Raw genomic sequence first — 57,671 nt, forward strand, 5'->3', positions numbered from 1 at the left:
GCTTCGCGCTCCGCTTTATCATGACCAAACAGGCGGGCAAAGAAATCAACGTTCTCATACACCGACAGCGTGTGGTACAGGTTTTTCCCCAGCCCCTGCGGCATCCAGGCAATGCGCGGGCAGACATCCCGGCGGTGCTGCGGGTCGCGCATATCGCCGCCCAGCACCATCACGTTGCCGTGTTCAATGACCCGCGCGCCGGAGATGAGCGACAACAAGCTCGATTTCCCCACGCCATCCGGGCCAATCAACCCCACCATGCAACGGGCGGGAATATCCAGCGTGATATTGTTCAGCGCGACCGTTTTCCCGTAATGCTGACTCACGCCGTCAAGGTGCGCCACGGGAGGAACAGGAACCAGCGCCAGATGCGTCATTGCGGCAACCTCACCATCAGGTCGTCAGGCCAGGCGCGATTTTCATCGACACGCACCCACGCCATGCCCGGCAGACCGGTTTTCACGTACTCGAGATGCTGCTGCAACAGCTCTGGCGGGATACGCGCTTTGACGCGAAACATCAGCTTCAGCCGTTCATCGCTGGTTTCCACCGTTTTCGGCGTGAACTGCGCGACGCTGGCCACAAAGCTGATGGTCGCCGGAATGCGCAGATCCGGCGCGGCATCCAGCACCAGTCGTGCTTCGCCGCCAATCTTCAGTAAACCAGCCTGTTCGGTAGGTAAGAAGAACGTCATGTAGACATCGCTGAGATCGACCATATTCAGCACGCGCCCACCCGCGGAAAGCACCTCGCCTGGTTCGGCTACGCGATACTGTACGCGACCGTCGCGCGGAGCTTTCAGCTCGCTGTCATCAATATCAGCGGCAATGCGACGTTCGGTAGCCTGTGCGGCCTCTACGCGGGTCTGCGCCTGAATGATGCTGGTACGAGCGGCTTCAATCGCCGCTTTGGCCGCAGAGACCTGCGCCTTTGCCGACTCCAGCGCGGCACGTGCGCTTTCTGCCGCGGCCCGATCGTCATCCAGCTGTTGCTCGGACACCGCCCCTCGCTGGGATAGCGAACGGGAACGCACGTGACGTTTAGAGACCGACTGCAGTTCCGCCTCACGCTGTTTTACCACCGACTGCGCGGCGCGCATTTCACTTTGCCGCTGTTCCAGCAACGCCCGCGCCGCCGCCACCGCGCTTTCGGCTTCTTTGATTTGCGCGATCGCCTCCAGCCGCTGTTCCTGCAGCACGCGGGTATCCATTTTCGCCAGCACCTCGCCCTGACGGACAAACTGCCCTTCCGAAACGAGGATGGTATCAATACGCCCGGCAATCTTAGTGGCAATATCCACTTCGGTGGCTTCAATTCTGCCGTTGCTGGCTGCAAACCCCTCCGGTATTCCCGCAGGGCGCAGCGTCCACCAGGCTATCGCGGCCACCACCACAAGAACACCCGCTCCCCACCACATCAGATGACGCTTAAACTTATCCATATTCGACCCGCCGTAATCCCTGTTATCAAACGTTGCGTGTCACAAAGCCCACTGAACAGCTATTCAGCGGGAGATTCCATCCGGGATGAGAAGGAATGAAAAACAATGGCCATTGAGCGAGCAGGCGTTAAGGCAACGCGCGCCGCGAAGGAAGTGAATGACGAAAATGCTGTGAAATCGGGTAGTAATGTTGTCATCATCAGCGTTCCTGGCCGGAAATGAAACACGCATACTCATAACTGCTGTCTATTGAATACTAACACCTGGATTCAAGATGTCTATTCGGTTGTAGTGGGGATATCGCCGCCGACAAAGCATGTCCAGTGATCCGCTCACCGGACACGTTCTGGGTTTAATAAGCCTGCTGGTAAAGCCGCAACGCATCATCTTCATTAAGCGTAACGGGATTATTGCCCAGCAAGCGGGTCTGCTGCATGGCATCCTGCGCCAATATCGCCAGACCGTCTGCGGGAACACCAACGTCACGCAGCCTGTTGGGCGCCCCGGTTGCCGCAATAATGCTTACCATCCCGGCAATAAACGACTGGGCATCGATATCCACGTTTCCTGTCACCTGTGCCCCAATGACGGGAGCCAGCTCGGCATAAAGTGGGGCCGTTACCGCCACGTTAAACTGCAGCACCGGAACCAACATTAGCGCATTCGACAAGCCGTGCGGGATATGGTGTCTGGCACCCAAGGGATAAGCCAGCGCATGCACCGCCGCCACCGGAGAGTTAGCGAAAGCCTGTCCTGCCAGCATCGCGCCCAGCAGCACATTTTCTCGCGCTTCACGGTTGTGCCCGTCACGACATGCGGTCACCAGATGGCGACTGATTAAACGTAACGCTTCGCGGGCCAGCGCGTCCGAGAGTGGGTTTTTCTTATGCTTGCCGGTATAGGCCTCAATCGCATGCACCATCGCATCTATCCCGGCGGCGGCAGTATGGACAGGAGGAAGTCCCAGGGTCAGTTGCGCATCCAATAGCACCAAATCACCATACAGTTGCGGGGAGACAATGCCCATTTTGCTGTCATCGTTGGTCGTCAAAATTGCAATATTGGTAACTTCAGACCCGGTGCCGGCGGTGGTGGGAATGTTAACCAGCGGTAGACGTTTCCCGGCGACCTTGTCGATGCCGTAAAGCTCCGGCAGGTCTTGTTCAGCGTTGATTAATACAGCCACCAGCTTTGCGACATCGAGCGAGGAGCCGCCGCCCAGACCAATAACCATTTCGCAGTTACCGTCGCGGGCAACCTGTAAAGCTTCGCGAACGAGGCGCTCGTGTGGATCGGGCTGGACCCGATCATACAGCGTCACCTGAAACCCTGCGTTGTGCAGACTGTGCAGAACCGGCGGCAAAACCCCAGCCTTGACCAGACCGGGATCGGTCACCAGCAATACACGACGTGCGCTAAACCGTTGCTGAAGAATCTCCCCTAACCGTGACGCACCCGCCCACTCGACGATGATTTCCGCTACCGTCGTAAACGCAAAATCCTTCATGACATTTTTCATTGGGGTATTCCTTGCAGTAAAAATGGACAGCTTTTAGCAATGCGGTTCATCAGGAGGAATGTGAAAGCTTTTCACCTCTTTACGCTCCAACATCGGGGCAATAATGCCAGTGCCAATTCGTTGAAAATGTTCCGTTTTCCGGTGAAGTTCGAGCCCCTCTGCGCAACGATAGGTTTCAAGAATCACAAAGCGATCGCCGTCTTCCGTGGAACGGAAAAACTCATACGATATATTTTCAGGCTCCTGACGCGTTGCCTCTGCCAGTATTCTGAGCGCGTCGTTAACTTTGTGACCCATCGTCGGTTGGGCAAAATAATGTGCAACGACAAACAGCTGCGTGTTTTCCATTTTTGGCTCCCGGTGGTTTAACGTAGCAAATTCACATCCCATAACGCGCTGTCGCTGCTTGATACAGCTATCGCGCCGTGCAACAGCGCCGTCCGGGCATGTTCCTCATTGCAGACAAACCCGGAGGCCACAATCGGCGGCAACACATTACGATCGGCCTGCGGCAGCAACGGCAGCATCTGCGCAGGCATCAGTTGCACATAATCGGGTTCGCTTTGCTCCACGGCTTTCAGGCTGCGTAGCCAGGTCGAGCGGTCGGTGACGAAGATTTTCTGCATGGTGATTAACCCGCATTTTTTCGCGCGCTGTACGGTTTGCAGACGCGTGGAAAGCAACCCCATCGCCCCCGTTTCGGCCACATAATCAATGCCGCCTTTATCCTGGGACAGCCCATTACAACTGTCGATATTCACGATGACGTACTTTCCCGCCTTCGACAGCAGTTCGATCACCGGCTGGAGCTTAATCAGATCGATATTGGCAATGATGCAGACTTCAGCTGTGCTGGACAGTGCGGTTTTCAGTTGCTCAATGCCGTAAATCGCCATGATGACGGGCTGGCGTGCCAGGAGCACGCCAAGGTTTTTTATCATGATTGACCTGCCTGATGTGGGTAAAGCTGAGCGCTTAAGCCCAGCTTGCCCGGGTTAAGGATATTTTGCGGATCCAGCGCTTTTTTAATATCAGCCAGAACCGACAGCGATTCACCTAAAGAAGCCTGCATGTAGGGGGAACGGAGCAGCCCGACGCCATGGTGATGGCTAAGGGAAGTATTGTGTTTAATCAGCACCGCATTTGCCGCGTCCCAGGCCGCACGATACCAGGCCGCACGCTGCTCGACGGGCACATCGCCACGCAGTGAGAAGTAAAGACATGCGCCGTCGACGTAGGCATGGGACTGATGCGCTGACCCCGCCAGCGTGCCCGGTACGGCGTTGATCGCTGCCACCACATCATCATAAACCGCGCTGAGATCGCGCCAACGCCCCACCATTTCCAGCGTATCCGCCACCAGGCCGGGGCTTTTCTTAAAGCCTTCGGCGCTTTTTCCCGTCAGATACCGGGTATCCAGCCAGCGCTCAAAGATAGATTCACCGTCAAGTTCTTCTCCGCTCTGCTGACAAATACGTTCACTGATCGCCAGCACCGCGTCGACAATGTCGGGTTCTCCCTCATCCGCAATCAACAGGACGTTGGTCTCGGGCAGGCCAAACTGCACGCCGCTTTCCAGGTTATCGTACAAGCGCAGTGCCGCTGGATTAGCGCCATGCTGTAAGATTTCGCGACACGCCTCCAGCCCACTAGCGAAGCTGGAAAAACCCCAGGCGATAGCGCGACCATAATCCGGCAGACGATGTAGCTTCAAACGCACACGTACTATCACGCCCAGCGTACCTTCCGAACCGATAAACATTTGCTGTAAATCAGGTCCGATAGCGCTGCGTGCATAACCGCCAACGGTGATTAAGCGCCCATCGGCCAGCACCACATCCATGCCAAAAACCATATCTTCAATTTTTCCGTAGCGGGTAGAAAGCTGTCCCGCACCGCGACAGGCGACCCAACCGCCGACGGTACTGATCCCAAACGATGACGGCCAGTGCCCCATGGTCATGCCATACTCTTTTTGGATAGTTTTCTCGAAAATATCGCCAAACATGCCGGCTTCTACCTCAACAATCTGGCTTTGTGGGTCAAAATCGAGCAATTTGTTGAGTTCGCAAACGTCGAGCACAATCCCTCCGCGCAGCGGCAATGCGGCTCCGGTAACGTTACTTCGCCCGGCAGAAACTGTAACCGGAATAGCGGATTCACTGGCGAGGCGCATTACGTCCTGAATCTGTTCTACGGTAGAAACGCGTACAATCACGCCTTTTGAGGTGGCAGGCGCGCCCTGGGTTTCCGCAATCATTGAACCGGCCCACCAGTCGCGGGTCCAGGTAATCACATCGGACTCCGACGTCAGCACCTCATCAGCAATCACCCGCAGCCGGTCAAACGTCGCTTCGCTAATCGCAACGGGATCTACCTGCATTCCTCTTGCGCCATTGCTGCTGGTGATCTCTGTTGCCCATGCGGGGCGAGTATGTGCGCCAATGGTATAGTTTCCACGGTTATAACCACGTTTAATCGCTTCTTTACTGATCATTCTGATGTCCCCATAAGCATTGATTTTTCATGTTTAATTGCGGCCTGATAGCTGGCTACCTGTTTTGCCACCTGTTCAGGCTGTAACCGGAGTACTTGTTGCAGTATTTCCCCAACGCGTTCTGCGGCAATGGCTGACGCATCGCGTGCCATCAGGCGCGCGCGAATTCGACGCGACAGCACATCATCAACGGTGCTGGCAAGCTCATGGCGTACGGCATACACCACTTCCGCTTCGGTGTAGGGAAGCCCTTCCACGATAGGTTTAACCAGCGAGGGATCGGCCTGAATAATGTCACTGACAAAATGCGCTTCGGTGCCATAGCGCTCGCCCAGATGCGCAGACAGGCCGCCAGAGGCCAGAATGGCCTGTGGGTCATAGCCAGCCGCGCCCAGCAAATACGCAGTTTTCGTTGAGCAGGCTTTTTTACGGCCCAGTATTTTGCTGGACGCATCAATGGTTTCTTCCGCCATGTGGCGCGAGGTCGTCAGTTTGCCGCCGACAATGGTAATCAGTCCGTCCGCTGCAACTCTGATCTCATGGTTACGTTTCATCTCAACGGTTTTACCGCCCGCGGTACCGACAAGCGGGCGGCAACCAGCGATACTTCCCACCACATCTTCCGGACGCAGATCCGTTTTCAGCGCCGAGTTTGCGCCTTCCAGCAGAAAGTCCAGTTCAGTGCGATTGCAGTGAACATCGTTCAAATCGCCCTGATAGTCTTCATCCGTAGTGCCCAGATAGGAGACGTTGCCCCAGCGCGTAATGGTCGCGCGCCGACTGCGTCCGGCCACCGGAATGGTCACCGTGCAATCATTGCGAATTTTCATCCACGGGATGGCGACATGAACCCCCTTCGCCGGACGGATATTCAGCGGCGATGATTCCCCTTTTTTCAGCCCACTCCAGTCACGCAACCAGACCCCCGTCGCCATAATGACCACCCGCGCTTTGACCCGGATTTCCCTGCCATCGGCATACACGATGCCCCCATTGACCTTGCCATGCTGGTCGCGTGTGGTTTCGATGACTTCGGCATGGTTTGTTACCGTCGCCCCATGAAACGCCGCCGTCCGCACCAGGGCCAGCGTTAACCTGGCGTCATCAACACGGGCATCGAAATACATAAAGCCGCCGGAGAGTTGCTCTTCTTTCAGCGTTGGGCAGTGCGATAACACTTCCGCCGGAGTTAATTTTTGGTGAAGAATACCTTCCCGCCATCCCCCGGCGAGATCGTAGGTCCAGAGCAGACTTTCAAACGCAGAGGACATGCGTTTATCAAACACGCCATTCTTATCGAGTACCGGAAATAAAAAGGGCAGCCGCTGCACCAGATGGCGAGCATTGCGGCGCATGCGCTGGCGCTCGAGCAAAGAATGACGTACCAGTCCGAGGTTCCCTTGCTCGATGTAACGCAGGCCGCCGTGCACCATTTTTGATGACTTGGATGACGTCCCCGAGGCAAAATCACTCTTCTCAATTAACGCGACCCGATATCCGCGCAAGCTGGCATCCAGCGCCGCATAGGCCCCCGTCACTCCGCCGCCGACAATCAGAATGTCGTAGGTTTCGCTTTCCAGTCGGTCCAGTTGCTCAGGACGCTGAAGACGCAACGGTTCGGCGCCGTACATATCACTGCGTGTTTTGTTTGGCTTTCGCGAAGGGAAAAACTTCATGAGTCGGCGTGCTCCTGATTAGCGGTAGTGAGGCTGCTGGCGGTTTCCATTTCGAGCGCAATACGCATCTCCCAGCGGTTGATTTTTTGTTCGCGAAGGTCATGACTGATTTTGGGTTCAAACAGACGCGCCGTTTTCAGCGCGGCGCAGGCATCAGACAACGAATCCCACAGCAGCCCATCGGCTCCCGCCAGAAACGCCGCGCCGCGTAAGCTGGCCCTCGCCGTTTCGGCCATCCGCCGTACGGGGATCCCGCTAACATCGGCCTGGATTTGCAATAACGTGTCGCTATTGGACAACCCGCCGCCTACCACCAGCTCTTGCGTTGCGATGCCGGTTGCCGCTTCATTGGCGCGCATACAGGCGGCTACCGAATGCGCAATGCCTTCCAGAATGGCGTAGGCCACCTGCGGACGTGTGGTCGAGATTGAAATACCGTTAAGCGAGGCGCGGGCATGCGGCTGCAAATGAGGAACACGCAGCCCCGTTAATGCTGGAATGAAACTCACGCCGCCAGAATCATTAGCCTGTGCAGCCAGCTCGCTGATTTGCTCGGGTGAGTCGAACCAGCGCAGCTTTTCGCACACCCAGTTCAGGGCCGAACCGGTCGTCGGGACGAATGTTTCTACAGAGAAGTGCGAGCGTCCTTTTTGTCGGCGCGCGGTCATGGAGAGCGTACTTTCACAGCTTTTTTTCAATGTCGGCACCGTCGGCCCCATCATTAAATCAACAAAGCTGCCGGTCCCATGCATACACAACGCCTGCCCGCGCTCAGTGCAACCCAGCCCAATGGCCCCCGCAAACTGATCCCCGGCACACGCCCGGATCGGGACGCTGATCCCGAGGATATCTTCACGCGTAGAGCCAAAATCATCGGTATCATCGTGCAATTCAGGCAGCAATGACGTCGGGAACTTCAGAGTCTGCAGCCATGGCAAATGGTACTGATGCTCGTTGAGGCAATACGCGCCCGCAGAGGTGGCGTTGGTGGGGGTGGTGACACATTTTTTTTCTTCCGCCAGATGCCAGAGCAACCAACTGTCAACGGTGCCAAAAACCAGGGTTCCAGCCTGGTGCGCCCTCTTCACTGCCGGTGTATTGGCGATATGGTATGACGCCCAGAGGTAAGGTGAACGTATCCCAACCGGTCGTCCAATTACTGGCAGCAGTTTCGCATCCCATTCGGGGGCAAGTCGCGCCAGCTCATCCGTAAAACGCGCATCCTGCCAGACCATCGCAGGCGCCAGCGCCTTGCCAGTGATTGCATCCCAGAGCACCGCCGTTGAACGTTGCGTCGCAATCGCCAGCGCCACAATACGCATCTTGCTGTGCTGCGCATTGGCAATCGCTGTACGACACACCGTAATAGTGGCCTGCAAAATTTCATCAGCATCTTGTTCAACAACGCCATGGCGCTGGCTACTGACCTGAAGCGGCTGGTATTCAAGACAGTGGACCTGGCTATTTCGCCCCACCACTGCCGCACGCGTACCTGATGTACCTTCATCAATAGCCAGAATGACATCTTCATATTCAATCATTTCGTACTCCTGTTTGATTCTGGGGCCATCGACTCAGGATAGGGTGAATGGGGTGATTCGAACTGCGGGGCGCCAGGCTCGTTATCCGGCTGAATCGTGGTGCGAGTGGGATCCCATGGGATCACAAAGCAGACGATGCTGGCGAACAACGGCACGGCGGACATGATCAGGAAGGTCGTTTGCAAGCCGTAGAGATCACGGAAAACGGGGAAGATAAACAGACCGAGCGCCGCACCTATTGCCCCGAGCGCACCGACCACGCCATTTGCGCCTGCCCGCAGTTCACTGCGAAAAGAGAGGGATGAAAGGCTTTTCCCGTTTGCACCGGGTCCACCTGAGTGACAAAGAATAAACAACGCGGGAACCAGCAAAGAGGCCCACAGCGGCATACTGTCGCTGAACAGTCCCAGCGTGAGCAGTACGAGAAAAGCCACGGCAAAACCGATCGCCGAAGAGCGGCGCAAGCCCAGACGACGACCGATTGCAGGAGACAAGAAACCGCCAACAATACCAAATACGTTAAAAAATAGTGAACACAAGGTTGCGTACACAAAGTTTTTACCGAACATCGCGGCACTAATAACCGGCAAATACCAGCCGACGCCAAAATACTGGATTGACTGGCAGATCTGAACCGTAGAAGCCAGAATCGTACGCGGTAAATATACGCCACGGAATATTAGCAGTACATTTCTCGCTCCTTTTTCTGCTTGCCCAATGACAGGTTTTTGCTCCGCTTTTGACGCCAGAATAAAATTATCACCGTATATTTTATTCATAGCGATCACAGCATCAGAAAGCCGTGATTTTCTCGCCAACCATACCGGACTTTCTACTAAATAACGGAACTGGAAAAAAAGTACGATGAGTCCACATAACGCTGTCACGGCAATAGAATAACGCCAGATAGCATCCCCAACATCCCAGGAATAAAACATCAGCGCTAATGCCAGATTTAAACAAACCGCAACATACCAGACCCCTTGCCAGGTGTTTAAACGGCTTTTTAGTTTCACTGGCGTGAACTCTGCCAGCATCGCCATGGCCACGGCAAAATCCATCCCGTAAGACACGCCAACAAAGAAGCGGCCCACGATTATGGTGCTGAAACTGGAGGATGACATCACTAACAGCGCACCAATCACCGCCATTATTTTGGCGATTATCAGCGGTGGTACACGCCCCCAGCGATCGGCAATCCAGCCGCCAATAGGGTTAAATAATATGGCAACCCACGATGAAAATGAGGTAAGTAACGCAACTTCAGTTGCGCTCAGATTTAAATTGCGGGTCATTGGATTTAATCCAGCACTAAGAGCTGAATTTGAAAAAGCATCAAGGAACAGGCCACCTAATGCCAACCACCAAATAACACCGGCTCTGCCACTGATTTTTCCGCGAGAGTCGATGCAATTGATAACATCATCAACGCCACGGATTTTTATCGGATTTGAGAATGAGCATGCGGACATGGCTTTCCCCTTCATAATATTCGGAAGAAGGTCGCCATTAGCTAAAAAAATGCAATAAGAGACCATCTTAATTTCACAGATAGTCTCTTATCTAAAATCTGTATTTTTCCACTCTAGAAGGTAAGGGAAAGCGTGTCAAAGCGACTTTTTGCCTCATCGTTGATTCTGTGACTTGTAGCACATATGTTAATAAATCATTACAAAAACAGGTCACCATGAGCCATTTTTCCGTTCTCAGCGGATGGGAGCGCCGCTGTGAGTGTACGTAGTCGATGCGCTGGTGGCTGATTTACGCTGAACGATCGCAGATCTTCCTGTGCAACGTTATTGCAATATTCATCAAAAATGGGTTTTGAATACAAAATTCGCTTTTACTCTAAACTCCACCACCAAAATAAAAACATTAAAATTCATATAGATAACCGCAAAAACATTTGATATTAATCATTTAAAAAACTTATTTTTCGTTATGTTGATCACATTAACATCAAAATAATGGTGATCTTAAAATAGGTTTTAAATATTGTGGTCAGGCCGCTAGACCACAATAAGAGGATATATCATGAAAAGAAAAACAATGGGATGGCTTATCGTTTTTCTTCTTTTTATAGTTTACATGCTTAACTATATGGATCGTTCAGCATTGTCGATCACCGCTCCACTCATCGAAAAGGAATTAGGATTCAATGCTGCTGAGATGGGTATGATATTCAGCGCATTCTTTGTTGGTTATGCTCTATTTAACTTTATCGGTGGCTGGGCCAGTGACAGATTTGGCCCCAAAACAGTATTTCTGGTCGCCGCGTTACTCTGGTCATTATTTTGTGGGATGACCAGTCTGGTTACTGGCTTATGGACTATGCTGGCTGTTCGCGTGTTATTCGGCATGGCTGAAGGACCGGTCAGCGCGGCCGGAAATAAAATCATCAATAACTGGATTTCACGCAAGGAATCTGCAACTGCGATTGGTATTTTTAGCGCAGGTTCACCGTTAGGTGGCGCGATTTCTGGTCCGGTAGTTGGCATGCTGGCGCTTTCATTAGGCTGGCGTCCGGCATTCGGTATCATTTTCCTGTTCGGTTTAGTCTGGGTATTACTATGGTATTTCACTGCCAGTGATAAACCTTCAAAAAGTAAACACCTCGCCCCGGAAGAACGTGTCGATTTTGAAAACCATGATGACATCATTTTAGCGGATGACGGTAAAGCGATGCCTTCTCTCGGTTACTACATGAAGCAGCCTATGGTGTGGGCAACGACACTGGCCTTCTTCAGTTATAACTACATACTCTTTTTCTTCCTGACCTGGTTTCCAAGCTATCTTAACCACTCTCTACACCTTGATATTAAAGAAATTAGTATTGCAACCGTCATCCCGTGGGTAATTGGCGCGATCGGTATGGTATTGGGCGGAGTATGTTCTGATTTTATCTATCGCATTACAGGAAATGCCCTACTTTCTCGCCGTCTTATTCTCGGTGTTTGCCTGGCTGGCGCGGCGATCTGTGTGGCGGTTTCAGGAACGGTTACGACTATCGGCAGTGCCGTTGGACTGATGTCAGTCTCGTTATTCCTGCTGTATTTGACTGGACCTATATATTGGGCAGTTATTCAGGATGTCGTGCACAAAGATAAAGTGGGCAGCGTCGGTGGTGCCATGCATGGACTGGCAAATATATCCGGAATTATTGGCCCTCTGGTCACCGGGTTTATTGTCCAGTTTAGCGGTAAATATGATTACGCATTCTATCTGGCTGGGGCTATTGCGATTGTTTCCAGCTGTCTGGTATTCGTATTTGTCAAAAATAAAGGATTAAAAACAAATGAAAGTCAAAGCTGTTTACATCAATAAACCTGGTGAAATTGAAACCCGTTGGGTTGATTATCCGGAAAAGAAAGATAATGAAGTACTAATAAAAGTTGATGCTGCTGGGATATGTGGCTCTGATATTGGTGCATTTCGTGGTACTAACCCATTAGTAACCTATCCACGTATTATTGGACATGAAGTCACAGGCATTGTTATTAAACAAGGCAAGGGCATGCCAGCAAATATTAAAGAAGGTGATCGCGTTATTGTTGATCCTTATATTTATTGTGGTCATTGCTACCCTTGCTCAGTAGGCAGAACAAATTGTTGTGAAAATCTAAAAGTAATTGGTGTGCATATTGATGGCGCAATGCAGGAGGTGGTTGCTCACCCCGCACATTTAATTCACAAAATCCCTGATGATGTCGCCTCAGAGATGGCTCCGCTAGCTGAACCACTGACTATCGCACTGCATGCGCTACATCGCGCCAAACTGACGGCCGGAGAGCATATCGCCATTATTGGTGCCGGTGCGATTGGCCTGATGGCGGCACTGAGCGCATTGCGCTACGGTGCGACACCCATTCTGATCGATATCGTGGACGAACGACTTCAGTACGCAAAATCACTGGGCGTGCCTTACGTCATCAATCCGTCGAACATCCGGGTTATTGAGGCGATCAAAGAGATCACGCAGGGGACGATGGCGCAGGTTGTAGTCGAAGCATCTGGCGCCAACAGTGCAATTCGCGAAACTCTGGATCTTGCGTCATTTGCAGGTCGTATTGCTTTCACCGGCTGGCCAAAACAGGAGACATCGTTACCCACTAACCTGATCACGTTTAAGGAACTGGATCTGCGCGGATCGCGTACCAGTGCAGGTGAATTCGAAGAGGCGTTACAAATGCTGGCCACGCTGAACATTAATCCCGCGGATGTCGTCAGCAAGGTAGTGAATATTGATGATGTGCCTGACGCCGTGAAGGAACTCGATCAATACCCGGAACGCTATCTGAAGATCAATGCGACCTTTCATTAATTTTTCCAGGAGATAAAGCGATGGAACAAACCTGGCGTTGGTATGGCCCAAACGATCCCGTATCGTTGTCCGATGTTCGTCAAGCTGGTGCAACGGGTGTGGTAACTGCGCTGCACCATATTCCAAACGGTGAAGTCTGGTCCGTAGAAGAAATTCTCAAACGCAAAGAGATCGTAGAAAAAGCCGGTCTGGTCTGGTCGGTCGTGGAAAGCGTGCCGATCCATGAAGACATCAAGACCCACACGGGCCAGTACGATCTGTGGATCAAGAATTACCAGCAGACGCTGCGCAATCTCGCCCAATGCGGCATCTTTACTGTGTGCTACAACTTCATGCCGGTTCTGGACTGGACCCGTACCGACCTGGAGTATGTGCTACCCGACGGTTCAAAGGCTCTGCGCTTTGACCAGATTGAGTTTGCCGCATTTGAATTGCATATCCTCAAGCGCCCTGGTGCGGAAGCGGACTACAACGCGGAGGAAATTGCCCAGGCTCACCAGCGTTTTGCGGATATGAGCGAAGAGGACAAAGCCCGGCTGACGCGCAATATCATTGCCGGTCTGCCCGGTGCCGAGGAAGGGTATACGCTGGACCAATTCCGTAGCCACCTTGCAACCTATAAAGATATCGACAAAGCGGTCCTACGGGAAAATTTCGCCTGGTTCCTGAAAGCCATTATCCCAGTCGCTGAAGAGGTAGGAGTACGAATGGCGGTTCATCCTGACGATCCACCGCGCCCGATTCTTGGCCTGCCGCGCATCGTTTCTACTATAGAAGATATGCAGTGGATGGTGGATACCGTAAACAGTGCGGCCAACGGCTTTACGATGTGTACCGGATCTTACGGCGTCCGCGCAGACAACGATCTGGTTGAGATGATCAAACAGTTCGGTCCGCGAATTTACTTTACGCACCTGCGTTCCACACAACGCGAAGAGAATCCCAAAACCTTCCATGAGGCAGCGCATCTCTCCGGTGATGTCGATATGTACAGCGTAGTGAAAGCGATAGTCGAAGAAGAACAGCGGCGTAAAGCTGAAGGCAACGCCTCACTTATCCCCATGCGACCCGACCATGGTCATCAAATGCTTGATGACCTGAAAAAGAAAACTAACCCAGGGTATTCCGCTATTGGTCGCCTTAAGGGCCTGGCTGAAGTACGCGGCGTTGAACTGGCTATCCAGCGCGCCTTCTTCAGTCAGTAACCACATTGCCGCATGGTATCCCCGCCATGCGGTTTTCACTTTCAGTCAGCACCAGTCTTTGATAGCGCATTATCAAAGAAGATCATCAATGACAGGAGTTTGTCATGGACAATAATCTCGCCACTGCACAGATTTCCACCCCACGCCCACGCAGGGATCGTTCACGCCTCGTTTCGCGCATCGTGCATCTTGGTTGCGGCGCTTTTCACCGCGCCCATCAGGCACTCTATACACATCATTTGCTGGAAAGCAGTGACAGCGACTGGGGCATATGTGAGGTCAACCTGATGCCCGGAAACGATGCCACACTGATTCAAAACCTGAAGGCGCAGGATCTGCTGTACACCGTTGCCGAACGCGGCGCACAAACGACAGAGCTTAAAATCATTGGCTCGATGAAAGAAGCGCTGCATCCTGAATTTGACGGTTGTGAAGCCATTATCCACGCAATGGCACGTCCAGAAACTGCCATCGTTTCGCTGACCATCACCGAAAAAGGATATTGCACAGATGCCGCCAGCGGCGAGCTGGATCTGAATCATCCCTTTATCCAGCACGACATTGCCCACCCACAGTCCCCCAAATCAGCAATTGGTTATATCGTTGAAGCCCTCGCGCTACGCCGCCAGCAGGGATTGAACGCTTTTACTGTGCTGTCCTGCGATAACGTGCGGGAAAATGGCCACGTCGCAAAAACCGCTGTCCTGGGTTTGGCCGCCGAGCGCGATCCGCACCTGGCTGAGTGGATTGCCGAACAGGCAACGTTCCCATGCACAATGGTAGACCGCATCGTTCCAGCAGCAACAGAAGAGACGTTAGCGCAAATCGCCGAGCAGCTTGGCGTTTACGATCCCTGTGCCATTGCCTGCGAGCCATTCCGCCAGTGGGTTATCGAAGATAACTTTGTTAATGGACGTCCGGACTGGGATCGCGCGGGCGCACAGTTTGTGGAAGATGTGGTGCCGTTTGAAATGATGAAACTGCGTATGCTCAACGGCAGTCACTCATTCCTCGCCTACCTCGGTTATCTGGGCGGCTATGAGACGATTGCCGATACGATGACAAACCCGGCGTATCGCAACGCTGCGCTGGCGTTAATGCTTGACGAACAGGCCCCAACGCTGTCGATGCCTGAAGGTACAGACCTGGCAGGTTATGCGGAATTGCTTATCGCGCGCTTTACTAATCCATCACTGAAGCACCGAACCTGGCAAATTGCGATGGATGGCAGCCAGAAATTACCGCAGCGTTTGCTGGATCCCATTCGGCTGCATCTGGCACGAGGGGAAGATTACCGTCATCTGGCTCTCGGTGTCGCAGCCTGGATGCGCTACGTCAGCGGTGTGGATGAAAAAAACAATCCGATTGATGTGGTGGACCCTCTGGCGGCACGGTATCAGGCGATAAATCAGCAATATCTGTCACCTGAAGAGCGTGTACGGGCGCTGCTGACAATCGACACCATTTTTGGGACGGATTTGAGCGACAACACAGACTTTATCAAACGCGTAACCGCTGCCTGTCAGCAATTGCACAGCGTAGGAGCACGTGCAGCGGTAGCCGCTCTAAATCATTAAATATTTTACTTCAAAGACCCACGATCTGTCTGACATAAGCCAGATGTTCCAGTGATTTTTGGTAAGCACCGTCAGCATCAGCCTGGCGGATCGCATCCACAATCGCTTTATGCTGAGTATTCATGCTGGTTAATACATCCCGATTGCCGGAACGCTTGTCCAGTCCGGCATACGGGATGTTAACGCGTTGTTCCCACAGCATTCGCGACATATCAAGCAGTACGCGGTTCTGGCTGGCTTCAGATACCGTTAAATGGAACTGCTTATCGAGGGAGTAAAAACCATGGACATTGTTTTCACTAATGGCTTTTTCCATGCTGAGGTGCAGCGCTTCAAGCTGACTAATAAGTTCATCTTTGCCTGCTTCTGCAGCAAGACGCGCGCAATGACTGTCAACCAACTCTCGCGAATAGAGTATTTCTTCAACCGTATAATCACTGGCGGAATGCTTTTTATCAGTAACAATAACGCCATTACCGGACTGGATGGTGATCCATCCTGAGATCTCCAGCACAATCAGCGCTTCTCTGAGCGATGCGCGACTCACGCCAAGTTGCTTCGCCAGTTCACGTTCAGGGGGCAAGAAGCTTCCTGGCGGAAAAATACTATCGTTGATGAGCTTAATGATGAGATTGGCTATCTTTTGATAGAGCCGCTCCTGTTTTACCTCAGGAATAACCATGTGCCTCCCGTTCTCTTATCTGTGCGATTTTTAACTGATTATCTTATCATTCCCGGAGTTAAGAAACGCATGCCTGAGTCAGTTCCTTGTAACAGCGGTAAACAAATTCACTCACCAGAGACCAAATCCTGCGCGCACGCCCAGGCGCTCGACCATGCCCACTGGAAGTTGTATCCACCCAGCCAGCCGGTGACGTCCATCACTTCACCAATAAAATAGAGTCCTGGCACTTTACGGGCTTCCATCGTGCGCGATGACAGCTCGTTGGTATCCACGCCGCCCAGCGTGACTTCAGCGGTACGATACCCTTCCGTACCGTTCGGCTGCACCCGCCACTCGGTCAGGGTCTCCACCAGCGTTTGCTGATCGCGCACGTTAAGCTGTTTCAGCGAGACATCCGGGATTTGCCCTAACTGCTGTAAACATTCCACCAGGCGTTTTGGCAACTGCATAGCAAGCGTATTCTTTAAGCTCTGATTAGGGTGGGCGCTGCGCTGTTCATCCAGGAAGTTCGCAAGGTCAACATCCGGCAACAAATTAATGCTGACAAATTCACCTGGCTGCCAAAAACTGGAAATCTGCAGCACGGCCGGACCAGAAAGCCCGCGGTGCGTAAAGAGCAGGTTTTCACGAAATACGGTGCCGTCCTCGGCGGTGATAACGGAGGAAACGGATACGCCAGAGAGCACCTGAAGCTGCTCCAGCAGCGGCTTGTGTAAGGTGAAAGGCACCAGACCTGCGCGCGTCGGCAACACGTTCAGACCGAATTGTTCGGCAATTTTATAGCCAAACGGCGTCGCGCCCAGACCCGGCATCGAAAGACCACCAGAGGCGATAACCAGCTTTTTCGTGCCGACAGTCATGCCGTTCAGCGCCAGGATGAAATCTTCCCCCTCACGCTCAACGCTGAGGACTTCGCTACGTAACCGCATAGTTACGTTACCTTTTTCACACTCGTCCACCAGCATATCGACAATTTGCTGGGCGGAATCGTCGCAGAACAGCTGACCCAACGTTTTTTCGTGCCAGGCGATGCCGTGCTTGCCCACCAGATCGATAAAATCCCACTGCGTATAACGCGCCAGCGCCGATTTGCAAAAATGCGGGTTTTGACTCAAATACGCGGCAGGTTCGACATAAAGGTTGGTAAAGTTGCAGCGTCCCCCGCCAGACATGAGGATCTTGCGTCCCGGCTTTTTACCATTATCAATCAGCAGTACCCGGCTACCTGCTTGTCCTGCCTGCGCGGCACAAAACATACCCGCTGCGCCAGCGCCTATAATAACGGTATCAAACCTTTCCACGTTGCGATCCTCTCTAAAAAGCGGGGGTGAATTGTAAAGATTCCTCAGTGGTCGCACCAGCACCAAACTACCGATAAAGGGTATTTATCTGAAATATATAGGATAATTCTTTAGTGGTGTAAAACAAAGCAGGAGACAAATCAAAAAAACTCTATATTTCACTTTGCCCGCGCCGCCAAAGTCACTGATAATGCGCCGCGTTCATGTCCTCAAAATGGCGTAACGTCCTATGCTACATTTGTTTGCTGGCCTGGATTTACATACCGGGCTTTTACTATTGCTTGCTCTGGCTTTCGTGCTGTTCTATGAAGCAATTAACGGCTTCCATGACACAGCCAATGCTGTCGCAACCGTGATCTATACCCGTGCAATGCGTTCGCAATTGGCGGTGGTCATGGCTGCGTTGTTCAACTTCTTTGGTGTTTTGCTGGGTGGTCTCAGCGTAGCGTATGCCATCGTGCATATGCTGCCAACGGATCTGCTGCTAAATATGGGATCGTCACATGGCCTCGCCATGGTGTTCTCCATGCTGCTGGCGGCAATTATCTGGAACCTGGGTACCTGGTACTTTGGTTTACCTGCATCCAGCTCCCACACGCTGATTGGCGCGATTATCGGTATTGGTTTAACCAATGCGTTGATGAACGGCACCTCGGTGGTGGACGCACTTAACATCCCGAAAGTGATGGGTATTTTTGCCTCGCTAATCATCTCGCCGATTGTCGGTCTGGTGGTTGCTGGCGGCCTTATATTCATTCTGCGTCGCTACTGGAGTGGTACGAAAAAACGTGCCCGTATCCACCTGACACCGGCAGAACGTGAAAAGAAAGATGGCAAGAAAAAGCCGCCGTTCTGGACGCGTATCGCACTGATCCTCTCCGCTATCGGCGTGGCGTTTTCTCACGGCGCGAACGATGGCCAGAAAGGCATTGGTCTGGTGATGCTGGTGCTGATTGGCGTAGCGCCTGCAGGCTTCGTGGTGAATATGAATGCTTCCGGTTACGAAATTACCCGTACCCGCGATGCTATCAATAACGTCGAAGTCTTCTTCCAGCAACGCCCGGACCTGCTCAAGCAGGCGACTGGTGTAGACCAGTTGATTCCGTCCCCGACGGAAACGGTCACAACGGCATCGACAGAGTTCCATTGCCACCCAGCGAATACCATCAACGCGCTTGAGCGTGCGAAAGGTATGCTGGCGAATCTGGAAACCTACGACAAGTTAAGCGTTGAACAGCGTGGCCAGCTGCGCCGTATTATGCTGTGTATCTCTGATACCACGGATAAAGTGGTGAAATTGCCTGGCGTAAGCGCTGACGATCAACGTCTGCTGAAAAAACTGAAAGCTGACATGCTGAGCACCATTGAGTACGCGCCTATCTGGATCATTATGGCCGTCGCACTGGCGCTGGGTATTGGTACGATGATTGGCTGGCGTCGCGTAGCTACCACCATTGGTGAGAAAATCGGTAAGAAAGGCATGACCTATGCCCAGGGGATGTCGGCGCAGATGACCGCCGCAGTCTCTATCGGTCTTGCCAGCTACACCGGTATGCCCGTTTCCACCACCCACGTTCTCTCCTCTTCCGTTGCGGGAACGATGGTTGTTGATGGCGGCGGTTTACAGCGTAAGACGGTAACCAGCATTCTGATGGCCTGGGTCTTCACCCTGCCGGCGGCGATTATTCTTTCCGGGGTGCTGTACTGGCTCTCCCTGAAGCTTATCTAAGCGGATGCACGGTAAAAAAGCGGGTCAGGAAACTGACCCGCTTTTTTTGTATCTGTCGTTGGTAATCAGTGCCAGATAATCAGCGCAACCATGCTGATTAGCACCAGTCCGCATAACGCGCTGGTAAGAATGAACTGGCCGCGAACCCGCTCACAGCGGCGAATAAATTCATCATCATGGTGATCGCGGTAACGCTGAGCGTAGATATACCACACCAGACGCATCTGCTTGTTGGGTTGCCCATGCGAGGTAAAAAATCCCCCACCATCGACATACTGGTAAAGTAATGGATCGCAACCACGAAGTACCACTAACAGTGCGCGTAACGAAGAAAAATAGCGCGCCATATTAACAATGCAAACGACACACAAAGCCCAGAACAACGCAATGGTGCTTATCATATCTCCTCCCCGGCGACCCGCCCACGGAACTCCTTTCCGGGACTACCGCTCCCCGATACCCTACCAATCATTCAGTGAAGAGTGCTACCGAAACCGCTCGTGTTAGTATCACGCATCCGAGCGCCTCTCTAAATAGTGTAGGAGATTAGTTAATTTTTTTGCCAGAAGGTTAATCGCTATCAATGCAATTAACTAAAAAATTTGTTTAACTGCTTGGCAAGCAAGGCGGATTGACGGATTATCCAGGTCGCTATAATGTAAGGATAGTCCTTATATGGTACGTTTTTACGACTGGGCTAGCCCCGCGCATAAGGTTCGCAGGACGCGAATGACGCGGCGGCAAATAAACGCCAGCAGGCTAGTCATCGACAACTTATGGAAGGAGTAACACTATGGCTTATAAACACATTCTTATCGCGGTTGATCTTTCTCCGGAAAGCAAAGTTCTGGTTGAAAAAGCGGTCTCTATGGCGCGGCCTTACAATGCTAAAGTCTCCCTTATCCACGTTGACGTAAACTATTCCGACCTGTACACCGGGCTAATCGACGTGAATCTGGGCGACATGCAGAAACGTATTTCTGAAGAAACCCACCACGCGTTAACCGAGCTGTCCACCAATGCAGGCTACCCTATCACCGAAACCCTGAGCGGTAGCGGCGACCTGGGCCAGGTTCTGGTTGATGCCATCAAAAAATACGACATGGATCTGGTCGTTTGTGGTCACCACCAGGATTTCTGGAGCAAACTGATGTCCTCCGCACGTCAACTGATCAACACCGTCCACGTCGACATGCTGATTGTTCCGTTGCGTGACGACGAAGAAGCATAAAATGCTTGCTGCCGGGAGATAACCCGTCCCGCAGCAAACAGTAAAGCCTGTAAACGCCCGCCCGCGCGGGCGTTTTTGTTTTTATCATTCGGACACAATTAGTACATCAACCCAACAAATAAATCATAATTAGTGTGATCAACTAATTGGATCGAAAACTATCTGTATAATACTCTACCCGCACGGCTAATCGCCGCAGTCTATAACAAAATAAGACTTTTTCGGCGCGTTTAAGTATACGCGTTCATACTTTTCGGGATGGCTTTGAAAGGCGATGGAATATGAATAAAACTGCACCTACGGGCTTGCTGCAGCAACCTCGTCCGTTCTTCATGATCTTCTTTGTGGAATTATGGGAACGATTTGGCTATTACGGCGTTCAGGGCATCCTGGCGGTATTTTTTGTTAAGCAACTCGGTTTTTCTCAGGAACAGGCATTCGTCACCTTTGGTGCTTTTGCCGCACTGGTCTACGGCCTGATCTCGATCGGCGGCTACGTCGGCGACCACCTGTTAGGGACCAAGCGCACGCTGGTACTCGGTGCAATTGTGCTGGCGATCGGCTACTTCATGACCGGGATGTCACTGCTCAAGCCCGATCTGATCTTTATTGCTTTGGGTACCATTGCCGTGGGTAACGGGTTATTTAAAGCCAACCCGGCAAGCCTGCTGTCAAAATGCTATCCACCGAAAGACGCCCGACTGGATGGCGCTTTCACCCTGTTTTATATGTCGATTAACATCGGTTCGCTGCTGTCGCTGTCGCTGGCGCCGGTGATTGCCGATAAGTTTGGCTACGCGGTGACCTACAACCTGTGCGGGGCCGGGCTTATCGTCGCGCTGCTGGTCTACTTTGCCTGCCGTGGAATGGTGAAGAATATCGGTTCTGAGCCAGATCATAAGCCGCTGAATTTCCGTAATCTATTCTGCGTGCTGGCCGGTACGGTAGTGACGATATTTATCTGCGCCTGGCTGATGCATAACGTGAAGATTGCCAACCTGGTGCTGATTGTCCTGTCGATTGCCGTGACGATCATCTTCTTCCGCCAGGCCTTCAAACTGGATAAAACCGGGCGTAACAAAATGTTCGTGGCTTTTATCCTGATGCTGGAAGCGGTAGTGTTCTATGTGCTGTACGCACAGATGCCAACGTCACTTAACTTCTTTGCTATCAATAACGTACACCATGAAATTCTTGGTTTCGCCATCAACCCGGTAAGCTTCCAGGCGCTGAACCCGTTCTGGGTGGTAGTGGCAAGCCCGGTACTGGCCGCGATTTATACCCGTCTGGGAAACAAAGGTAAAGACCTGACCATGCCGATGAAGTTTACGCTCGGTATGTTCCTGTGCTCACTGGGTTTCCTGACCGCCGCCGCTGCCGGAATGTGGTTTGCCGATGCGCAGGGGCTGACGTCGCCGTGGTTTATCGTGCTGGTGTATCTGTTCCAGAGTCTGGGTGAACTGCTGATTAGCGCCCTGGGACTGGCGATGGTCGCCGCGCTGGTACCGCAGCACCTGATGGGCTTCATTCTTGGGATGTGGTTCCTGACCCAGGCCGCTGCTTTCCTGATGGGAGGTTATGTCGCGACGTTCACCGCAGTACCGGAAAACATCACCGACCCACTGCAAACGCTGCCTATCTATACCAATGTCTTCAGTAAGATAGGCCTGGTGACGCTGGCGGTAACGGTAGTGATGGCGATTATGGTGCCATGGCTGAACCGAATGATTAATACGCCAGATAGCAGCAAGTAAGCTTATTTTTTAACATTAACCGCGAGTCATATCGCGGTTTTTTTGCCTTTCAAGTCCTACCCTGTAAGAGTATAGTTTGTACAACCAGGTCATCATGGACGGACATGACCATGAACTATATTGAATTTATTGAGACTTCAATCTTCTCACGCCAACGGCAGGCACTGCTCACCGAGGATGAGTACCGGGCATTTCAGGAAATGCTCATTATAAATCCATTGGAGGGAGATTTAATTCAGGGTACAGGCGGTTGCAGGAAGGTCCGCTTCGCACCTGAAAGTACCAACAAAGGCAAAAGTGGTGGGATTCGCAGTATTTACTATTTTCAAAATGGCGAAGGGCGTATCTGGCTTTTCATGGCTTATCCTAAAAGCAGGAAAGACAGCCTGAGCGGCGAGGAAAAAAACGCACTCAAGGCCATCATTCACCAATTGAAAGAGAGCTCGTTATGAATGATTTCTTTAAAGAACTGATGGAATCGGCAAGCGAGGCCGTTGAAATTAGCCAGGGCCGTAAAGCTGCCGCCCAGGTCACCCGGTATGAACTTCCGGACGTCAAAGCCATTCGTAAACAAGCTAAAATGAAGCAGGATGAATTTGCACAGGCGATAGGTGTTTCATCCTCTTTGATCCAGGCATGGGAACAAAAAAGACGTATTCCTACAGGAACCTATCTTAAGGTTCTCCGCGTTATAGAACGCAACCCAGAAATGGTCAATCTTTTCAAAATAGCCTGAGATACCGCCCGATTGCCTCGCGCTATCGGGCATTTTCACTCACTACCCTTTGCGCGCGTCTATCCACTCCTGCACTTCCACCACAAAGGTGTCCGGTGCTTTGCGGTACATTTTGCGCGCCAGGTCCAGAATCGTATGCTGGCCGAGCGCTTCTTCCATTCGCTGCTGCGCCATATCCATCACCGAACGCACACCGCAAATGCCTTCACAGGCCCACTGCGGTGGATGCTCCTCAAATACCGCCAGCCGCTGACGGATCTCGCGGCACTCAAAGATGCGTTTATCGCCGTCAATGGCGTTGGCCACGTCCAGCACGGTGATCTCCTCCGCCGGTTTCGCCAGTTGGAAACCGCCGCCCTTCCCTTCGCTGCTCCGTACCAGCCCGGCCTTCGACAGACGGGTAAAGATTTTGGCCAGATAGTCATACGGTACGCGCTGCAGCTCGGCGATTTCGCGCACGCTCATATCACGTGCGTCGCCTTTGCTGTCCACCATACACATCAGGCTATGGATGCCGTACTCAACCCCGGAACTGTAAAATGCCATGCTCTTATCTCAGCCAAAACGAATCTGAGTATATTGTAGCTTTTTCGCATCACGCATTCCAGATACCGGATAACACCTGCAAATAGATTAAAATTAAAAACTATATTTATCATAAAGATAATAACAAATTGCCGGACTCAATCCGCGACAGGACTGAAATCTCATTGCAATCTATAACTACGACCAATAAAATCCGAGTAAATAAATCGGAGTCACCAGTGAGATAAGCATCATGCAAAAACAAATTCTGATCGTGGGCGCCGGCTTTGCCGGGATGTGGGCAGCGCTGAGCGCCGCGCGTTTAGCGGATAAAAATCAGCAACATATTGATATCACTGTGATTGCACCGCAGCCCGAGCTGCGCGTGCGTCCACGCTTTTATGAAAATGCCGTTCAAACGTTGGTCGCTCCGCTACAGCCACTGTTCGAGGTCACTGGCATACACTTTTTACAAGGGCATGTAGAACAGATTCTGCCAGGATCCCGCGAAGTTAGCTGGCAAGACACCAACGGAGAAAACCATCTGCATCGCTATGACCGCCTGGTACTGGCCAGCGGCAGCCACGTTAACCGCGACGCCGTTTCCGGTGCCGCCGAACACGCCTTTGATCTCGACCAACTGGAGAGCGCCGCGGTGCTTGAGCAGCACATTAAAGATCTGGCCTTACAGCCGGAGAGTGAGGCCCGCAATACCGTGGTAGTTTGCGGCGGCGGCTTTACCGGAATTGAGATGGCGCTGGAATTACCCGGCCGTCTGCGCGAAATTTTAGGGGCTGATGCTAAGACCAGAGTAGTCGTAGTTGAACGCAGTGCACAACCGGGCGGACGCTGGAGTCAGGCGCTGCGCGATGTGATTATCGACGCTTCCGCCGAGCTGGGCGTGGAGTGGCTGGTCAACGCGGAAGTAGAGAGCGTCGACGCGGCTGGCGTAACGCTGAAAGATGGGCAGGTTATCGCTTCACAAACGGTGATCTGGACCGTCGGCGTCCAGGCGAGCGACCTGACCGCACAGATTAACGCCCCACGCGATCGTCAGGGACGCCTGCATGTGAACAAGAACCTCCAGGTACTGGGTCATGAGGATATCTACGCCACCGGCGACGTCGCCTATGCGGCTACCGATGACAAAGGCAATCATGCGCTGATGACCTGCCAGCACGCCATTCTGCTGGGAAAATTTGCCGGTAATAACGCGGCGGCGAGTCTGCTGAACGTCGCGCCGCTGCCGTATCGTCAGGAGATGTATGTCACCTGTCTGGATCTCGGCACGTGGGGGGCGGTATATACCGAAGGATGGGATCAGCAGGTGAAACTGACGCGTGAAGAGGCGAAAAAGCTGAAGTTATCGATTGTCAGCGAGCTGATTTACCCGCCGAAGGCGGAGCGCGAAGCGGCGTTTGAGATTGCGGACCCGCTGGCGCCGTTTGTTTAAGCCGTAATGCCGGATGCGGCTACCGCCTTATCCGGTCTACAAATAATTGAGAATCGTAGGCCCGATAAGCGTAGCGCCATCGGGCAATCCATTACTCCGTCAGAGGGATTCCGGCATAAATATCAAACCGATGCCCTTTGGTCACCACTGCGTTAGGCGTGGCCACGTCAGCCAGCGGCGGCGCGTAGTCCGGGCGTTTCACTACCACACGTTTAGTCGCTAGCTGACGCGCCGGTTCCAGCAAGCCGTCAGCGTCGAGATCCGGCCCCACCAGCGACTGAAACACGCGCATCTCTTTCTTTACCAGCGCGCTTTTTTGCTTATGCGGGAACATCGGATCGAGGTACACCACCTGCGGGCGTGGGGAAATATCGGTTAACGCTGTCAGGCTTGAGGCATGGATCAGCTGTAAACGTTCCTGAAGCCAGCCGCCAATTTCCGCATCGGCATAGCCGCGCGCCAGGCCGTCATCGAGTAACGCGGCGACCACCGGATTGCGTTCCAGCATCCGCACACGGCAGCCGACGGAGGCCAGCACAAACGCATCGCGTCCCAGCCCGGCAGTGGCATCGACCACGTCCGGCAAATAATCGCCTTTAATGCCGACGGCTTTCGCCACCGCTTCGCCGCGACCGCCACCAAACTTGCGCCGGTGCGCCATTGCCCCGCCGACAAAATCGACGAAGATGCCGCCGAGTTTCGGTTCGTCTCGCTTACGCAATTCCAGATGTTCCGGCGTCATCACCAGTGCCATCAGGTTGTCTTCATCATGCTCCAGCCCCCAGCGGGCGGCCAGAACAGATAAGGCGCCGTCTCCGGCGCCTGTTTCATCCAGTAAACAAATTTTCACGCGAACAATCAGCCCTTGATGCCGTAATGCGCCAGCATGGCGTCGAGCTGAGGTTCGCGGCCGCGGAAGCGTTTGAACAGTGTCATCGGCTCTTCCGAACCACCGCGAGTCAGGATGCTATCGAGGAACGACTGACCGGTTTCACGGTTGAAGATGCCCTCTTCTTCAAAGCGGGAAAATGCGTCCGCCGCCAGCACGTCGGCCCACAGGTAGCTGTAGTAACCCGCTGCGTAGCCGCCAGCAAAAATGTGGCTGAAGGCGTGCGGGAAGCGGCCCCAGGTTGGGCCCGGCACCACGGCGACCTGTTTCTTAATTTCGGCCAGCGTCTCAAGGACTTTCGCCCCCTGCTCTGGGTTAAACTCCGCGTGCAGGCGGAAGTCGAACAGGCCGAACTCCAGCTGACGCAGAATAAACAGCGCCGCCTGATAGTTTTTCGCCGCCAGCATTTTATCCAGCAGTTCCTTCGGCAGCGGTTCGCCGGTTTCATAATGGCCGGAGATAAACGCCAGCGCTTCCGGCTCCCAGCACCAGTTTTCCATAAACTGACTTGGCAGTTCGACCGCATCCCACGGCACGCCGTTAATACCGGAAACACCGGCAGTTTCGATGCGGGTCAGCATGTGATGCAGGCCATGACCAAATTCGTGGAACAGGGTGATCACTTCGTCATGGGTAAACAGCGCCGGTTTGCCGTTCACCGGGCGGTTGAAGTTACAGGTCAGATAGGCAACCGGTTTTTGCAGCGTGCCGTCTGATTTACGCATCTGGCCGACGCAGTCGTCCATCCACGCCCCGCCGCGTTTGTGTTCGCGGGCGTACAGGTCGAGGTAGAAGCTGCCGCGCAGTTCGTTGCTTTCGTCATACAGTTCGAAGAAACGCACTTCCGGATTCCACACGTCAACATCAGTACGCTCTTTCGCGGTGATACCGTAAATACGTTTTACCACTTCAAACAGGCCGTTAACGGCTTTGTTTTCCGGGAAGTACGGACGCAGCTGTTCATCGCTGATGCTGTACAGATGCTGTTTTTGTTTCTCGCTGTAGTACGCGATATCCCACGGCTGCAGCTCTTCAACGCCAAATTCGGCTTTGGCGAAGGCGCGCAGCTGGGCCAGCTCTTTTTCCCCCTGCGGACGGGCGCGTTTCGCCAGATCGGTCAGGAAGTCGAGCACCTGCTGCGGGTTTTCCGCCATTTTGGTGGCCAGAGATTTAAAGGCGTAGCTTTCGAAGCCCAACAGTTGCGCCAGCTCGTGACGCAGCGCGAGGATCTCTTCCATCACCGGGGTGTTGTCCCACTTGCCCGCGTTCGGCCCCTGATCGGAGGCGCGGGTGGAGTAGGCGCGATACAGCTCTTCACGCAGCGCCTGGTTGTCGCAGTAGGTCATTACCGGCAGGTAGCTTGGGATATCCAGGGTCAGCAGGTAGCCTTCCTGCTCTTTGGCTTCGGCCTGCGCTTTCGCCGCCGCCAGGGCGCTTTCCGGCATGCCGGAGAGTTCAGCTTCGTCGGTCACCAGCTTGCTCCAGCCCATGGTGGCGTCGAGCACGTTGTTGCTGTACTGGTTACCCAGTTCGGACAAACGGGTGGCGATTTCGCCGTAGCGCTGCTGTTTCTCTTTCGGCAGGCCGATACCGGACAGTTCAAAATCACGCAGCGCGTTATCGACCGCTTTTTTCTGTGCAGTGTTCAGGGTGGCGTAATGGTCGCCATCACGCAGGTCGCGGTACGCTTTGTACAGACCTTCATGTTGCCCAACCCAGGTGCTGTACTCGGAGAGCAGCGGCAGTGTTTGCTCGTAGGCTTCACGCAGTTCCGGGCTGTTTTTCACCGAGTTCAAGTGGCTGACCGGAGAGAAAATACGCCCCAGCACATCGTCCACTTCCGCAAGCCTCTGGCAGAGATTTTCCCAGGTGTACGGCGCGCCCTGCGCAACGACTCGCTCAACGTTTTCGCGACAATCGTTCAGCGCCTTAGTAACGGCAGGCACAACATGTTCGGGCTGAATTTTAGAAAATGGCGGCAGTTCGAAGGGAGTCAGCAATGGATTGGTCATTAGCGCGGTCCTGTTGAAAAGAGTGAATGAAGCGCGTATCCGGCGCTGTGCATATTAATTTGTACAATGGGGTTAAGTGTAGAGGATTTCAATGCTAACCGTGACGGAAAGACGCCCGGTGGCGCTGCGCTTACCGGGCCTACGGGTAATCTGTGCCGATCTGCTGTAAACTGTGGCAAATCGTCATTTCAGCGGAATTTCATTACCCATGCTCAGTTATCGCCACAGTTATCACGCAGGCAACCACGCCGACGTCCTTAAACACACCGTTCAGAGCCTGATCATTGAATCGCTCAAAGAGAAAGAAAAACCGTTTCTCTATCTGGACACCCATGCTGGCGCAGGCCGTTATCAGCTGAGCAGTGAGCATGCCGAACGTACCGGTGAATACCTGGAAGGTATCGCCCGTATCTGGCAGCAGGACGATTTGCCTGCCGAACTTGAACCCTATATTTCCGTGGTGCAGCATTTCAACCGTAGCGGCCAGTTGCGCTACTACCCGGGCTCTCCGTTAATTGCTCGTCAGCTGCTACGCGAACAGGACAGCCTGCAATTAACCGAGCTGCACCCAAGCGATTTTCCTTTGCTGCGCGGCGAATTTCAGAAAGATGAACGCGCACGTGTGGCCAAGGCTGACGGTTATCAACAGCTAAAAGCAAAATTACCGCCGGTTTCCCGCCGCGGGCTGATCCTTATCGATCCGCCATACGAAATCAAAACCGACTACCAGGCGGTAGTGACCGGCATTAATGAAGGCTACAAACGCTTCGCAACGGGCACCTATGCGCTGTGGTATCCAGTGGTCCTGCGCCAGCAAATCAAGCGCATGATCCACGATCTGGAAGACACCGGTATCCGCAAAATTCTGCAAATTGAGCTGGCGGTGCGCCCGGACAGCGATCAGCGCGGCATGACGGCGTCCGGCATGATTGTGATTAACCCGCCGTGGAAGCTGGAGCAGCAGATGAACAATGTCCTGCCGTGGCTACATAGCAAGCTGGTTCCCGCAGGAACCGGACACACTTCCGTAAGCTGGATCGTGCCGGAGTAATCGCAGCCATCGGTGGAACCTTTTAATTTCAGGTATACAATCGCGAATATTTTGGCGGATGGCGTAACGCTTCTCCGCCCTACAATGAACATGAAGGAGCGGTCATGACCAAGCACTATGATTACATCGCTATTGGCGGCGGCAGCGGCGGTATTGCCTCCATTAACCGTGCGGCAATGTACGGCCAGAAATGCGCACTGATTGAAGCCAAAGAGCTAGGCGGCACCTGCGTTAATGTTGGCTGCGTACCGAAGAAAGTGATGTGGCATGCCGCACAAATCCGTGAAGCGATTCATATGTACGGCCCGGATTACGGTTTCGATACCACCATTAATAAGTTCGACTGGGATAAACTGATCGCCAGCCGTACCGCCTATATCGATCGCATTCATACCTCGTACGACAACGTGCTGGGTAAAAATAACGTTGATGTGATTAAAGGCTTTGCCCGCTTCGTTGATGCCAAAACCATTGAAGTGAACGGTGAAACCATTACTGCCGATCATATTTTGATCGCCACCGGCGGGCGCCCGAGCCATCCGAACATTCCAGGCGTGGAATACGGTATCGACTCCGATGGCTTCTTTGAGCTGCCAGCGCTGCCAAAACGTGTAGCCGTTGTTGGCGCAGGCTACATCGCCGTTGAACTGGCGGGCGTGATTAACGGCCTGGGCGCAGAAACTCACCTGTTCGTGCGTAAACACGCGCCGCTGCGCAGCTTCGATCCGATGATCGTCGAGACGCTGGTCGAGGTGATGAACACCGAAGGTCCGACTCTGCATACTCACGCAATTCCGCAAGCGGTCATTAAAAACGCCGACGGCAGTCTGACCCTGCAACTGGAAGATGGCCGTAGCGAAACGGTGGATTGCCTGATTTGGGCGATCGGTCGTGAACCAGCCACGGATAACTTTAACCTGGCCGTTACTGGCGTGAAAACCAACGAAAAAGGCTACATCGTCGTTGATAAATACCAGAACACCAGCGTGCCGGGGATTTATGCCGTTGGCGATAACACCGGCGCCGTTGAGCTGACGCCGGTTGCCGTTGCCGCGGGCCGTCGCCTGTCCGAGCGTCTGTTTAATAACAAACCGGACGAGCATCTGGACTACAACAACATCCCGACCGTGGTCTTCAGCCACCCGCCAATTGGCACCGTGGGCTTAACCGAGCAGCAGGCTCGCGAACAGCACGGCGATGACCAGGTGAAAGTGTATAAATCCTCGTTTACCGCGATGTACACTGCCGTGACTTCACACCGCCAGCCGTGCCGCATGAAACTGGTTTGCGTGGGTCCGGAAGAGAAGATTGTTGGTATTCACGGCATCGGTTTTGGCATGGACGAAATGCTGCAAGGCTTCGCGGTGGCGCTGAAAATGGGCGCGACGAAGAAAGACTTCGATAACACTGTTGCGATTCACCCAACGGCGGCAGAAGAATTCGTCACTATGCGCTAATTGCACAGGTGTAGACGCTATTCACTACACGCTCAAGTCACACCCCTCCGGCAACCGGAGGGGTGTTATGTCACCTCCGCCCGCGCTATTCGGCCAACGCACGCATCTCTTTAATCAGATCAGATTTCCCTTCAAAACCGATGCCCGGCAGTTCTGGCATGACGATATGACCCTCTTCCACCTTCACTGAATCCGGGAAACCGCCGTACGGCTGAAACAGATCCGGGTAACTTTCATTCCCACCGAGGCCAAGACCCGCCGCAATGTTCAGCGACATCTGGTGACCGCCATGCGGTATGCAGCGTGATGGAGACCAGCCAAACTGCTCCAGTACGTCCAGGGTACGCAGATATTCGACCAGACCGTAGGAAAGCGCACAGTCAAATTGCAGGTAGTCGCGATCCGGGCGCATGCCGCCGTAGCGCAGCAGGTTGCGCGCATCCTGATGAGAAAAGAGGTTTTCACCTGTCGCCATCGCGCCTGGGTAAAATTCTGACAGCGCGGCCTGGAGAGAATAATCCAGCGGGTCGCCGGCTTCTTCGTACCAAAACAATGGATAATCCCGTAGCATTTTGGCATAGGCAATACTGGTTTCCAGATCAAAGCGGCCATTGGCATCGACGGCAAGACGCGCTTCGTCGCCAATTTCAGTCAATACCGCTTCGATACGGCGACGGTCCTCTTCCAACGATGCGCCGCCGATTTTCATTTTAACTACGTTGTAGCCGCGGTTCAGGTAGCCTCGCATTTCCTGACGCAGCGCGCTCAGGTCTTTACCCGGATAATAGTAACCCCCCGCCGCGTAGACAAAGACGCGTGGATTCGCCTCAACGCCCTTCATCTCAGCCAGCAGACGGAACAACGGCTTGTTGGCAATTTTGGCAACGGCATCCCAGATAGCCATATCCAGCGTACCCACAGCCACCGAGCGCTCACCATGGCCCCCCGGCTTTTCATTACTCATCATGACGTCCCAGATTTTATGCGGATCCAGGTTATCGCCTTCGGCATTCAGCAGACTTTCCGGGTCAGCGTCCAGAATGCGGTTACGGAAGCGTTCGCGGATCAATCCCCCCTGGCCGTAACGACCATTAGAGTTAAATCCGTATCCCACCACGCGACGACCCTCTATCTCAACGTCAGTCACAACGGCCACCAGACTGGTCGTCATCTTGCTGAAATCGATATAGGCGTTACGAATAGGGGAAGCGATGGGTTTGGTAATTTCTACAACATCGAGGATACGCATGTTTTCTCCGGCGGGTTCTTAGTCAGTTATGCTCGCACTTACACGCCTGTAAAAAGTGATAACTCATGCCGGTTTATTATTGGCATAATGTATCCAGGCAGCATTTAAGGACGCCATCGTCCTGTATTTCTCCATCTTAAGCAGTGCTCATTTACTGATCTAATGCCAAAGAGGCTGGCTGTAATGCAAAATCGGCATCACCTGGAACTCACCTGGCTTGAAGACTGCGTTGCGCTGGCGCAGTCACTCAATTTCTCTCGCGCAGCCGCTTCCCGATATGTGACGCAGCCCGCATTCAGTCGGCGCATTGTCTCGCTGGAAGAGTGGCTGGGAACGCCCATTTTTGAGCGTAACCGCCGTGGCGTTAGCCTGACTCGTGCGGGGGAAGTTTTCGTCGCTCAAGTGCCCGAACTGATCCGGGCGCTATATACCCTGAGAAATGAAACCATTGAAGCGGCGGGAAATACACGACCGGATGTTATTTTCTCCGCAACGCACTCCCTGTCGTTCTCATTTTTTCCGGCGCTGATGCGTAATAACGAAAAAATCGCCCTTTTCGGCTCATTTCGCCTGCTGTCAGACACGCTCAGCGCCTGTGAAAGGATGATTGAAAATGGGGATGCGCAGTTTCTGCTGTGTTATTACCACCCTCACATGCACATCAATCTTGATCAGACGAAATATCTCAGCGTTCGCCTTGGACAAGAAACGTTATTACCCTACTCCAAATGTGATCCCGGCTCTCATCAGCCGCTCTGGCAGGCTACGGGGGGCAAAAAATTTCCGTTCCTCTCCTTCTCTGCAGAATCCGGTCTGGGGAGGATCCTCTCGAACACGTCACCGGTGAATCATGCCCGACGCGGTATGGACATCGCCTTCACCGCCGATCTGGCCGCCACGCTGCTGGCGATGGTCAAAGCCGGGGACGGCATTGCCTGGCTGCCGGAAAGTCTGGCGGCTCCGGATGTTCAGGCCGGGACGATTGCCGCGGCGGCCCCACAGAAGAGCGGATTATGGATACCCATTGATATCCGACTGTTTCGGCCTGCGGGCAGAATGTCCAGAGCGGTAGAAGAATTGTGGGAAATATTCGTGGGCGAGCAGAGGTAACAAAATATCCGGATGGGAGGAAACGCGCCCATTTTGCATACAAACGAGCGCGTTAAACAACCGATCTTAGTAGGTATTAAAATAATGCTGAATGAGCTCAGGATTTTTCGTTTTTGTCAGGGCTGTCATCAGCAAAACCCGGGCTTTCGCAGGATTTAATGAATCAGACACCAATCCCGGCTGCCCTTTATCCTGTGGAACAATGCCGTTACCCGTTCGGGATGCACGCACCACAATGATTCCCGCTTTCTCTGCTTTTTTAATTCCAGCTTCACTTCTGACAGAAACCGACCCGGCACCGGTTCCGGCATAGACAATCCCATCTACATGATGCGCAATTGCAGCATCATACATATATTCAGGATCGTCCTGGTAACCATAAATAATCGCTACCTGCGGCAGCTTTTTAAGATTTCTTACATCAAAAACGGAACGCAGGGTATGCGTCTTTTCAATGCGAGTTTCAAACTCTGGTTTGCCATTGACGATAACCCCTAAATACCCCTGCTCAGGGGCTTTGAAGGTATCCAGTGTGGTCGCGTTTGTCTTGGTCACAAACCTTGCAGAACCTATGCGATCATTTAAAACCACCATAACCCCCCGACCCCTTGCATTCGGATCGGCGGCCACCGTGACCGCTTCCAGCAGATTCATTGCACCGTCTGCGCTAATGGCCGTCGCGGGTCTCATCGCCGCAGTGAACACCACGGGTTTATCGCTCTTAATCGTCAGATTGAGAAAGTAGGCCGTTTCATCAAGCGTGTCGGTTCCGTGGGTAATAACGATACCGTCAACGTCATCACGCGCGAGCAGCGCATTCACCTGCTTAGATAGCTTTAAAATAATGTCACTGGTCATGTTTTCGCTGCCGATATTAGATATTTGCTGACCATCAACACTGGCAATCTTATTAATTTCAGGCACCGCTTTAATTAATGTCTGAACACCTATTTCACCAGATTTATATCCCGATGTTTGGGTGTTATTTTCAGCGGTACCAGCGATGGTTCCTCCCGTCGCCAGAATTATTATGTGAGGTTGCGTTATCGCACTAAAAACGTTTGAACTGATAAATAACATCGCCGCCGCGATGAATATTTTAATATTCATTTTCATCCTCTGAATTTAATTAATTAGGGATACAGGAAATGCTTCAAAAAAATCAAGCCAGGATTATTTTCCCGATAATAAGGCCAACGACGACAGCAACAATAACATTCACTAAACCAGGCCGCATAAAACTATGGTTAAATACATATTTGCCTATGCGCGTAGTTCCCGTGTCATCAAAAGCAAGCGCAGCCAGACATTGACCCGCCACCGGAATGAAGAAATATCCATTCACCGCAGGCCATGCACCAATGAGCGCATATGCAGGTAAGCCTAATGCCAGCCCCAACGGTAGAAGAATGAGCGTTGTTGCCGCCTGGCTACTGACCATCGCAGAGACAAAAAACATCATGATGGCAATTAACCAGGTATGTTGCTGTAATAGCGTCTGAACCTCTGCCTTAATCAGATCAATATGCCCATTGACGAAGGTTTCGCTCATCCAGGCAAGGCCAAAGGCGCAGACAATCGCCAGTGCCCCCGCGCGAAACACAGTCCCGCTGATAATTTGGTCCACCGGAGGTCGGCATATCAAGACTATCAGACAGGCAAAAGAGAGCATTGTTATCTGGATCGCTGCCGACATCGATAACGGTTGCAGCCCTTTTGCCGTTTCCACTACCGGTCGTAATTGAGGAATAATCCCTAAGAGCACAATCACCACGGCACTCATCAAAAACAGTACGACAGAGAGCTTAGCGCGAAAGGTAACTTCAGTTTTATCGTGTTGTTTCTGAGCAGGCTTTATTAAACCCTCCGCAAGCCTGCGTTGATACTCTGGGTCATCTTTTAGCTCTTTGCCTTTATTAAAGGTCGCTAAGGCCCCCATCGCGACACCCACTAACGTAGCGGGAACGCAGATCATCATAATTGTAGAAATGGATATCCCTAACGGGGCCATTAAACCAATCATTGCCGCCATCGCCGCCGATATTGGACTGGCTGTGATAGCCTGCTGCGATGCAATAACAGAAATGGATAATGGCCGCTCAGGACGGATCCCCGAATCACGGGCGACTTCAGAAATAACCGGTAATAAACTATAAACAACATGCCCCGTTCCGGACATAAAAGTGAAGATATAGCAAATAAAAGGCGCCAGCAGCGTAATATAACGAGGATGACGGCGCAGAATTTTCTCTGCCAGTTTAACCAGTAAATCCAGACCACCGGCGGCTTGTAATGATGAGGCAGCTAAAACAACCGAAAGAATAATAAGAATAACGTCAATCGGCGGTGTGGATGGGGTCAGGCCAAAAACAAATACCATGACGCCAACACCGAGTCCCCCGACCATGCCTAAAAACACACCGCCAATCCTGGCGCCAACCATTAAGGCTAAAAGAATAAAACACAATTCCGTCCAAAACATACTTCCTCCTGGCTTATCTGGAGTGAATGTTGGGTTACATGAGTGGAACAGCGTTAACAGGGTTAATACGGTTTACCAAAACCGAATGCACCGTAATCAGACAAAACATTCGCTGCAGATTTACCACCAGCCTGCATGGCGCACAGCACCCTTTCTCGATCGGGCTCAGCTGTACCTGATTGGATAATGGAGAGCATAAATCCGGTTAAAAACGCATCACCTGCCCCCAGGGTATCTACTGGCTCAATATATTTCGGCGTCCAGTCAAGAAAACCACCAGCGGAAAAATAATAAACACGTTCATGCCCGCAGGTTGCAATAATATGTCGACAACCGTATTGGTAAAGCTTATTTATTTTTTCTTTGGTTTCATCTGGTGAGATGCCACTACAGGAAATGAAGCCATAATCTACCCATGGGCATACTCTTGCGAAATAATCATCGGTGCCACGTCCAGAAAAATCGAATGATATCATGATATTTTTCTGTTTTATTTTTTCCAGCTCACTTTCAAGATAACCATTAATACTGGTGTGAACTAAGTCAAAACTGGCAATGTATCGCAGATCATCCACCGTCAGCATGAAGGGATGTTCGCGTAAAACACCATTTTTATTACTGGTGACAAACTCACGATCGCCATTATTGAGGCGAATACAGGCGTAACCGTTCTCCCCCTCATAATGCCGACTATGGGTAATATCTATCTGTAACTTATGCAATACATCTTGTATATGTTTTGCCGCGTCATCATTCCCAAACGCCCCCATGAAGGCGCTTGAAGCACCGGCTTGCTTTGCGTAGACAGAAAAATTTAAGGCATTGCCACCTGGATACATCATTCCAGAATGAAGGTATTTATCGACGACATTGTCACCTATACCTATTACGCGAATACTCATAATAATACCCTGCTCTATAAAATCTTAAAAAGCGTCCCTGCTTTTACCTTAATCCTTTAGTAATCAGTATGCTACTTTCCACATATAACGACGTGTAGTGAGCGGATGCTGGCGAGCTTCAGCAAGCGCTCGGTTGTAGACAGGGTAAACATTATTGAAGAGAGAATGGTTAAAGTAATCAATAACCGTAGTTTTGATAGTCGACAACCCTAACTCTTTCGCGTCTATCACTTCAATTCGCTGACCATATTTTTTCAGAAAATCTAATGCACGCTCATCGACCGGGCGGGTACTACCTTCAGAAAGCTGTACGAAAAATGGTGTATTAGCATCCGTAATTTCGAACGGTCCGTGGAAGAATTCACCGCTGTGAATACAGGCTGAATGAATCCACTGCATTTCCATAAATATGCAGATACTTTGTAAATATGACGCGCCATAGCCCGCCCCACTGGCAACAGTATAAATAACTTTATCGTCTTTATATTCTTGAGCAAATGCTTGTGCCCGTTCAGCCACATGCTCGCAAGCACGATATACAATACGGTTAATTTTACTGACGCCATCCAGGAAATCGTCATAGTGAACATAGCCTTCTGTTTGCTGAAGAAGCTCTACCGCAGTAAGCAAACATTGTATCGTCTTCTCTTCAGCGACATCTTTTCCCTCGCCGAAGGTATAGGTCTCAACATAATCACAATGCGCAACCAAAGGTGAATCCATAACCCAGGTAAGCCCAATAACGGTCGCGCCATGCAGGCGTGCAATTTCTGCCGCCTTCGTGGTTTCAGGGGTATTGCCTTTATGCGAAGCAACAACAACGACGGCATTTTCACCCAGCGCAACAGGCGGGTTACTGATAAATTCCCCACTGTTGTAAAGGCCCACGCTCAGCGTTTTTGACTCTTTTTCTAAGAATGCTTTTGCCGGGTAGAACGCGGCATAAGACCCACCACAGGCAACATAGTAAACATGTTTAGTCCCCCCTTTTTCCGCCTGGCTGGCCACAATATCGTTCACAATTTCTTTAATGCTCATTATGGTTCCCTCTGGTTCAATCAATCATACAGGCGGATATCGCCTACAAAATGACTCTTAATGTATTTGTGTTTTTATAATACATTTAAAGACATTTGATCAACGTAAGAACCATAAAAAATCGGGATCCGCGACACGGATCCCGATTTTAGCCAGTATCAAAGATGTAAGAGGAGGACCTATACGGTGAATCGAATCTTGTCGCCAACGATCAACTGACGGGACACACAAGATAATTCTCCTTTGTTATCAATCATTTCACTCTTAATTAAAATCAGAGGATAATTTTCACTCACCCCAAGATAGTGAGCAATCTCAAAGCTTGCATAAACTAGCTCAATCATTTTGCGCGAATGGGTAAACCACAGCCCATATTTTTCACGTAAGCAAGCGTATAACGAATGATTATTGAGGTCCTCTTGCAGCAGAAAGGCAAAACGAGGAGGTAACTGGATGGTTTCCAGCGAAACGGGAATATCGTCAGCATAACGAATACGTTCAATGACTACCGCTTTCTCTTTTTCAGCCATTCCCAGCGAGGCGCTGGTCTCGTTATCCACCGATTCAAAAACCGATTTGATAGTTCGGGAGCCGGGCCGCCGCCCCTGGGACTGACACAACTCGCTAAAGCTCATAATCCCGGTCATGCTGCGCTGAAACTTTTCATTGCTGACAAACGTTCCCTTGCCAGAAACACGCGTCAGAAGATTTTCACGCGTTAGAGCATCCAGAGCTTTACGCACCGTTACACGACTAACCTGCCACTGGCTACTGAGTTCATTTTCTGTGGGGATCTGCTGACCGGGCTTGTATTCACCGCGCAAAATCGCCTCTTTCAAGGATGCCTCAAGCTGTTTATAGAGAGGTTTTGCGCTATTGCTGTCAGGTTGCTCCATCATTTGTATCCGTTTGTATTATTAGAATACCATGACATGTATTATAACTATTTACCTGACATTTGCTGGCATAAAAAAAGAAAATCGGCCACAAAATCAATCTGGTGGCCGATTTATCATATTGAAATTACTGATGGTTCTGCATATACGGCGTATAAACCCCGTTCAGACTTTCTAGGAACGCCACGATATCGTCGATATCTTCCTGCGGCAGTTCCTTACCCACCTGATAACGCAGCATCAGTTTGACCGCACCATCGAGCGTAGGCACATCACCGCGATGGAAATAAGGCGCAGTCAGCGCAACGTTACGTAATCCAGGGACTTTCTGACGTAGCTTGTCACGTAGCTCATTGGTAACGTTCATCCGGCCAATATCTGCGGCAGTGACTTCGCCGAAATTAAAGTCCTTTTTCAAACCTAATGGTTCAAATGAGCGTCCGCCTAAAATAATACCGCCATGACAGGTCGCGCACTTATTTTCCTTAAACAACTGATAGCCATGTTTTTGCTGAGCCGTTAACGCCTCCTCATCACCACGTAACCACTTATCAAACGGTGAATTTGGCGTGATCAGCGTTTTCTCAAATTCAGCAATCGCATCGGTAATATTATCTCCGCTGAATCCCTGTGGATAAACCGCAATAAATTCTTGCTTCAAGAGCGGATCTTTATCCAGCTTCTGGATAATTTCATCCCAGGATTTAGATGCCATTTCAATCGGGTTCAACGGCGGACCACCTGCCTGCGCCTGTAATGTCGGCGCACGGCCATCCCAGAACTGTTCCACGTTAAAGACTGAGTTAAACACCGTTGGCGCGTTGATCGGCCCGACCGCTCCGCCTACGCCAATTGACGTTTTCCGGCCATCCACACCACCCGCATTCAGGGCATGACAGTGCGCGCAAGAGATCGTGCTGTCGCCGGAAATACGCGGATCGTGATAAAGCGTAAAGCCAAGCGCCACCTTCCGGGCATCAGTCGGGATGCTTTCTGGTATTGGCTGTACGGGTTCATTACGATGCTGCTCGGCGGTATCTTTACTGGCGTAATACTGCTCACGCTGTTTGGCGACCCAGCCCAAAATGTCTTCGCGCTCCGCATCGCTCACCTTACCGGCCCAGTGCAGCGCGGTATAACGCGTCGGCGGCATGGTTTCGTACTGCATCACCCATTCAATTTTATTCAGGTCGCTTTGCGAAACGGGTTTATCCGCGACCAGCGCCGCACGAACGGCCTCAAGATTGAAAGATTTATATCCCAGTTGAATGTCGTAATTCATCAACTGCTTAGCGACAGGAAAAGAAGAATAGAAAGGTAATTCAGCCGAAGGGGTGTGACAATAATCACATCCTTTTTCGCGCAAGAATCCTAAAACTTTATTATTTGCTTCCAGCGAAGAGGCCTGAACATCAGCCTGTTTGCTCCGTTGATTATCGTGATACCACACATAACCGGATAATCCAAAATAACAAATCACGATGCCAGCTATGGCAATCGCGGTAAGACGGGTAATGATTTTCATTATTTTACCCTCACCGTTGTGAGTTATTGTGACCCAGAAAAATTAGAATAATTAATGCACAGTCTTTGTCAGACTTGACCATCATAGGAAATGAGGGGATTACTATTTTGATAAGTATCAAGCAATTACATGGAGGAGAACTATCAATAGAATAGCCTGTGCCTATTATAGCGTTAAGCCATTAGCAGGTTTCGTTCACACCTCGTTGCAATCGAATGTTCTGAAAATGGAATATCTTCAGGTCGCGCACGATTCTGAATTATTCATTATTATCATTGGGATAGTTTAATTTTTTAAATAATGCTCAACACTAAAACGTGATCAACCGCACGCTTTACTCAGCCAATACCGAAGCGAATGTCTACGCTTAACTGACGACCGGGCAACAGCCTTACAATTTCAACGTCCATCGGAGGTCTTTCTCATTATGCTCAACCAGAAACTACCCCACGCCCCTTCTGAAGAACTGACGATCGACATCGATCTGCTTTATGAAATGGATCCGTGCGAGTTAAAGCTGGATGAAATGATTGAGGCAGAGCCTGAGCCGGAGATGATTGAAGGGCTGCCCGCCTCAGATGCGTTAACCCCGGCCGATCGTTACCTTGAGCTGTTCGAACATGTCCAGTCGTCGAAACTGTTTGCCGATAGCAAAACCTTCCCCGACTGTGCGCCCAAAATGGATCCGCTGGATATTTTGATCCGTTATCGCAAGGTCAAACGCCATCGGGACTTTGACCTGAAACGCTTTGTTGAGAACCATTTCTGGCTCCCGGAAACGCCCTCCAGCGAATACGTCTCTGACCCGGCAAATTCGCTGAAAGAGCATATCGATCAATTGTGGCCAGTGCTGACGCGCGAACCGCAGGACCACATTCCCTGGTCCTCGTTGCTGCCGTTACCGCAGTCATATATTGTGCCTGGCGGACGTTTTAGCGAAACCTACTACTGGGATTCCTATTTCACCATGCTGGGTCTGGCGGAGAGCGGTCGCGAAGATCTGCTGAAATGTATGGCGGATAACTTTGCCTGGATGATCGAAAATTATGGTCACATCCCAAACGGTAATCGAACGTACTACCTGAGCCGCTCGCAGCCGCCGGTCTTTGCGCTGATGGTGGAACTGTTTGAAGAGGATGGCGTACGTGGCGCGCGCCGTTATCTTGATCATCTAAAAATGGAGTACGCGTTCTGGATGGATGGCGCCGATTCGCTGGTGCTCAACCAGGCCTACCGCCACGTAATCAGAATGTCGGACGGATCCTTGCTCAACCGCTATTGGGACGATCGTGATACGCCGCGCGATGAATCGTGGCTTGAAGACGTCGAGACCGCCAAGCATTCAGGTCGACCGCCCAATGAGGTGTATCGCGATTTGCGTGCAGGCGCGGCATCGGGATGGGATTACTCCTCACGCTGGCTACGCGATGCAGGCCGCCTTGCCAGCATACGCACGACACAATTCATCCCAATTGATCTGAACGCGTTCCTCTACAAGCTGGAGAGCGCCATCGCCAATATTTCGGCGCTGAAAGGTGACAAAGAAGCTGAAGCGCTGTTTCGCCAGAAAGCCAATGACCGCCGCGATGCGGTGAATCGCTACTTATGGGATGATGAAAACGGCTGCTATCGCGATTATGACTGGCGACGTGAACAAATGGCCCTCTTCTCTGCCGCCAGTATCGTACCGCTGTATGTCGGCATGGCAACGCATGAACAAGCCGACCGGCTGGCCAATGCGGTACGCAGCCGCCTGCTAACGCCAGGGGGTATTTTAGCCACAGAACATGAAACCGGTGAGCAGTGGGATAAACCCAACGGCTGGGCGCCGCTGCAATGGATGGCTATTCAAGGTTTCAAATTGTATGGCGACGACCATCTCGGGGATGAAATTGCCCGTAACTGGTTGAAAACGGTGAATCTCTTTTACCAGGAACACCACAAGCTTATCGAAAAATACCATATTGCCGACGGCATGCCGCGCGAAGGCGGCGGCGGGGAATATCCGCTGCAGGACGGCTTTGGCTGGACAAACGGCGTGGTGCGCCGACTCATCGGGCTGTATGGCGAACCTTAGCCGCTGGCGGCCTGACTCCTCAGGCCGTTAGTTAATCGCATCGTAGAGTTCAGTATGAATTTTTTGCCATTTCTTGTTCTCCGGGCTGGGTTCTGCGCGAGCGCGGAGCTGAGCCTGCTCAAGATCATACTGTTGACGTGCGATAACCGCCGGAACCGAACAAAAACTTTGCAGGTAGCTTTTGTGCAAGGAAGTGAGTGACGCCCCATTCGACATGGCATGACTGAGCGTACTCATAAACTGTCTGCAAGGTTTGCTCTCGTTCATCTGCGCAGGATAACGCAGCAGCAGTCTCAACACCTCGGTATTGCCCGCAGCGAATGCTTGTTCCGTCCACGCCAGCTTCCAGTCCATCCCGCCCTGCAGGAACAGTGACGTCACACGGGTATCGTTGCGATCGATAGCCGCGCGCATGTTAAAGGCATCCCAGGTGATACCCATTCGGGTCACAGATTCCCGTGCGGAAGGTGCATCACGGCGCGGTTCCTCCTGCACGATTTCAACGGATTGTCCGGATGACGCCTGTGGCGCTGGCGAAGTGAATAACCAGAACGCACCCAGCGAAATCACCAGCACCATCACGCCGACCGCGACCCACAACATGCCTGAAATCAGCTGTTCACGCTCCTCCGCGGTGCGCTTTGCTCGCTTCTCCGGCGGATCAATACTGTCGGCGATTTCCTGTTTGTCGCCCCCCGCCTGCTCATCCTTTTGCTTTGCCATTTCCCAGAACTGGCGGACGGTCGTCTCATCAGACTCCAGATATGACGCGGGATTAACACGCGTACGCCTTTCTGCAAATGCCCGTTGTACAGGGTGAGTAATCTGTCGGTACTGACAATCCAGCAGCATCAGTTGTACTGAGGTCAGCGGCTGCTGCGCGATGACGCCGTTGCGGGCCAGCCGGCAATCATCCAGAAACATACGCAACGTAAGACGTGGTTCGACAAACAACGTCAGCACCGAGGTGTCGTTAAAAATCTGGGTAAAGTGGCGTACAAACAATTTCTTATCCACGACCATAAGCGCCAGCTCGCTAAACATCATGCCGTCCAGCGCATCCCGACTGTCACCCAGTTTTAACCAACGGCGCAGGCGTTCCCCACCGAAGTGCTGTTTCAGGAAGCTGTTGAGTGGATGTTGATCCGGCCATACCCGTGCGATAAGCGATTTGAGCGTTAATTCTATTGCACGAAGCTGACGCTGCGCGTGGATCTGTGCTTCCGGCTCTGCACGTTCAATCTCAGTTTCATACTTCAGGATGGGCTGTTGCTGACGCAATTGTTCCAGAGACGCCACGAAGCGTAGCGCAGAAATCAGCTGGTTTTCACTGACGTCCTGGCCATTTTCATACTGCGGCACGCTCTGCTGCAGATGACGCAGCCGTAGAGTGAACTGGCTCAATTGCGCATCGTTCATCTGCAAACGTCTGGCGACAGCTCCCCAGCCGCCCAGATTCAATCTGGCCTGGTCAAGCTGCTCAAGGAACCATCGCGGCTCTTTACCCTCTGCGACATGCACGCCTAACAGCAGCAATATTTCTACCGATGCCTGACGGATGATCGCCAGACAACGTTCAAAGGGTGTACATGTCGCTTGTAATGCGCTATTGGTCATCATCTTCCCTAACAGGACCCAAAACGTGCGGCCTCACAATGGTATGTCGTTATTTTCTATAAAAGCAGATGTGTATCGACGTAGACTAAAACACATTCATATAGCAAATAAATCTGTTTTACAGTGACTTCCGCACAATCATGGAAAATTATTCAGGAGATATGTCCGTGCCCGTATTGAAAACATCGCGCCTGATCTGTCGTCCATTGAATATTGAAGATTGGGCGTTCTTTTTAACGTTACAGCAGAACGCTGATGTGATGCGCTTTGTCGCTGATACGCGCACAGAACAAGAGATACAGGCAGCCTTTCATTCACGCTTACCAGAGTGGTCCCCCGGCAGCCCGCACTGGCTTTGCCTGGTGCTGTGCGATAAGGCTTCGGGAACGCCGCTGGGGGTGACTGGATATATTCATGAAAACAATGAATGTGCCGAGGTCGGTTTTTTGCTTACTCCCGAGGCACAGGGTAAAGGTTATGGCACTGAATCCCTGCATGCCGTTTGCGATTACGCATTTACCCACGGCGGACTCCGCCGGCTGACAGCCTGCGTCACCGCAGGAAACGAAGCCTCAAGACGTCTACTGGAAAAGATTGGGTTCATTCACGAAGGTACGTTGCGGGAAAGCTACTGGCTACAACAAACCTGGCGCGATGACTGGCTTTTCGGCCTGTTAAAACGTGAATATCAGCCGCCAATGCCATAAGGCGTTTTGCTGTAAAAACTGGCTATATGGCAACTGGCGTAACGGAGTGGATTTCTTAAAATATATCTCTTTACTCAGAGAGTATTATGCCGCTCCGTTCAACGCACTTCACACCCGCCTGTGTCGCATTTATTAAGCAATGGCAAGGCCTGTCGCTGGAAAAGTATCAGGATAAACATGGAATTTGGGTGATAGGTTACGGGCATGAAATTGCCGCAGACGAAACCTTTGACACCCCGATTACGCTAATGCAGGCAGAAGCACTTCTGCTCGCCGATCTGCATCTCTGTGAGGCGTTACTATATGAAAAAAAACCGCAAATAAAAGATCGGTTTCAACAAGAGACGTTAATTGCGTGGATATTCAGCGTGGGAATAACCCGATTTAACATGACAGAAATTTGGCCTTAAGCTATTTCACAGCCAGAAATTTTCTGACTGTGAAATTTACGTCAATTAAATAGCGTCGTTTAACATCATTGCCGCCTGCGTACGATTTTTTACCTCCAGACGCTGGTAAAGCGACTCAAGATGGGCTTTTACCGTTCCGGTACTGATATTTAACAGTCGGCCAATTTGTTTATTCGACTCGCCCGCGGCCAGCATAGTCAGAATTTCTCGCTGACGCGCACTGAGCGATCTTATATTTTGGCGGCTACTCTCAGCCGCTGTAATACAGTCTCTGGGGATAAACATCATGCCCATCGCGACACTATTGAGCGCCAGTGTGAAGGTTTCCGCGTCAGAGTCACGTGGAACAATGGCCAGCACGTTTAAATGCGTGACCTCCTGTAGCCATCTTTTCCGGCAATCCGTTGCTGTTACCAGCACTTTTACCGCCGAATAGCGTTGCGCGATCTGTTGCAGCAAGCTGCGGCAGAACTCAGCATCAAGATCGCCATCCAGCATTACCATTGCATCAGGGCTGTCTTCCAGCTTCTGCCACAGGTCATCTGTCTGACTGACACCCTGAACATCCACTCCTGGAATACGTTGCTGTAAACTTACATTCATTCCATGAATAAATATTGACTGCCTGTCAAACATTATTAACTGCATTATTTATCTCCGTCTGAATAAGATATTAGCCTTAGCGCGCGGAAGGGTATTACCCATAGGGTAAAATAAGAAGTCACCATTTGGCGGGGGGCCATTGTACCGATAGTCGTAGAAGAAAGAAGCAGAAATTATGATTAGTTACAGCTCAATCAACAGAATCACACAAAGAAACAAAAACAGAGAAACATATTAAGTAAATTCTTATATTTTGACGCTCATGTATATTAATTAATATTAATTATATGCAGTCTATATTTTTGTCGAAAAATAAGGAATGCCAACCATCATTCAAATATGTTACAAAATAAAAAATCGCATTAAATGCTTATTCAGCCAATATCTGGCTGAATAAGACACGACGGGTTACAGGAACATTCCGCCGGAGACCTCAATACGCTGCGCCGTCATCCACGCCAGCTCATCGCTGAGCAACGCGGCAATCGCGTCACCGATATCATCCGGCAAACCAACGCGCCCCAACGCTGTTTGCGAAGCAATGTACGCATTCAGTTGCGTGTTATCCCGCACATTTCCACCGCTAAAATCGGTTTCTATCGCGCCGGGGGCAATAATATTGGCCGTAATTCCGCGCTCCCCCAGCTCTTTTGCCTGATAACGGGTTAACACTTCCATCGCCCCTTTCATAGCCGCGTATGCGCTGTAACCCGGCAGCGCAAAGCGCGCGAGTCCGGTTGAAACATTGAGGATCCTGCCGCCTCTGTTCATCAGCGGTAAAAGGTTCTGCGTCAGGAAAAAAGGACCTTTAAAATGGATATTCAAAAGTTGATCAAATTGCGCTTCGGTGAACGCCGGATACGGCGCGTTAATACCAATCCCGGCATTGTTCAATAAATAATCAAAGGTGTCGCTTTGCCACTGGGTCTGTAAGGTTTCCCGCACCTGTTTTATAAACTGAGGGAATGTTGAAATATCCCCGACATTCAACGGTAATGCCGCTGCTTTACCGCCAGATTGGCGAATTTCATCCACAACCTGCAGCGCTTCTTTTTCATTGCTGTTCCACGTCAGGATGATACCGATTCCTTTGCTTGCCAGCTTAAGCGCCGCGTTTTTACCGAGTCCACGACCACCGCCGGTCACCAATGCGATACGTTGCGTCATAAGAAACCTCATTTCATGTGTAGTGAAGATTGAGACAAAGCTTATTAGGTGGTAGAAAAACAATAAATATCGCTGATTGCGCATTACTGTTTCATACAGAACAACAATAGGGCATGAGAATGGATAAAATTCACGCAATGCAGTTGTTCATCCGCGTCGCAGAACTGGAGAGTTTTTCGCGTGCGGCGGACACCCTTGGACTACCTAAAGGTAGCGTATCGCGACAAATCCAGGCCCTGGAAAATCATCTGGGCACGCAGCTGTTGCACCGCACCACCCGACGCGTCCAGCTCACACAAGACGGCATGATCTATTATGAACGCGCGAAAGATCTGCTAAGCAATCTGGATGAACTGGATGGCCTATTCCATCACGATTCGGCCAGTATCAGCGGCAAGCTGCGCGTGGATATGCCGGTGGGCGTCGCGAGAAATTTGGTGATGCCTCGCCTGGCAGCCTTCTTGCATCAATATCCGGGACTTGAACTCGAACTCAGCAGCAGCGATCGGCTGGTGGACTTGATCCGCGAAGGTTTCGACTGCGTCGTACGCGTAGGTACGCTGAAAGATTCAGGGCTGATTGCCCGTCCGCTGGGTAAACTCACGCAGATTAACTGCGCCAGCCCAGAATATCTGGCCCGCTTTGGCTATCCGGAAAGCCTGGAAGATTTAGCCTCGCATGCGGTGGTGCATTACTCGGTGAACCTGGGAACGCGTGCGCAAGGTTTCGAGGTGGCGACAGGCAACGGTACTCAATGGGTTAAAACCGGCGGCATGCTGACGGTGAACAGCACGGAAACCTATCATGCAGCGTGCCTTGCCGGCCTGGGCATTATTCAGGTGCCACGCGTCGGCGTACGCGACGCCCTGCGCGCCGGTACGCTGGTCGAGGTGTTAGGGCAGTATCGTGCCGAGCCGATGCCGGTTTCTCTGTTGTATCCGCATCGCCGCAACCTCTCCCGCCGGGTTCATCTGTTTATGGAATGGCTGACCGGCGTAATGAAAGATTATGTGGACTGACAAGCTATACTGTCTTGAGAATGAACAGAACAAGGAATACTGGCCTGATGACGCAGGAAAAAGAGATAAAACGCCCCATTCAGGAACTTGAGCACGCACCGATCCCAAAAATTGAGACCCAGGAGCGTGAAAAAACAGAAACCAACGGTACGACCAACCAGGCATTGCAAACAGCCCTGACCCTCGCCGATAAAATTCAACGCCAGCCCGTCATCGCCCATATGATTCGAGCCGCAGAGCGTTTTAATGACCGCATGGGAAACCAGTTTGGCGCCGCTATCACCTACTTCTCGTTCCTGTCGATGATCCCTATCCTGATGGTGTCATTTGCCGCCGCCGGTTTTATTCTCGCCTCCCACCCTACGCTGTTGCAGGATATCTTCAGCAAAATACTGCTTAACGTCAGCGACCCGACGCTCGCCTCCACGTTAAAAAACACCATTAACACTGCCGTTCAGCAGCGAACCACCGTGGGTCTGGTCGGGCTTGGGATCGCCCTTTATTCCGGGATTAACTGGATGGGTAATCTGCGCGAAGCGATTCGTGCCCAGTCGCGAGATGTCTGGGAGCGTACGCCGCAGGATCAGGAAAAAATTTGGGTTAAATACCTGCGCGATTTTGTTTCATTGATTGGTTTGTTGATTGCGCTGATTGTCACTCTGTCCATTACTTCTATCGCCGGTTCCGCCCAGCAGATGATTATCTCTGCGCTATATCTCGACGGCATCGAATGGCTGAAGCCCGCCTGGCGCCTGATCGGCCTGACCATCTCTATTTTCGCCAACTATTTGCTTTTCTTCTGGATTTTCTGGCGACTGCCGCGTCACCGACCACGTAAGAAAGCACTCATTCGCGGCACATTTATCGCGGCGCTGGGGTTTGAAGTTATCAAAATGATCATGACCTACACGCTGCCGTCACTGGTGCAATCGCCGTCAGGCGCAGCGTTTGGTTCCGTGCTTGGACTGATGGCGTTCTTCTACTTCTTCGCTCGTCTGACGCTGTTTTGCGCCGCCTGGATAGCCACGGCGGAATACAAAGATGACCCGCGGATGCCGGGGAAAACGCAATAGCCACCGCCGGATTAGTTGTGAATTGCCGGATGGTGACGCACGCGTCTTATCCGGCCTACGGGTGAGTTTGTAGGCCGGATAAGCGCAGCGCCATCCGGCAATTATAATGCCGCCTGTTCTTACTGATTTAGTGAATAAATCCAACCCGTAACTTTTATTTAACCAAAAACCAGTTTTATCATCCAAGTTTTAAATTATGTGAAGCATTTCATGGAAGTGAAATCTTCAGCCTGAATATTATCCCCTTTTTGCTCTTTTTTTGACCAATTGCAGGGTTTGTTACAGATTGAAATATCGCTTTTGCTGTGCGTAATATGGCCTTTCGTTCGGCCAAAAATAAGAAAATATTATGCAAGCAACAGCCACAACACTCGACAACGAACAGGAACACACCCCGGTCAACTCGCGCAATAAAGTTGTCGTCGCCTCACTCATTGGTACCGCCATTGAGTTCTTCGACTTCTATATCTACGCGACTGCCGCGGTGATCGTGTTTCCCCATATTTTCTTCCCGCAGGGAGATCCGACCGCGGCTACGCTGCAGTCCCTCGCCACCTTCGCTATCGCTTTTGTGGCCCGGCCAATCGGCTCCGCGGTGTTCGGCCATTTCGGCGATCGCGTAGGCCGTAAAGTCACGCTGGTTGCTTCACTGCTTACCATGGGGATTTCAACGGTTGTCATTGGCCTGCTGCCGGGCTATGAAACTATCGGCATTTTCGCCCCGTTGCTGCTGGCACTGGCGCGTTTTGGTCAGGGTTTAGGTCTGGGCGGTGAGTGGGGCGGCGCGGCGTTGCTGGCAACGGAAAACGCGCCGCCGCGTAAACGCGCGCTGTACGGATCATTCCCGCAACTGGGCGCGCCTATCGGCTTTTTCTTCGCCAACGGCACTTTTCTGCTGCTCTCCTGGCTGCTGACCGATGAACAGTTTATGAGCTGGGGCTGGCGCGTACCGTTCATCTTCTCTGCGGTACTGGTGATCATCGGCCTGTACGTTCGCGTTTCATTGCATGAGTCCCCGGTCTTCGCCAAAGTCGCTGCAGCGAAAAAACAGGTGAAAATCCCGCTGGGTACCTTACTGACAAAGCATATTCGCGTAACGATCCTCGGCACGTTCATCATGCTGGCGACCTATACGCTGTTCTATATCATGACCGTCTATTCGATGACGTTCAGTACAGCCGCCGCGCCTGTAGGGCTTGGCCTGCCGCGTAATGAAGTGTTGTGGATGCTGATGATGGCGGTAATTGGCTTTGGCGTTATGGTGCCAGTGGCGGGTCTGCTGGCCGACGCGTTTGGTCGCCGCAAGAGCATGCTCATCATCACCACGCTTATCATTCTGTTTGCGCTGTTTGCCTTTAAACCGCTGCTCGGATCTGGCAATCCGGCGCTGGTGTTCGCTTTCCTGCTGCTGGGTTTAAGCCTGATGGGACTGACATTTGGTCCGATGGGCGCGTTGCTGCCGGAGCTGTTCCCAACCGAGGTTCGCTACACGGGCGCATCATTCTCATATAACGTTTCGTCGATTCTTGGCGCTTCCGTTGCCCCGTATATTGCCGCATGGCTGCAGGCTAACTACGGTCTGGCAGCGGTAGGAACGTATCTGGCATCGATGGCGGCGTTGACATTGATCGCGCTGCTGTTAACCCATGAGACCCGTCATCAGTCATTATGATTCTTTTGCCGGATGCGGTGTAACCATCGCATCCGGCCTGACATCACTTCTTCATTTGCGACAGTATCGCCCGGCACTGGTTGGCTTCCCCTTCGGAAGGAGAAATCAGCGCCAACAGTGCCGCCGCTGGAGTGACTAACGTGGCTAATGCGGCGGCAACCGCACCACGCGCAATCAATGGCCCGGCTTTTACACCTGCCTGCGGGTTCTTGAAGGTCCCGCGAACATACAGCGGCGAACGCAGCGTAATAATACGAATACCTTTGCTCTCTGGATCGATGGTTAAATCCAGTTGCTCAGAGGCAAAACTCGCGGTCCCGGTCACATTGATCACCGCATTTTCCGTATCAAAAGCAAAGATTTGAGGACGCGCCACGCCGTTAACGATATCCAGATTCGCCGCCGCGCAGTTCACCCGGACCTCATCGTCACCAAATATCTGACCAACGAGATAGTTACCCAGATTTAATCCCACAATTTCCATCAGATTCCGGCTGATTAAGCCATCGTTCATCAGCAGCTTCAGGTTGCCATTGCTGTTCCCCAACAGCGCGGCCACCGAGTTTCCGCTGCCGCTAAATTTAGCGTCACCGTTCATTTCACCGAGCGTTTTCTGCATCAGTTCTACATCCGGCATGAGCTCTTTTAGCTTCAGGCGGCGAGCCTGAATATCCGCCTGCCCACGCATCGGCTTTTTATCCCCTTCCAGATGGATTCTGGAAACAATGCTGCCTCCCGCCAGGCCAAATTTCAGCGGCTGCAGGCGCAGGTCGGCATTTTTCAGGATGATATGGGTGGAGAGATCGCTAATCGGTAGGCTGCTGCCGTGTTCAATGCGCCGACCTTTGAAACGTACGTCAGCATCCATCACATTCCATTTGTCAGTTTCGAAACGGTCATACGGTAAGACTTTATCGGCAGGCTGGACGCTCTTCTCACCTTTGCGCTGTTCAGACTGTTTGGCCTTTTCCGCGCCTTTCCCCGAATCCACACCAATCAGCGGTCCCAAATCAGCCAGTCTCAGCTGGCGTGATTCGACGTCCCCTTCCAGTTTCGGACGCGGCTTACCGGTCGTATAAGTTAGCGTTCCATGAATATCGCTGTCGCCAATACGGCCATTAAAATCGCGGTAATCAAAAACAGAGGATTTTTCCGGATCGATTTTCGCCACCAGACGCCCGTCGGTTTCAAACGGCGGCGTATCCGGGAGCAGCACCCCCGTCAAATCGTACAAATCCCCTAGCGAATCACCCGAGAATTTAAGCCGCAGATCCACGCCACCCATATTCATCGGGTCATTTACCGTACCGGTAAATGCTACGCGCGTATTGCCCGAGCGGAAATCAGCCTGCACCGGGAAAGGGGTTCCTTCGCCCCTCAGCGCCAGCATCCCGCCTATTTTTCCGCTACCGCTTAGCGGTTCGTCGTTATAGCGTCCTTTGGCCTGCAAACCAAATACATAGTCCTCAACGCGGGTTTGACTCTCTTTATTTTTTGCGCCCGTCACTTCGCTAAAAGGCAATGGCTTACCCAGCGGATCGACCAGGATCTCAAGCTCCGAGCGGGTCACCTTATCGTTTATAGCGATGCGTCCTTGATCGAAGAGAATATTATCCAGCCGGAAAGACCACGCAGAGGGCGGCGCATTGGGATCGCGGTTTTCAGCTTCTGCGAGGGTAAAAGTCCAGTTATTATTTTTCTCCGACAGGCGAATAAGGCGCGCATCAGGCTTTACCAGCTTGACCCACGGTAGCCAGACGGTTTTTGTCAGCAATGCCAGCGGCGCGAGCGTGGCTTCCACGCGGGGAAGATGCACCATGGTGACGTCGGGAATGTCCGGCGGGTTGCCAAGGATAATATCCTCGGCATGAACGTGCGGCCACGGAACCCAGCTACGCCAGCCGGTTTCCTGCTTCTGGCGCTCCCAAACCACGCCCAGATCGCCCCGTATGGCGAAGGGCCGGTTGAGTTCTGTAGAGACTTTCTGGTTGATGGTCGGTTTGAGCCGGTTCCAGTCAAATGTCGCAATCACAATGATGAATACGACGATCAACAACAAGAAAACCCCTAATACTGATACGGTTATTTTGCCTGCTTTTGTCATAGTTAGCGTCCTCACTTCCTTCCTTGCCTGTCCTAAAGATAGTCCAGCAGGGCAAAATGAGGGACGCTACATCCGAATCAAAGCGACAGGATCACCTCTTCGAGGGTGTGCAGAGGTACTGGACGAGAAAGAAAATAGCCTTGCGCCGCGAAAGCCGGTGAGTTTTGCACATCACGCCACTCTTCAAGTGTTTCAACACCTTCAACAATCACCCCGCGGCAATAGCGGTTCATCAGCTGTAACAACAGCGTGAAGAGATTGCGGCCTTCCGGCGTCTGGCGCAGCATGACAAACAGATCCCGCGCCACTTTAATATAGTCGTAACTCACTTCGCTCAGGGCCGAGAAGTTCGCCATTCCGGTACCAAAATCATCCAGCCAGAGGGGACCAAACTCGCACATTGAGGCGAACGACGACCCCTTCGGCAGGCGGATATGCTCCACCAGCTCAAAACGCAACCACGGCAGGCATTCGATGATTTTCAAGATTTCAGGATCCTGGCGCATCGCAATCAGCGTTGGGCCATCGACATTCACTGAAGCCAGCAGGTTATTGGCTCTGAAAAAGTCCTTTTTCAGCTCAAGCTGCAGGAGCTGCTCTTTCACGACCTCTATACGGTGTCGGACGGCCACTTCAGCAAAATAGCGATCTGGCGCAATACGTTGGGCAGGATTATCAGGATGGGTCACGACGGTCAGCAGTTCAACGGCCATCAGCCGTCCGTCGGTCTGGTAAATCGGCTGATAGGTGTAAGCACGCTCGCACTGCAGCCAATAGCGTCTCGCCTGCAAGCTTTCGATACTCGCATCGGGCGTAATGAGCTGCTGGGTAACCTGCTTTATCATCAAAGATGTCCTGTAAATAAGAGTGTGACTGACCGGACTCGTCAAAGGTTATCGGCGCTCAGGCGCAGAACTTTACGTTCCGCCGCAGGCAAAATAAAAACCAGGCGGCAAAAAACAACACAGAACACGTGCTGGCTCAAAAAAATAATGGAACGTTGTTTTAATATGGTTGACCACTTAACACCCACAGCGCACACTAACGCTAATTTTTTTCAGAGCAGGTTACGACTATGTCCAGAAAGATTGCCGTGATTGGCGAATGCATGATTGAGCTGTCACAGAAAGGCGCCGACGTTCAGCGCGGATTCGGTGGCGACACGTTGAATACATCCGTTTATATCGCCCGCCAGGTCGATGCGGCGGCGCTTTCGGTACACTATGTGACTGCACTGGGTACTGACAGTTTCAGCCAACAAATGCTCGACTCCTGGCAGGGTGAAAATGTTGACACCTCATTAACCCAGCGTATGGAAAACCGCCTGCCGGGACTCTACTACATTGAGACCGACAGCACCGGCGAGCGCACCTTCTATTACTGGCGTAATGAAGCTGCCGCAAAATTCTGGCTGGAGAGCGAACAGTCCGCCGCGATTTGCGAAGAGCTGGCGACATTTGACTATCTGTATCTGAGCGGAATCAGCCTGGCGATTCTAAGCCCGGCCAGCCGTGACAAACTGCTGACGTTACTGCGTGAATGCCGCGCTAACGGTGGAAAAATCATTTTTGACAATAACTACCGCCCACGCCTGTGGAGCAGCAAAGAAGAAACGCAGCAGGTTTATCAGCAGATGCTGGAATGCACCAATATCGCGTTCCTGACGCTGGATGATGAAGACGCATTGTGGGGTGAAAAACCTGTAGCCGAGGTGATTGCCCGTACTCACGCGGCTGGCGTTCAGGAAGTCGTGGTGAAGCGCGGCGCAGACTCTTGTCTGGTTTCTATCGAGGGTGAAACGCTGATCGACGTCCCGGCCGTTAAATTACCGAAAGAGAAAGTGATTGATACCACCGCAGCGGGAGACTCCTTCAGCGCCGGGTATCTGGCGGTACGTCTGACCGGTGGCAATGCCGCCGATGCCGCAAAACGTGGTCACCTGACGGCAAGCACGGTGATTCAGCATCGCGGGGCGATTATCCCACGCGACGCTATGCCGCAATAACGTGTTGTTCTTGTAGGCCGGGCAAGCGAAGCGCCCCCGGCCTACCCACCCAAGGCCGGATGGCAACGTAATCGCCTTATCCGGCCTGGAGGTTACTGTACCGGCGGGATATCCGTCACTTCAGGATGTGATTCATCCGTTTCTACCGGCGTTGCCGCCGCGGTAACGGGCGCCATAATGCTATCCCACGTCGCCTGCAGTTCCTTCATATTGAATTCAGGCTCCCCCTTCGGCTGCAGCAGAATTAACGCCATATCTTGCGACAATTGCTGGCGCAGATCCTGATTCAGCATCTCAACGTTCAGACTGTTGAGGAAGCTCTGGCGTAAACGCTGATACTGTTCAGGCGCGATATCCACCACCTGATTTTGCAGCGAGCGCAAACGCTGGCTGATCAAAATGTCGGTATCGGTACGGCCATAGGTGGCAAACAGTTTCTGCAGTTCCAGATTTTTTTGCGCCACCAGCGCATTGAACTCTTCTTCCGGCAGGCCCTTATCACGCACTTTCGCCAGCTCACGCGCAACCGTACCGAGGTTCGCATTGAGCTTACCGTTCGGCGATTCCACGTTGATAGCGCACTGGGCACGCAGGAACAGCACCCGACAATCAAATCCAAGGCCGATATCTTTGGCATTGTTTTTGGTCAGTTCCTGCTGAATATGCCAGAACAGCGCTTCACGGGCTAAATCAGCGCGCCAGTAGCGCAACAGCGCGGCGGATTCACGGATTGGCTGCCATGGCGTGTCCCACATGATGGAAAGGCGATCCTGACGTACCGCATCGGTCATAATGCTCACGGCTTCCGCACGCAGCGGCGAAAGCGTCGGCACCGGCGCTGGGGTTTCCCGTTTTCCTTTTAACTCGCCAAAGGTTTTATTGATTTGTTCAGCCACGCTGCGCGCATCTACGTTACCCACGATAATCAGCGTCATCGCGTCCGGGGTATACCATTTCTGGTAGAAGGAGTGGATTTTCGCGGCATCGACAGGCGTTTTTAGCGGATCAGCTGGATCGTGCCCCAGTAGAGTTGATCCCTTCAGACGGTAACGCCACCACCCCTCTTTGGTATCTGACGGCCAGGTTGCGACCATATCTTCGCTACTCAGCGCATGATTAACCGTTTCAGGAGTGATGCTCAGATTGCCGGAAATATTCGCCAGGTAAGTAAGTGACTCTTTCAGCAAGTCGTTACGACTGTTAGGCAGACTGAGGTTATATAGCGTGGAATCATAAGAAACGATAACGGGCGGCATGGGACGTTTGGGATCGAACCCCTGCTGCCACAGTGAACGGGCTTGCGTGGCATCGAGGCCACCGCTTTGCGTCAGCGCGATACGCGGGATCGCATGGCTGAAACCACTCTGTTGCGTACTTTCGGTGAGTGAACCGGTATTGACCAGCAGGCGAACCTCAATACGGTCGCTGGGGCGCTGGGGAGTGGCTAGCACTTGCCACTGTAGACCATTTGTCAGCGTGCCCTGTTGCCACGCCGGGTCAGGCTGGAGCGCATCTGCCTGCACATAGCCGGCAGTGGCCATCATCAGCAAGCCGCCCGCTAAAAGTCGAATTTTTGTGCCCTGCATGTGAACCCCTGATCAACTATCCTGGTAATAAAAAGACAGCCCGCGAAAGGACTCTCTGAATATGACGTTAAAAACACTTCGTGTTAGACCGCAAGAACATGAAAATGTCACGGAGGAAGTGAAAAAATCCCGACGCCGCCGAATCGACGGTTTCAGGCACAGGGGGTAATTATGCGCAAACACCCGCAGTCCTGGAAGGGACTACGGGCATAAGTGACGAGATTAAGAGGATAAATCGTGCGTTTTGCCATCCGGCGCACGATTATTCAGCGTGTCATCCAGCTTTTTGGTATCCAATTCTTTCACCCATTTAGCCACAACGACAGTTGCCACACCGTTACCAATCAGGTTGGTCAGCGCACGGGCTTCAGACATAAAGCGGTCAATACCGAGAATCAGCGCCAGGCCAGCGACCGGTAAATGCCCCACCGCAGAGATAGTCGCGGCCAGAACAATGAAGCCACTCCCGGTCACACCCGCAGCCCCTTTTGAGGAGAGCAGGAGCACGACCAGCAGGGTTATCTGATGGAAAATATCCATATGACTGTTGGTGGCCTGAGCGATAAACACCGCCGCCATCGTCAGATAGATGGATGTCCCATCAAGGTTAAACGAGTACCCCGTGGGTATAACCAACCCGACAACCGACTTCCGACAGCCCAGTTTCTCCATTTTATCGAGCATACGCGGCAGTGCGGATTCAGATGAAGACGTACCCAGTACGATCAGCAGTTCTTCACGGATATAGCGGATGAATTTGAAGATGCTGAAGCCAGTCGCGCGAGCAATGGAACCCAGTACCAGAACCACAAACAGAATACAGGTGATGTAGAAGCAGATTATCAGCTGCCCCAGTTGCACCAGCGTTCCGACGCCATATTTACCGATGGTAAAAGCCATGGCACCGAAAGCACCGATCGGCGCCAGGCGCATGATCATATTGATGATGCCGAAAATAACCTGCGAGAAGCTTTCAATTACGTTGAAAATCATCTGGCCTTTGCTGCCCAGACGATGCAGAGCAAAACCAAACATTACCGCAAACAGTAATACCTGCAGGATGTTACCGCTGGCAAACGCGCCAATGACGCTCGCAGGGATAATGTCCATCAGGAAACCTACGATCCCCTGGTCTTTTGCCTGTTCGGCGTAAATCGCTACCGCTTTGGCATCCAGCGTTGCCGGATCGACGTTCATCCCGGCACCGGGTTGCACCACGTTGACGATGATGAGGCCGATGATCAGCGCAATCGTACTGACAATTTCAAAATAGAGCAGTGCAACCGCACCGGTGCGGCCTACTGCTTTCATACTTTCCATGCCTGCAATGCCGGTCACGACAGTACAGAAGATGACAGGTGCGATGACCATCTTGATGAGCTTAACGAAAGCATCACCAAGCGGCTTCATTTGGGCGCCTAATTCAGGGTAGTAATGGCCAAGGAGAATACCAATGGCAATTGCTGTCAGGACCTGAAAGTAAAGGCTTTTGAATATAGAGGTCTTCATAGGGTGTCCTTAAAGTAAAAACCACAGGTCTTGTAAGGTTTTGTTTAACCTGCGGCCTTAAAGTAACACCCACTCAACATGACAGAAATGCACCTGGATCATAATTGATACAAAAATGTTAAAAATTTTGAGCTGGCTCGCACAAGCGAGACCTTTTTTAACTTTTGTAATCAGCGTCTTCCGGTGCCAGATAACGTTCTTCAAAGATATTTGCCGGAACCGGTCGGGCAAACAGGAAGCCTTGCGCCACTTCCACCCCTGCTTGTGATAACCATTCGCGTTGCGCTTCCGTTTCAACGCCTTCGGCGATCATCTGCAAG

General features: G+C 52.0%; 50 protein-coding genes (2 of these 50 cut by a window edge). 20 read left to right on the forward strand and 30 right to left on the reverse strand.

Translation table 11 applies throughout. The features are described from left to right. The 9 genes from rbbA to FOB24_RS23835 form a co-directional block, all read right to left on the reverse strand. On the reverse strand, nt 1-377 hold the 5' portion of the coding sequence (gene rbbA, locus FOB24_RS23795; RefSeq protein WP_150345526.1) for a ribosome-associated ATPase/putative transporter RbbA. Its footprint begins 2,371 nt before the window's first position; 377 of the gene's 2,748 nt are visible here — the first part of the coding sequence; the start codon lies at nt 375-377; the stop codon falls past the left edge of the window. Then, complete coding sequence (locus FOB24_RS23800; protein ID WP_069323767.1) at nt 374-1,441, reverse strand: HlyD family secretion protein; 1,068 nt, start codon at nt 1,439-1,441, stop codon at nt 374-376. The genes rbbA and FOB24_RS23800 overlap by 4 nt, the downstream gene beginning before the upstream one ends. Before the next feature lie 352 nt (nt 1,442-1,793). Then, on the reverse strand, nt 1,794-2,960 hold the full coding sequence (locus FOB24_RS23805) for an iron-containing alcohol dehydrogenase (RefSeq protein ID WP_150345527.1): 1,167 nt from the start codon (nt 2,958-2,960) through the stop codon (nt 1,794-1,796). Between the two features lie 33 nt (nt 2,961-2,993). Then, the gene (locus FOB24_RS23810; protein WP_137346690.1) at nt 2,994-3,308 is read right to left on the reverse strand and encodes a putative quinol monooxygenase; all 315 of its coding nucleotides are present in this window, start codon (nt 3,306-3,308) and stop codon (nt 2,994-2,996) included. Between the two features lie 17 nt (nt 3,309-3,325). Further along, nucleotides 3,326-3,901, reverse strand: a complete 576-nt coding sequence (locus FOB24_RS23815) for a glycerol-3-phosphate responsive antiterminator (RefSeq protein WP_038635052.1) — start codon at nt 3,899-3,901, stop codon at nt 3,326-3,328. Then, on the reverse strand, nt 3,898-5,457 hold the full coding sequence (locus FOB24_RS23820; RefSeq protein ID WP_150345528.1) for an FAD-binding oxidoreductase: 1,560 nt from the start codon (nt 5,455-5,457) through the stop codon (nt 3,898-3,900). Before FOB24_RS23820 ends, FOB24_RS23815 begins: the two co-directional genes overlap by 4 nt. Further along, nucleotides 5,454-7,133, reverse strand: a complete 1,680-nt coding sequence (locus tag FOB24_RS23825; protein ID WP_150345529.1) for a glycerol-3-phosphate dehydrogenase/oxidase — start codon at nt 7,131-7,133, stop codon at nt 5,454-5,456. The genes FOB24_RS23820 and FOB24_RS23825 overlap by 4 nt, the downstream gene beginning before the upstream one ends. Beyond that, nucleotides 7,130-8,674 (reverse strand): FGGY family carbohydrate kinase, encoded by a 1,545-nt coding sequence (locus FOB24_RS23830; RefSeq protein ID WP_150345530.1) that lies wholly within the window; start codon nt 8,672-8,674, stop codon nt 7,130-7,132. Before FOB24_RS23830 ends, FOB24_RS23825 begins: the two co-directional genes overlap by 4 nt. Then, nucleotides 8,671-9,969 (reverse strand): MFS transporter, encoded by a 1,299-nt coding sequence (locus FOB24_RS23835; RefSeq protein WP_233618288.1) that lies wholly within the window; start codon nt 9,967-9,969, stop codon nt 8,671-8,673. Before FOB24_RS23835 ends, FOB24_RS23830 begins: the two co-directional genes overlap by 4 nt. A 739-nt stretch (nt 9,970-10,708) precedes the next feature. Here FOB24_RS23835 and FOB24_RS23840 point away from each other — a divergent pair. From FOB24_RS23840 to FOB24_RS23855, 4 genes are all read left to right on the forward strand, one after another. Next, on the forward strand, nt 10,709-11,998 hold the full coding sequence (locus tag FOB24_RS23840) for an MFS transporter (protein WP_038635066.1): 1,290 nt from the start codon (nt 10,709-10,711) through the stop codon (nt 11,996-11,998). Continuing rightward, nucleotides 11,970-12,995, forward strand: coding sequence for a zinc-binding dehydrogenase (locus FOB24_RS23845; protein ID WP_085049043.1), 1,026 nt, complete (start codon nt 11,970-11,972; stop codon nt 12,993-12,995). The genes FOB24_RS23840 and FOB24_RS23845 overlap by 29 nt, the downstream gene beginning before the upstream one ends. Nucleotides 12,996-13,015: 20 nt before the next feature. Beyond that, nucleotides 13,016-14,200, forward strand: a complete 1,185-nt coding sequence (gene uxuA / locus FOB24_RS23850) for a mannonate dehydratase (protein WP_150345531.1) — start codon at nt 13,016-13,018, stop codon at nt 14,198-14,200. Between the two features lie 104 nt (nt 14,201-14,304). Continuing rightward, a complete protein-coding gene (locus tag FOB24_RS23855) occupies nt 14,305-15,777 on the forward strand; it encodes a fructuronate reductase (RefSeq protein ID WP_137346685.1) in 1,473 nt (490 codons plus the stop codon). 10 nt (nt 15,778-15,787) lie between these two features. On the opposite strand, the gene FOB24_RS23860 is transcribed toward FOB24_RS23855, so the two are convergent. After that, nucleotides 15,788-16,459, reverse strand: a complete 672-nt coding sequence (locus tag FOB24_RS23860; RefSeq protein WP_069323761.1) for a FadR/GntR family transcriptional regulator — start codon at nt 16,457-16,459, stop codon at nt 15,788-15,790. Nucleotides 16,460-16,566: 107 nt separating this feature from the next. Further along, nucleotides 16,567-17,763: a BaiN/RdsA family NAD(P)/FAD-dependent oxidoreductase gene (locus FOB24_RS23865; RefSeq protein ID WP_069323760.1), complete on the reverse strand. Its 1,197-nt coding sequence runs from the start codon at nt 17,761-17,763 to the stop codon at nt 16,567-16,569. 229 nt (nt 17,764-17,992) lie between these two features. Between FOB24_RS23865 and pitA the strand changes: the two genes are divergently transcribed. Continuing rightward, nucleotides 17,993-19,492, forward strand: a complete 1,500-nt coding sequence (gene pitA / locus FOB24_RS23870; protein WP_038635082.1) for an inorganic phosphate transporter PitA — start codon at nt 17,993-17,995, stop codon at nt 19,490-19,492. 65 nt (nt 19,493-19,557) lie between these two features. Here the strand turns inward: pitA and uspB are convergent, their stop codons facing one another. Further along, the gene (gene uspB / locus FOB24_RS23875; RefSeq protein WP_003023371.1) at nt 19,558-19,893 is read right to left on the reverse strand and encodes a universal stress protein UspB; all 336 of its coding nucleotides are present in this window, start codon (nt 19,891-19,893) and stop codon (nt 19,558-19,560) included. 392 nt (nt 19,894-20,285) lie between these two features. Here uspB and uspA point away from each other — a divergent pair, with 392 nt between their 5' ends. The 4 genes from uspA to nadS all read left to right on the forward strand — a co-directional run bounded on the left by uspA (nt 20,286) and on the right by nadS (nt 23,213). Continuing rightward, nucleotides 20,286-20,723 (forward strand): universal stress protein UspA, encoded by a 438-nt coding sequence (gene uspA / locus FOB24_RS23880; protein ID WP_003023368.1) that lies wholly within the window; start codon nt 20,286-20,288, stop codon nt 20,721-20,723. Between the two features lie 281 nt (nt 20,724-21,004). After that, nucleotides 21,005-22,477: a dipeptide/tripeptide permease DtpB gene (gene dtpB / locus FOB24_RS23885; protein WP_087857169.1), complete on the forward strand. Its 1,473-nt coding sequence runs from the start codon at nt 21,005-21,007 to the stop codon at nt 22,475-22,477. Nucleotides 22,478-22,587: 110 nt separating this feature from the next. Next, nucleotides 22,588-22,929 carry a type II toxin-antitoxin system RelE/ParE family toxin gene (locus tag FOB24_RS23890; RefSeq protein ID WP_317889574.1) on the forward strand — a complete coding sequence of 114 codons (342 nt, stop codon included), beginning with the start codon at nt 22,588-22,590 and terminating at the stop codon, nt 22,927-22,929. After that, the gene (gene nadS, locus FOB24_RS23895; protein WP_087050783.1) at nt 22,926-23,213 is read left to right on the forward strand and encodes a NadS family protein; all 288 of its coding nucleotides are present in this window, start codon (nt 22,926-22,928) and stop codon (nt 23,211-23,213) included. The genes FOB24_RS23890 and nadS overlap by 4 nt, the downstream gene beginning before the upstream one ends. A gap of 42 nt (nt 23,214-23,255) precedes the next feature. On the opposite strand, the gene FOB24_RS23900 is transcribed toward nadS, so the two are convergent. Beyond that, nucleotides 23,256-23,759, reverse strand: coding sequence for an RrF2 family transcriptional regulator (locus tag FOB24_RS23900; protein WP_087857171.1), 504 nt, complete (start codon nt 23,757-23,759; stop codon nt 23,256-23,258). A 232-nt stretch (nt 23,760-23,991) separates the two neighbouring features. Here FOB24_RS23900 and FOB24_RS23905 point away from each other — a divergent pair, with 232 nt between their 5' ends. Continuing rightward, nucleotides 23,992-25,191 (forward strand): NAD(P)/FAD-dependent oxidoreductase, encoded by a 1,200-nt coding sequence (locus FOB24_RS23905; protein WP_150345533.1) that lies wholly within the window; start codon nt 23,992-23,994, stop codon nt 25,189-25,191. Between the two features lie 91 nt (nt 25,192-25,282). On the opposite strand, the gene rsmJ is transcribed toward FOB24_RS23905, so the two are convergent. Next, nucleotides 25,283-26,041, reverse strand: a complete 759-nt coding sequence (gene rsmJ, locus FOB24_RS23915) for a 16S rRNA (guanine(1516)-N(2))-methyltransferase RsmJ (protein ID WP_150345534.1) — start codon at nt 26,039-26,041, stop codon at nt 25,283-25,285. 8 nt (nt 26,042-26,049) lie between these two features. Then, entirely contained in the window at nt 26,050-28,092 is a 2,043-nt protein-coding gene (prlC, locus tag FOB24_RS23920; RefSeq protein ID WP_137351198.1) for an oligopeptidase A, read from the reverse strand. 208 nt (nt 28,093-28,300) lie between these two features. On the opposite strand from prlC, the gene FOB24_RS23925 reads away from it, so the two are divergent. Then, nucleotides 28,301-29,143, forward strand: coding sequence for a 23S rRNA (adenine(2030)-N(6))-methyltransferase RlmJ (locus FOB24_RS23925; RefSeq protein ID WP_038635089.1), 843 nt, complete (start codon nt 28,301-28,303; stop codon nt 29,141-29,143). Nucleotides 29,144-29,247: 104 nt separating this feature from the next. Beyond that, nucleotides 29,248-30,600 (forward strand): glutathione-disulfide reductase, encoded by a 1,353-nt coding sequence (gene gorA / locus FOB24_RS23930; RefSeq protein ID WP_042311770.1) that lies wholly within the window; start codon nt 29,248-29,250, stop codon nt 30,598-30,600. 85 nt (nt 30,601-30,685) lie between these two features. Here the strand turns inward: gorA and FOB24_RS23935 are convergent, their stop codons facing one another. After that, complete coding sequence (locus FOB24_RS23935) at nt 30,686-31,849, reverse strand: mandelate racemase/muconate lactonizing enzyme family protein (protein ID WP_150345535.1); 1,164 nt, start codon at nt 31,847-31,849, stop codon at nt 30,686-30,688. Between the two features lie 183 nt (nt 31,850-32,032). Between FOB24_RS23935 and FOB24_RS23940 the strand changes: the two genes are divergently transcribed. Beyond that, entirely contained in the window at nt 32,033-32,959 is a 927-nt protein-coding gene (locus FOB24_RS23940; RefSeq protein WP_150345536.1) for a LysR family transcriptional regulator, read from the forward strand. A 66-nt stretch (nt 32,960-33,025) separates the two neighbouring features. Here the strand turns inward: FOB24_RS23940 and fraE are convergent, their stop codons facing one another. The 6 genes from fraE to FOB24_RS23970 all read right to left on the reverse strand — a co-directional run bounded on the left by fraE (nt 33,026) and on the right by FOB24_RS23970 (nt 39,802). Next, on the reverse strand, nt 33,026-34,069 hold the full coding sequence (gene fraE / locus FOB24_RS23945; protein WP_150345537.1) for a fructose-asparagine asparaginase: 1,044 nt from the start codon (nt 34,067-34,069) through the stop codon (nt 33,026-33,028). 52 nt (nt 34,070-34,121) lie between these two features. Further along, nucleotides 34,122-35,441 carry an anaerobic C4-dicarboxylate transporter family protein gene (locus FOB24_RS23950; RefSeq protein ID WP_038635104.1) on the reverse strand — a complete coding sequence of 440 codons (1,320 nt, stop codon included), beginning with the start codon at nt 35,439-35,441 and terminating at the stop codon, nt 34,122-34,124. A 62-nt stretch (nt 35,442-35,503) separates the two neighbouring features. Further along, complete coding sequence (locus FOB24_RS23955) at nt 35,504-36,343, reverse strand: fructoselysine 6-kinase (RefSeq protein ID WP_038635106.1); 840 nt, start codon at nt 36,341-36,343, stop codon at nt 35,504-35,506. A gap of 63 nt (nt 36,344-36,406) precedes the next feature. Further along, a complete protein-coding gene (gene fraB / locus FOB24_RS23960; protein WP_087857266.1) occupies nt 36,407-37,384 on the reverse strand; it encodes a 6-phosphofructose-aspartate deglycase in 978 nt (325 codons plus the stop codon). A gap of 176 nt (nt 37,385-37,560) precedes the next feature. Continuing rightward, nucleotides 37,561-38,280: a GntR family transcriptional regulator gene (locus tag FOB24_RS23965; RefSeq protein ID WP_150345538.1), complete on the reverse strand. Its 720-nt coding sequence runs from the start codon at nt 38,278-38,280 to the stop codon at nt 37,561-37,563. A gap of 124 nt (nt 38,281-38,404) precedes the next feature. After that, entirely contained in the window at nt 38,405-39,802 is a 1,398-nt protein-coding gene (locus tag FOB24_RS23970) for a cytochrome-c peroxidase (RefSeq protein WP_150345539.1), read from the reverse strand. Nucleotides 39,803-40,229: 427 nt separating this feature from the next. On the opposite strand from FOB24_RS23970, the gene FOB24_RS23975 reads away from it, so the two are divergent. Further along, the gene (locus tag FOB24_RS23975; RefSeq protein ID WP_032940627.1) at nt 40,230-41,879 is read left to right on the forward strand and encodes an alpha,alpha-trehalase; all 1,650 of its coding nucleotides are present in this window, start codon (nt 40,230-40,232) and stop codon (nt 41,877-41,879) included. Nucleotides 41,880-41,906: 27 nt separating this feature from the next. Here FOB24_RS23975 and FOB24_RS23980 read toward each other — a convergent pair whose 3' ends face one another. After that, entirely contained in the window at nt 41,907-43,496 is a 1,590-nt protein-coding gene (locus FOB24_RS23980) for an STY4199 family HEPN domain-containing protein (RefSeq protein ID WP_150345601.1), read from the reverse strand. Nucleotides 43,497-43,663: 167 nt separating this feature from the next. Here FOB24_RS23980 and FOB24_RS23985 point away from each other — a divergent pair, with 167 nt between their 5' ends. Together FOB24_RS23985 and FOB24_RS23990 are read left to right on the forward strand one after the other, a co-directional pair. Further along, nucleotides 43,664-44,203, forward strand: coding sequence for a GNAT family N-acetyltransferase (locus FOB24_RS23985; RefSeq protein ID WP_085049163.1), 540 nt, complete (start codon nt 43,664-43,666; stop codon nt 44,201-44,203). A gap of 86 nt (nt 44,204-44,289) precedes the next feature. Beyond that, on the forward strand, nt 44,290-44,613 hold the full coding sequence (locus tag FOB24_RS23990) for a glycoside hydrolase family protein (protein WP_069323754.1): 324 nt from the start codon (nt 44,290-44,292) through the stop codon (nt 44,611-44,613). 45 nt (nt 44,614-44,658) lie between these two features. Here FOB24_RS23990 and FOB24_RS23995 read toward each other — a convergent pair whose 3' ends face one another. Then, on the reverse strand, nt 44,659-45,261 hold the full coding sequence (locus FOB24_RS23995; protein WP_150345540.1) for a helix-turn-helix transcriptional regulator: 603 nt from the start codon (nt 45,259-45,261) through the stop codon (nt 44,659-44,661). Nucleotides 45,262-45,624: 363 nt separating this feature from the next. Further along, nucleotides 45,625-46,383, reverse strand: a complete 759-nt coding sequence (locus FOB24_RS24000; protein WP_150345541.1) for an SDR family NAD(P)-dependent oxidoreductase — start codon at nt 46,381-46,383, stop codon at nt 45,625-45,627. A gap of 119 nt (nt 46,384-46,502) precedes the next feature. Between FOB24_RS24000 and FOB24_RS24005 the strand changes: the two genes are divergently transcribed. From FOB24_RS24005 to FOB24_RS24015, 3 genes are all read left to right on the forward strand, one after another. Continuing rightward, on the forward strand, nt 46,503-47,402 hold the full coding sequence (locus FOB24_RS24005; protein ID WP_038635118.1) for a LysR family transcriptional regulator: 900 nt from the start codon (nt 46,503-46,505) through the stop codon (nt 47,400-47,402). A 47-nt stretch (nt 47,403-47,449) separates the two neighbouring features. Then, complete coding sequence (gene yhjD / locus FOB24_RS24010; RefSeq protein ID WP_121529674.1) at nt 47,450-48,475, forward strand: inner membrane protein YhjD; 1,026 nt, start codon at nt 47,450-47,452, stop codon at nt 48,473-48,475. A 349-nt stretch (nt 48,476-48,824) separates the two neighbouring features. Then, nucleotides 48,825-50,147 (forward strand): MFS transporter, encoded by a 1,323-nt coding sequence (locus FOB24_RS24015; protein ID WP_069323751.1) that lies wholly within the window; start codon nt 48,825-48,827, stop codon nt 50,145-50,147. 43 nt (nt 50,148-50,190) lie between these two features. Here FOB24_RS24015 and FOB24_RS24020 read toward each other — a convergent pair whose 3' ends face one another. Then, nucleotides 50,191-52,251 (reverse strand): AsmA family protein, encoded by a 2,061-nt coding sequence (locus tag FOB24_RS24020; RefSeq protein WP_150345542.1) that lies wholly within the window; start codon nt 52,249-52,251, stop codon nt 50,191-50,193. A gap of 77 nt (nt 52,252-52,328) precedes the next feature. Then, entirely contained in the window at nt 52,329-53,096 is a 768-nt protein-coding gene (gene pdeH, locus FOB24_RS24025; RefSeq protein ID WP_038635128.1) for a cyclic-guanylate-specific phosphodiesterase, read from the reverse strand. A gap of 230 nt (nt 53,097-53,326) precedes the next feature. On the opposite strand from pdeH, the gene FOB24_RS24030 reads away from it, so the two are divergent. Then, nucleotides 53,327-54,256, forward strand: a complete 930-nt coding sequence (locus tag FOB24_RS24030; RefSeq protein WP_150345543.1) for a 2-dehydro-3-deoxygluconokinase — start codon at nt 53,327-53,329, stop codon at nt 54,254-54,256. 92 nt (nt 54,257-54,348) lie between these two features. On the opposite strand, the gene FOB24_RS24035 is transcribed toward FOB24_RS24030, so the two are convergent. From FOB24_RS24035 to hmsP, 3 genes are all read right to left on the reverse strand, one after another. Beyond that, nucleotides 54,349-55,842 (reverse strand): M16 family metallopeptidase, encoded by a 1,494-nt coding sequence (locus FOB24_RS24035; protein WP_150345544.1) that lies wholly within the window; start codon nt 55,840-55,842, stop codon nt 54,349-54,351. A 222-nt stretch (nt 55,843-56,064) separates the two neighbouring features. Next, on the reverse strand, nt 56,065-57,351 hold the full coding sequence (gene dctA / locus FOB24_RS24040) for a C4-dicarboxylate transporter DctC (protein ID WP_006687518.1): 1,287 nt from the start codon (nt 57,349-57,351) through the stop codon (nt 56,065-56,067). A gap of 157 nt (nt 57,352-57,508) precedes the next feature. After that, nucleotides 57,509-57,671 carry the 3' end of a biofilm formation regulator HmsP gene (gene hmsP / locus FOB24_RS24045; protein ID WP_087857183.1) on the reverse strand. It continues 1,844 nt past the right edge of the window, so only the last 163 of its 2,007 coding nucleotides appear in the window; the start codon falls outside the window, past its right edge — the gene reads right to left on this strand; it ends in the stop codon at nt 57,509-57,511.

Origin of the sequence: Citrobacter werkmanii (genome assembly GCF_008693645.1) — a bacterium.
GTDB lineage: Bacteria > Pseudomonadota > Gammaproteobacteria > Enterobacterales > Enterobacteriaceae > Citrobacter > Citrobacter werkmanii.

Excerpts from the sequence above, each read along its gene's own strand:
- FOB24_RS23800 (WP_069323767.1), bottom strand. The coding sequence starts at position 1,441 with ATGGATAAGTTTAAGCGTCATCTGATGTGGTGGGGAGCGGGTGTTCTT.
- FOB24_RS23805 (WP_150345527.1), bottom strand. The coding sequence starts at position 2,960 with ATGAAAAATGTCATGAAGGATTTTGCGTTTACGACGGTAGCGGAAATC.
- FOB24_RS23810 (WP_137346690.1), bottom strand. The coding sequence starts at position 3,308 with ATGGAAAACACGCAGCTGTTTGTCGTTGCACATTATTTTGCCCAACCG.
- FOB24_RS23815 (WP_038635052.1), bottom strand. The coding sequence starts at position 3,901 with ATGATAAAAAACCTTGGCGTGCTCCTGGCACGCCAGCCCGTCATCATG.
- FOB24_RS23820 (WP_150345528.1), bottom strand. The coding sequence starts at position 5,457 with ATGATCAGTAAAGAAGCGATTAAACGTGGTTATAACCGTGGAAACTAT.
- FOB24_RS23825 (WP_150345529.1), bottom strand. The coding sequence starts at position 7,133 with ATGAAGTTTTTCCCTTCGCGAAAGCCAAACAAAACACGCAGTGATATG.
- FOB24_RS23830 (WP_150345530.1), bottom strand. The coding sequence starts at position 8,674 with ATGATTGAATATGAAGATGTCATTCTGGCTATTGATGAAGGTACATCA.
- FOB24_RS23835 (WP_233618288.1), bottom strand. The coding sequence starts at position 9,969 with ATGACCCGCAATTTAAATCTGAGCGCAACTGAAGTTGCGTTACTTACC.
- FOB24_RS23840 (WP_038635066.1), top strand. The coding sequence starts at position 10,709 with ATGAAAAGAAAAACAATGGGATGGCTTATCGTTTTTCTTCTTTTTATA.
- FOB24_RS23845 (WP_085049043.1), top strand. The coding sequence starts at position 11,970 with ATGAAAGTCAAAGCTGTTTACATCAATAAACCTGGTGAAATTGAAACC.
- uxuA (WP_150345531.1), top strand. The coding sequence starts at position 13,016 with ATGGAACAAACCTGGCGTTGGTATGGCCCAAACGATCCCGTATCGTTG.
- FOB24_RS23855 (WP_137346685.1), top strand. The coding sequence starts at position 14,305 with ATGGACAATAATCTCGCCACTGCACAGATTTCCACCCCACGCCCACGC.
- FOB24_RS23860 (WP_069323761.1), bottom strand. The coding sequence starts at position 16,459 with ATGGTTATTCCTGAGGTAAAACAGGAGCGGCTCTATCAAAAGATAGCC.
- pitA (WP_038635082.1), top strand. The coding sequence starts at position 17,993 with ATGCTACATTTGTTTGCTGGCCTGGATTTACATACCGGGCTTTTACTA.
- uspB (WP_003023371.1), bottom strand. The coding sequence starts at position 19,893 with ATGATAAGCACCATTGCGTTGTTCTGGGCTTTGTGTGTCGTTTGCATT.
- uspA (WP_003023368.1), top strand. The coding sequence starts at position 20,286 with ATGGCTTATAAACACATTCTTATCGCGGTTGATCTTTCTCCGGAAAGC.
- dtpB (WP_087857169.1), top strand. The coding sequence starts at position 21,005 with ATGAATAAAACTGCACCTACGGGCTTGCTGCAGCAACCTCGTCCGTTC.
- FOB24_RS23890 (WP_317889574.1), top strand. The coding sequence starts at position 22,588 with ATGAACTATATTGAATTTATTGAGACTTCAATCTTCTCACGCCAACGG.
- nadS (WP_087050783.1), top strand. The coding sequence starts at position 22,926 with ATGAATGATTTCTTTAAAGAACTGATGGAATCGGCAAGCGAGGCCGTT.
- FOB24_RS23900 (WP_087857171.1), bottom strand. The coding sequence starts at position 23,759 with ATGGCATTTTACAGTTCCGGGGTTGAGTACGGCATCCATAGCCTGATG.
- FOB24_RS23905 (WP_150345533.1), top strand. The coding sequence starts at position 23,992 with ATGCAAAAACAAATTCTGATCGTGGGCGCCGGCTTTGCCGGGATGTGG.
- prlC (WP_137351198.1), bottom strand. The coding sequence starts at position 28,092 with ATGACCAATCCATTGCTGACTCCCTTCGAACTGCCGCCATTTTCTAAA.
- FOB24_RS23925 (WP_038635089.1), top strand. The coding sequence starts at position 28,301 with ATGCTCAGTTATCGCCACAGTTATCACGCAGGCAACCACGCCGACGTC.
- gorA (WP_042311770.1), top strand. The coding sequence starts at position 29,248 with ATGACCAAGCACTATGATTACATCGCTATTGGCGGCGGCAGCGGCGGT.
- FOB24_RS23935 (WP_150345535.1), bottom strand. The coding sequence starts at position 31,849 with ATGCGTATCCTCGATGTTGTAGAAATTACCAAACCCATCGCTTCCCCT.
- FOB24_RS23940 (WP_150345536.1), top strand. The coding sequence starts at position 32,033 with ATGCAAAATCGGCATCACCTGGAACTCACCTGGCTTGAAGACTGCGTT.
- fraE (WP_150345537.1), bottom strand. The coding sequence starts at position 34,069 with ATGAATATTAAAATATTCATCGCGGCGGCGATGTTATTTATCAGTTCA.
- FOB24_RS23950 (WP_038635104.1), bottom strand. The coding sequence starts at position 35,441 with ATGTTTTGGACGGAATTGTGTTTTATTCTTTTAGCCTTAATGGTTGGC.
- FOB24_RS23955 (WP_038635106.1), bottom strand. The coding sequence starts at position 36,343 with ATGAGTATTCGCGTAATAGGTATAGGTGACAATGTCGTCGATAAATAC.
- FOB24_RS23965 (WP_150345538.1), bottom strand. The coding sequence starts at position 38,280 with ATGATGGAGCAACCTGACAGCAATAGCGCAAAACCTCTCTATAAACAG.
- FOB24_RS23970 (WP_150345539.1), bottom strand. The coding sequence starts at position 39,802 with ATGAAAATCATTACCCGTCTTACCGCGATTGCCATAGCTGGCATCGTG.
- FOB24_RS23975 (WP_032940627.1), top strand. The coding sequence starts at position 40,230 with ATGCTCAACCAGAAACTACCCCACGCCCCTTCTGAAGAACTGACGATC.
- FOB24_RS23980 (WP_150345601.1), bottom strand. The coding sequence starts at position 43,496 with ATGACCAATAGCGCATTACAAGCGACATGTACACCCTTTGAACGTTGT.
- FOB24_RS23990 (WP_069323754.1), top strand. The coding sequence starts at position 44,290 with ATGCCGCTCCGTTCAACGCACTTCACACCCGCCTGTGTCGCATTTATT.
- FOB24_RS23995 (WP_150345540.1), bottom strand. The coding sequence starts at position 45,261 with ATGCAGTTAATAATGTTTGACAGGCAGTCAATATTTATTCATGGAATG.
- FOB24_RS24000 (WP_150345541.1), bottom strand. The coding sequence starts at position 46,383 with ATGACGCAACGTATCGCATTGGTGACCGGCGGTGGTCGTGGACTCGGT.
- FOB24_RS24005 (WP_038635118.1), top strand. The coding sequence starts at position 46,503 with ATGGATAAAATTCACGCAATGCAGTTGTTCATCCGCGTCGCAGAACTG.
- yhjD (WP_121529674.1), top strand. The coding sequence starts at position 47,450 with ATGACGCAGGAAAAAGAGATAAAACGCCCCATTCAGGAACTTGAGCAC.
- FOB24_RS24015 (WP_069323751.1), top strand. The coding sequence starts at position 48,825 with ATGCAAGCAACAGCCACAACACTCGACAACGAACAGGAACACACCCCG.
- FOB24_RS24020 (WP_150345542.1), bottom strand. The coding sequence starts at position 52,251 with ATGACAAAAGCAGGCAAAATAACCGTATCAGTATTAGGGGTTTTCTTG.
- pdeH (WP_038635128.1), bottom strand. The coding sequence starts at position 53,096 with ATGATAAAGCAGGTTACCCAGCAGCTCATTACGCCCGATGCGAGTATC.
- FOB24_RS24030 (WP_150345543.1), top strand. The coding sequence starts at position 53,327 with ATGTCCAGAAAGATTGCCGTGATTGGCGAATGCATGATTGAGCTGTCA.
- FOB24_RS24035 (WP_150345544.1), bottom strand. The coding sequence starts at position 55,842 with ATGCAGGGCACAAAAATTCGACTTTTAGCGGGCGGCTTGCTGATGATG.
- dctA (WP_006687518.1), bottom strand. The coding sequence starts at position 57,351 with ATGAAGACCTCTATATTCAAAAGCCTTTACTTTCAGGTCCTGACAGCA.